General features: G+C 51.0%; 52 protein-coding genes, 2 tRNA genes, 1 pseudogene and 1 riboswitch (2 of these 56 cut by a window edge). Of the genes and pseudogenes, 25 read left to right on the forward strand and 30 right to left on the reverse strand.

The window, feature by feature from the left end; all coding sequences use genetic code 11:
• The 3 genes in view from OGY18_RS06970 to OGY18_RS06980 are tightly spaced (at most 21 nt apart) and all read left to right on the forward strand, a layout consistent with a single transcriptional unit that may run on beyond the window.
• A protein-coding gene (locus OGY18_RS06970) for a methionine ABC transporter ATP-binding protein (RefSeq protein WP_286552373.1) crosses the window boundary here: on the forward strand, window positions 1–41 show its end. 982 nt of this gene lie to the left of the window's left edge; only the last 41 of its 1023 coding nucleotides appear in the window; the start codon falls outside the window, past its left edge; the stop codon is at window positions 39–41.
• Window positions 34–702 carry a methionine ABC transporter permease gene (locus tag OGY18_RS06975; protein WP_048214308.1) on the forward strand — a complete coding sequence of 223 codons (669 nt, stop codon included), beginning with the start codon at window positions 34–36 and terminating at the stop codon, window positions 700–702. Before OGY18_RS06970 ends, OGY18_RS06975 begins: the two co-directional genes overlap by 8 nt.
• A 21-nt stretch (window positions 703–723) precedes the next feature.
• A complete protein-coding gene (locus tag OGY18_RS06980) occupies window positions 724–1536 on the forward strand; it encodes a MetQ/NlpA family ABC transporter substrate-binding protein (protein ID WP_003029358.1) in 813 nt (270 codons plus the stop codon).
• Between the two features lie 93 nt (window positions 1537–1629).
• On the opposite strand, the gene ttrA is transcribed toward OGY18_RS06980, so the two are convergent.
• From ttrA to ttrB, 3 genes are read right to left on the reverse strand one after another with little or no spacing between them, the layout of a single operon-like run.
• Complete coding sequence (gene ttrA, locus OGY18_RS06985) at window positions 1630–4695, reverse strand: tetrathionate reductase subunit TtrA (protein WP_286552376.1); 3066 nt, start codon at window positions 4693–4695, stop codon at window positions 1630–1632.
• Window positions 4688–5710 (reverse strand): tetrathionate reductase subunit TtrC, encoded by a 1023-nt coding sequence (gene ttrC / locus OGY18_RS06990; protein WP_286552377.1) that lies wholly within the window; start codon window positions 5708–5710, stop codon window positions 4688–4690. Before ttrC ends, ttrA begins: the two co-directional genes overlap by 8 nt.
• Entirely contained in the window at window positions 5711–6445 is a 735-nt protein-coding gene (gene ttrB / locus OGY18_RS06995) for a tetrathionate reductase subunit TtrB (protein WP_020996438.1), read from the reverse strand.
• A 179-nt stretch (window positions 6446–6624) separates the two neighbouring features.
• On the opposite strand from ttrB, the gene ttrS reads away from it, so the two are divergent.
• From ttrS to ydhT, 9 genes are all read left to right on the forward strand, one after another.
• Window positions 6625–8406 carry a tetrathionate respiration histidine kinase TtrS gene (gene ttrS / locus OGY18_RS07000; protein ID WP_286552378.1) on the forward strand — a complete coding sequence of 594 codons (1782 nt, stop codon included), beginning with the start codon at window positions 6625–6627 and terminating at the stop codon, window positions 8404–8406.
• On the forward strand, window positions 8381–8965 hold the full coding sequence (ttrR, locus tag OGY18_RS07005; protein ID WP_003836549.1) for a tetrathionate respiration response regulator TtrR: 585 nt from the start codon (window positions 8381–8383) through the stop codon (window positions 8963–8965). The genes ttrS and ttrR overlap by 26 nt, the downstream gene beginning before the upstream one ends.
• 92 nt (window positions 8966–9057) lie before the next feature.
• Entirely contained in the window at window positions 9058–9267 is a 210-nt protein-coding gene (gene fumD, locus OGY18_RS07010; protein ID WP_003029345.1) for a fumarate hydratase FumD, read from the forward strand.
• A 494-nt stretch (window positions 9268–9761) separates the two neighbouring features.
• Window positions 9762–10388, forward strand: coding sequence for a ferredoxin-like protein (locus OGY18_RS07015; protein WP_003029338.1), 627 nt, complete (start codon window positions 9762–9764; stop codon window positions 10386–10388).
• Between the two features lie 120 nt (window positions 10389–10508).
• Window positions 10509–12611 (forward strand): aldehyde ferredoxin oxidoreductase, encoded by a 2103-nt coding sequence (locus tag OGY18_RS07020; RefSeq protein WP_286547441.1) that lies wholly within the window; start codon window positions 10509–10511, stop codon window positions 12609–12611.
• Between the two features lie 10 nt (window positions 12612–12621).
• A complete protein-coding gene (locus tag OGY18_RS07025) occupies window positions 12622–13287 on the forward strand; it encodes a YdhW family putative oxidoreductase system protein (protein ID WP_286547155.1) in 666 nt (221 codons plus the stop codon).
• Window positions 13288–13351: 64 nt separating this feature from the next.
• Complete coding sequence (locus tag OGY18_RS07030) at window positions 13352–14020, forward strand: 4Fe-4S dicluster domain-containing protein (RefSeq protein ID WP_286552380.1); 669 nt, start codon at window positions 13352–13354, stop codon at window positions 14018–14020.
• Window positions 14017–14802, forward strand: coding sequence for a thiosulfate reductase cytochrome B subunit (gene phsC / locus OGY18_RS07035; protein ID WP_003832682.1), 786 nt, complete (start codon window positions 14017–14019; stop codon window positions 14800–14802). Before OGY18_RS07030 ends, phsC begins: the two co-directional genes overlap by 4 nt.
• Window positions 14803–14853: 51 nt before the next feature.
• Entirely contained in the window at window positions 14854–15618 is a 765-nt protein-coding gene (gene ydhT / locus OGY18_RS07040; RefSeq protein WP_502873478.1) for a protein YdhT, read from the forward strand.
• A 9-nt stretch (window positions 15619–15627) separates the two neighbouring features.
• Here ydhT and OGY18_RS07045 read toward each other — a convergent pair whose 3' ends face one another.
• Genes OGY18_RS07045 through OGY18_RS07060 form a run of 4 tightly spaced genes read right to left on the reverse strand, consistent with a single transcriptional unit; the run spans window position 15628 to window position 18733 of the window.
• Window positions 15628–16305 (reverse strand): amino acid ABC transporter permease, encoded by a 678-nt coding sequence (locus OGY18_RS07045; protein WP_003832686.1) that lies wholly within the window; start codon window positions 16303–16305, stop codon window positions 15628–15630.
• Entirely contained in the window at window positions 16295–17080 is a 786-nt protein-coding gene (locus OGY18_RS07050) for an amino acid ABC transporter permease (RefSeq protein ID WP_174770324.1), read from the reverse strand. Before OGY18_RS07050 ends, OGY18_RS07045 begins: the two co-directional genes overlap by 11 nt.
• A complete protein-coding gene (locus tag OGY18_RS07055; protein WP_003832690.1) occupies window positions 17080–17898 on the reverse strand; it encodes an amino acid ABC transporter ATP-binding protein in 819 nt (272 codons plus the stop codon). Before OGY18_RS07055 ends, OGY18_RS07050 begins: the two co-directional genes overlap by 1 nt.
• A gap of 1 nt (window position 17899) precedes the next feature.
• Window positions 17900–18733 (reverse strand): ABC transporter substrate-binding protein, encoded by an 834-nt coding sequence (locus OGY18_RS07060; protein WP_148362040.1) that lies wholly within the window; start codon window positions 18731–18733, stop codon window positions 17900–17902.
• A gap of 306 nt (window positions 18734–19039) precedes the next feature.
• On the opposite strand from OGY18_RS07060, the gene OGY18_RS07065 reads away from it, so the two are divergent.
• Complete coding sequence (locus OGY18_RS07065; RefSeq protein ID WP_126318274.1) at window positions 19040–19933, forward strand: LysR family transcriptional regulator; 894 nt, start codon at window positions 19040–19042, stop codon at window positions 19931–19933.
• A gap of 51 nt (window positions 19934–19984) precedes the next feature.
• On the opposite strand, the gene OGY18_RS07070 is transcribed toward OGY18_RS07065, so the two are convergent.
• A complete protein-coding gene (locus tag OGY18_RS07070; protein ID WP_003832695.1) occupies window positions 19985–20125 on the reverse strand; it encodes a hypothetical protein in 141 nt (46 codons plus the stop codon).
• Between the two features lie 332 nt (window positions 20126–20457).
• On the opposite strand from OGY18_RS07070, the gene OGY18_RS07075 reads away from it, so the two are divergent.
• On the forward strand, window positions 20458–21939 hold the full coding sequence (locus OGY18_RS07075) for an APC family permease (RefSeq protein WP_003832697.1): 1482 nt from the start codon (window positions 20458–20460) through the stop codon (window positions 21937–21939).
• A 21-nt stretch (window positions 21940–21960) separates the two neighbouring features.
• On the opposite strand, the gene OGY18_RS07080 is transcribed toward OGY18_RS07075, so the two are convergent.
• Together OGY18_RS07080 and OGY18_RS07085 are read right to left on the reverse strand one after the other, a co-directional pair.
• On the reverse strand, window positions 21961–22659 hold the full coding sequence (locus tag OGY18_RS07080) for a cache domain-containing protein (RefSeq protein ID WP_003832700.1): 699 nt from the start codon (window positions 22657–22659) through the stop codon (window positions 21961–21963).
• 24 nt (window positions 22660–22683) lie between these two features.
• Complete coding sequence (locus tag OGY18_RS07085; protein ID WP_003832701.1) at window positions 22684–23409, reverse strand: FadR/GntR family transcriptional regulator; 726 nt, start codon at window positions 23407–23409, stop codon at window positions 22684–22686.
• Between the two features lie 315 nt (window positions 23410–23724).
• On the opposite strand from OGY18_RS07085, the gene OGY18_RS07090 reads away from it, so the two are divergent.
• From OGY18_RS07090 to OGY18_RS07105, 4 genes are all read left to right on the forward strand, one after another.
• A complete protein-coding gene (locus OGY18_RS07090) occupies window positions 23725–25152 on the forward strand; it encodes a gamma-aminobutyraldehyde dehydrogenase (protein ID WP_149384661.1) in 1428 nt (475 codons plus the stop codon).
• A gap of 11 nt (window positions 25153–25163) precedes the next feature.
• Window positions 25164–25637: an ester cyclase gene (locus tag OGY18_RS07095; RefSeq protein WP_063941524.1), complete on the forward strand. Its 474-nt coding sequence runs from the start codon at window positions 25164–25166 to the stop codon at window positions 25635–25637.
• Window positions 25638–25725: 88 nt separating this feature from the next.
• A complete protein-coding gene (locus tag OGY18_RS07100; RefSeq protein ID WP_063941525.1) occupies window positions 25726–27618 on the forward strand; it encodes an NAD(P)-binding protein in 1893 nt (630 codons plus the stop codon).
• A 3-nt stretch (window positions 27619–27621) separates the two neighbouring features.
• Window positions 27622–28830, forward strand: coding sequence for a c-type cytochrome (locus OGY18_RS07105; protein ID WP_198579146.1), 1209 nt, complete (start codon window positions 27622–27624; stop codon window positions 28828–28830).
• Between the two features lie 43 nt (window positions 28831–28873).
• Here the strand turns inward: OGY18_RS07105 and pdxR are convergent, their stop codons facing one another.
• Complete coding sequence (gene pdxR / locus OGY18_RS07110; protein ID WP_198579147.1) at window positions 28874–30349, reverse strand: MocR-like pyridoxine biosynthesis transcription factor PdxR; 1476 nt, start codon at window positions 30347–30349, stop codon at window positions 28874–28876.
• Between the two features lie 106 nt (window positions 30350–30455).
• On the opposite strand from pdxR, the gene puuE reads away from it, so the two are divergent.
• The 6 genes from puuE (at window position 30456) to OGY18_RS07140 (ending at window position 38037) form a co-directional block, all read left to right on the forward strand.
• The gene (gene puuE, locus OGY18_RS07115; RefSeq protein ID WP_191233121.1) at window positions 30456–31718 is read left to right on the forward strand and encodes a 4-aminobutyrate transaminase; all 1263 of its coding nucleotides are present in this window, start codon (window positions 30456–30458) and stop codon (window positions 31716–31718) included.
• A gap of 213 nt (window positions 31719–31931) precedes the next feature.
• A complete protein-coding gene (locus tag OGY18_RS07120; protein WP_286552388.1) occupies window positions 31932–34064 on the forward strand; it encodes a TonB-dependent receptor in 2133 nt (710 codons plus the stop codon).
• A 9-nt stretch (window positions 34065–34073) separates the two neighbouring features.
• Entirely contained in the window at window positions 34074–35084 is a 1011-nt protein-coding gene (locus OGY18_RS07125; protein WP_003832713.1) for an ABC transporter substrate-binding protein, read from the forward strand.
• Between the two features lie 157 nt (window positions 35085–35241).
• A complete protein-coding gene (locus tag OGY18_RS07130) occupies window positions 35242–36297 on the forward strand; it encodes an ABC transporter substrate-binding protein (protein WP_148362033.1) in 1056 nt (351 codons plus the stop codon).
• Window positions 36284–37288, forward strand: coding sequence for a FecCD family ABC transporter permease (locus OGY18_RS07135; RefSeq protein WP_003832715.1), 1005 nt, complete (start codon window positions 36284–36286; stop codon window positions 37286–37288). The genes OGY18_RS07130 and OGY18_RS07135 overlap by 14 nt, the downstream gene beginning before the upstream one ends.
• Window positions 37285–38037 (forward strand): ABC transporter ATP-binding protein, encoded by a 753-nt coding sequence (locus OGY18_RS07140; protein ID WP_286552389.1) that lies wholly within the window; start codon window positions 37285–37287, stop codon window positions 38035–38037. Before OGY18_RS07135 ends, OGY18_RS07140 begins: the two co-directional genes overlap by 4 nt.
• Here OGY18_RS07140 and OGY18_RS07145 read toward each other — a convergent pair.
• From OGY18_RS07145 to OGY18_RS07230, 18 genes and pseudogenes are all read right to left on the reverse strand, one after another.
• Window positions 38024–38746: a substrate-binding domain-containing protein gene (locus OGY18_RS07145; RefSeq protein ID WP_286552391.1), complete on the reverse strand. Its 723-nt coding sequence runs from the start codon at window positions 38744–38746 to the stop codon at window positions 38024–38026. The two genes, OGY18_RS07140 and OGY18_RS07145, sit on opposite strands and share 14 nt — an antisense overlap.
• Window positions 38747–38932: 186 nt before the next feature.
• Window positions 38933–39009: transfer RNA gene (locus OGY18_RS07150), tRNA-Val, on the reverse strand.
• 4 nt (window positions 39010–39013) lie between these two features.
• Window positions 39014–39090: transfer RNA gene (locus OGY18_RS07155), tRNA-Val, on the reverse strand.
• Between the two features lie 199 nt (window positions 39091–39289).
• Complete coding sequence (locus OGY18_RS07160; protein ID WP_286552393.1) at window positions 39290–39772, reverse strand: glutathione peroxidase; 483 nt, start codon at window positions 39770–39772, stop codon at window positions 39290–39292.
• Between the two features lie 273 nt (window positions 39773–40045).
• Window positions 40046–40594: a GNAT family N-acetyltransferase gene (locus tag OGY18_RS07170; RefSeq protein WP_149280889.1), complete on the reverse strand. Its 549-nt coding sequence runs from the start codon at window positions 40592–40594 to the stop codon at window positions 40046–40048.
• 33 nt (window positions 40595–40627) lie between these two features.
• Window positions 40628–40960: an EmrE family multidrug efflux SMR transporter gene (locus OGY18_RS07175; RefSeq protein WP_126318254.1), complete on the reverse strand. Its 333-nt coding sequence runs from the start codon at window positions 40958–40960 to the stop codon at window positions 40628–40630.
• 268 nt (window positions 40961–41228) lie between these two features.
• Complete coding sequence (locus tag OGY18_RS07180) at window positions 41229–41597, reverse strand: hypothetical protein (RefSeq protein ID WP_198579149.1); 369 nt, start codon at window positions 41595–41597, stop codon at window positions 41229–41231.
• Window positions 41594–42925 (reverse strand): voltage-gated chloride channel family protein, encoded by a 1332-nt coding sequence (locus OGY18_RS07185; RefSeq protein WP_198579150.1) that lies wholly within the window; start codon window positions 42923–42925, stop codon window positions 41594–41596. Before OGY18_RS07185 ends, OGY18_RS07180 begins: the two co-directional genes overlap by 4 nt.
• Before the next feature lie 87 nt (window positions 42926–43012).
• Window positions 43013–43074: riboswitch (Fluoride riboswitch) on the reverse strand.
• A gap of 106 nt (window positions 43075–43180) precedes the next feature.
• Complete coding sequence (locus OGY18_RS07190; RefSeq protein WP_198579151.1) at window positions 43181–43783, reverse strand: tyrosine-type recombinase/integrase; 603 nt, start codon at window positions 43781–43783, stop codon at window positions 43181–43183.
• Between the two features lie 193 nt (window positions 43784–43976).
• Window positions 43977–45014 (reverse strand): hypothetical protein, encoded by a 1038-nt coding sequence (locus OGY18_RS07195; RefSeq protein ID WP_198579152.1) that lies wholly within the window; start codon window positions 45012–45014, stop codon window positions 43977–43979.
• 615 nt (window positions 45015–45629) lie between these two features.
• Window positions 45630–46577 (reverse strand): Csu type fimbrial protein, encoded by a 948-nt coding sequence (locus OGY18_RS07200; protein WP_286552398.1) that lies wholly within the window; start codon window positions 46575–46577, stop codon window positions 45630–45632.
• Window positions 46568–48721, reverse strand: coding sequence for a fimbria/pilus outer membrane usher protein (locus OGY18_RS07205; RefSeq protein WP_232794648.1), 2154 nt, complete (start codon window positions 48719–48721; stop codon window positions 46568–46570). Before OGY18_RS07205 ends, OGY18_RS07200 begins: the two co-directional genes overlap by 10 nt.
• A 151-nt stretch (window positions 48722–48872) precedes the next feature.
• A complete protein-coding gene (locus OGY18_RS07210; protein WP_126318238.1) occupies window positions 48873–49589 on the reverse strand; it encodes a fimbrial biogenesis chaperone in 717 nt (238 codons plus the stop codon).
• A 22-nt stretch (window positions 49590–49611) separates the two neighbouring features.
• Window positions 49612–50097 carry a Csu type fimbrial protein gene (locus OGY18_RS07215; RefSeq protein ID WP_003832728.1) on the reverse strand — a complete coding sequence of 162 codons (486 nt, stop codon included), beginning with the start codon at window positions 50095–50097 and terminating at the stop codon, window positions 49612–49614.
• Between the two features lie 255 nt (window positions 50098–50352).
• Window positions 50353–51357 carry a tryptophan--tRNA ligase gene (gene trpS / locus OGY18_RS07220; protein ID WP_286552400.1) on the reverse strand — a complete coding sequence of 335 codons (1005 nt, stop codon included), beginning with the start codon at window positions 51355–51357 and terminating at the stop codon, window positions 50353–50355.
• A gap of 219 nt (window positions 51358–51576) precedes the next feature.
• Window positions 51577–52632 carry a sensor domain-containing diguanylate cyclase gene (locus OGY18_RS27485; RefSeq protein ID WP_502873479.1) on the reverse strand — a complete coding sequence of 352 codons (1056 nt, stop codon included), beginning with the start codon at window positions 52630–52632 and terminating at the stop codon, window positions 51577–51579.
• Window positions 52612–53289: pseudogene (locus OGY18_RS27490) on the reverse strand (HAMP domain-containing protein); the annotation flags it as partial. The gene OGY18_RS27485 and the pseudogene OGY18_RS27490, both read right to left, overlap by 21 nt.
• Window positions 53290–53480: 191 nt before the next feature.
• Window positions 53481–54590, reverse strand: a complete 1110-nt coding sequence (locus OGY18_RS07230) for an AI-2E family transporter (RefSeq protein ID WP_126318234.1) — start codon at window positions 54588–54590, stop codon at window positions 53481–53483.
• 288 nt (window positions 54591–54878) lie between these two features.
• Here OGY18_RS07230 and OGY18_RS07235 point away from each other — a divergent pair, with 288 nt between their 5' ends.
• Window positions 54879–55838, forward strand: a complete 960-nt coding sequence (locus OGY18_RS07235; protein WP_148362024.1) for a YbgA family protein — start codon at window positions 54879–54881, stop codon at window positions 55836–55838.
• A 12-nt stretch (window positions 55839–55850) separates the two neighbouring features.
• Here the strand turns inward: OGY18_RS07235 and OGY18_RS07240 are convergent, their stop codons facing one another.
• Window positions 55851–57671: the 3' portion of a putative bifunctional diguanylate cyclase/phosphodiesterase gene (locus tag OGY18_RS07240; RefSeq protein ID WP_126956289.1), read on the reverse strand. The gene runs 108 nt beyond the window's last position; only the last 1821 of its 1929 coding nucleotides appear in the window; its start codon lies off the right edge, out of view — the gene reads right to left on this strand; the stop codon is at window positions 55851–55853.

The raw sequence follows: 57671 nt of genomic DNA on the forward strand, positions 1-57671 counted from the left end.
GCCAGAGCGACATTGAAGGCGAGGTGATTCAACATGGCTGAAGAACTGTTTCCCCATCTGAAGTGGGATCAACTGTTAGCGGCAACCCAGGAAACGCTGTATATGACAGCTCTTTCGGGGGCGGCGACCTTTATCCTGGGCATCGCGCTTGGCCTGGCGTTGTTCCTGACAGCGCGCGGCGGATTATTCCCTAATCGCGCGGTATATAGCGCTATTTCACTGGTGGTGAATATCTTTCGTTCGATCCCATTCATCATTTTGATCGTGCTGCTTATCCCGTTTACCAAAGCGATGGTAGGCACCATTCTCGGCGCCAATGCCGCGTTGCCTGCGCTGATCGTGGGGGCCGCGCCGTTTTATGCGCGTCTGGTCGAAATCGCTCTGCGTGAAGTGGATAAAGGCGTTATTGAAGCGACGCGTTCGATGGGCGCACGGCTGAGCACGCTTATTTTTCGAGTTTTACTGCCGGAATCCTCTCCTGCTCTGGTGTCCGGGATCACCGTGACGCTAATTGCGCTGGTGAGCTACAGCGCGATGGCAGGGGTAATTGGTGCCGGTGGTTTAGGGAATTTGGCCTATCTGGAAGGATTCCAGCGCAACCACAGCGACGTCACGCTGGTGGCGACGGTGACGATTTTGCTCATTGTCTTCATCATCCAGCTTTGCGGCGATGTGATCACCTCTCTGTTAGATAAACGCTAATAAAATACGGAAACCATAATTATGAAAAAATCACTGACGTTACTCGCCGCAGCAACCTTAAGCGCCCTGAGCTTTGCCTCCTGGGCTGATACTCTGACCGTTGGCGCGTCTAACGTGCCGCATGCGGAGATCCTTGAACAGGCCAAACCGATTCTGGCGAAGCAGGGGATCGATCTGGAGATTAAACCGTTCCAGGATTACATTCTGCCGAACACTGCGCTGGCTGGCCGTGAGATTGACGCCAACTACTTCCAGCATATTCCGTACCTGAACAGCGTGATTAAAGATCATGCAGGCGATAAAACGTATGACTTCGTCAGCGCCGGAGCGATTCACATTGAGCCGATTGGTATCTATTCGAAAAAAGTGAAATCGCTTAAAGATCTACCGGAAGGCGGCAAAGTCATCATGCGTGATGCGGTATCTGAGGAAGGCCGAATTCTGTCGATTTTCGAAAAAGAGGGAGTGATCAAGCTGAAGCCGGGCGTGGATAAAGTAACCGCGCGCATTAGCGATATCGTCGAAAACCCGAAAAAGCTGAAGTTCCTGCCAAACGTGGAAGCCGCGCTGTTACCGCAGATGTATAACAACGACGAAGGCGATGCGGTGGTGATTAACGCCAACTACGCCATCGACGCCGGGCTGGATCCAGTGAAAGATCCTATTGCCGTTGAAAGTGGTGAAAACAATCCATATGCCAACATCATTACCGTACATCGTGGCGACGAGAAGAAAAAGGATATCGTGGCGCTGGTTGATGTCCTGCACTCAAAAGAGATTCAGGACTGGATCCGTACTAAATATAAAGGTGCAGTGATCCCGGTAAACAACTAATCCGCTTTTGCCGGGTGGCGGCAGTGCCTTACCCGGCCTACGACGTCCTGTAGGCCGGGTAAAACGCGTTCGCGATGCCATGCGGCGCCAGAGCTACACTCGCTCAATTCTCGCTGGCAACCCCTGGCGCACCGACGCACCCGACACCCAGTCAAGCCAGGTATTGGCTACCTGTCGGGTTGGGTCCGCAAAACCCAACTCGTTGAGATTAATCCCCGACTTAATCTGCTCATCAAACGCCATCGGCTCACCGTCGAGGGTATGCCGTGCCGCGCCCATTTCTTTATGTCCGTAACCATGTTCAATGGCGATGACACCTGGCATGACGCCATGCAGAAGGCTTATCTGCGCTTGCGCCTGACCGCCTGGGGTAGTGATACGCACGATATCGCCGTGTGCTAAGCCATACCGCTGACCATCCTGTGGATTGAGCGCCACCAGATTAACCGGCTTCAGATGATGAAGGCGTGGGATCACCGCCGTGGCGCTGGACATGGTATTGGATTTGAAGGAAATCAGTTTCAACGGCCACTCTTGTTCCGGGAACAACTCCTCAATTGCACGTCCATCTGACAGACGTGATGGATACCAGGCCGGGCAGCCGCTGTAGCGCTCGCCGGTAATCGCATGGCGGTGCGCGGCGACGTTCGCATTCCAGATTTGGAGCGGTTTTTCCCACGCATTGCCGACGCGGTTATCAACTCGCCCACTGTTGTCTGGCGCAAAGCGTCCGCCGCGGGAGTAGATAAACGCCACTCGGCTGATTTCATCGGCTTTCAGCGTTTGGGTCATCACAGGCATGATCCGCTGGACTCCGGTCAGCGCAATGTCTTCCGGCTGTGCCTCTGCAACCGGGGCTTTGCCCATAAACGCAATATTGGCGGCGAGGCGCAGGTAGTAATCTTCCGCACGATTCAACGGATAGTGATTACCTTGCGGGTCGGTAATCGCATTGTCGCCGAAACCGGGTAGCCCGATGCGTTTTGCCACTGCGATATAGAAAGACTCCATTGAGGCCGGTTGACCGTCAGCCGTGAGGCTGGTCGCCGATCTGACAACTGGCCAACGCGCGGTGGTGGCTTTGCTGGCCACCCCCGCCCACGGAGCGCTGAATCCCCAGCTTTCGAAGTTGTGGGTATCCGGCACGATGTAATCTGCCAGCGCCGTGGTTTCGTTCATAAAGGCGTCAATGGCAATAAACAGCGGCAAGCGAGCAGGATCCTTGAGCTTTTCTTCCGCCACGCCGCGTAATCCCGCAATGCCGTAAAACGGGTTGGTCATGTTGGAGATCCAGGCTTTCAGCGGATAAGGGTAACCTTCAAGTGCCGAGACGAGGAGTTCGGTAAGCTGACCGGCGACAAACGGATACCAGGGGGCTTTAGCCGGGAAGGGGGATTGTCCGGCTGCGACCTTATTGCGGTACTCTTCGGAAGACTCATAAGCGGTTTTACTGCGCGCGATGCTTAACCCTTTCGGTTTTACCTTCCCGGCGAAGCTGTCCATGTTGTAGCGCGGACCGTCGGTGGCACCATTGAATTTGCCGCCACCAACAAACACGCCGCCTTCAAGGCTGAGGTTACCAATAAGCGCATTGAGCATCATCACCGACCAGGCGTTATAAAATCCATTACCTGCCATCATACCGCCGTGCGTGATCACCGCCGCTTTACGCCCGTGGCGGGTGAATGCGTCGGCCAGAGCGCCAATGTCTGCTTCTGACACCCCACACTGCTGGCTGTACTGCGTTAGCGACAGTTTCTCTGCGGACTCACGCAGACACTGGAAGCTGCTTTTTACCGTTACCGTCTGCCCGTCAGCCAGCGTCACCTTGCGGGTAACAAACAGCTGCGCACGCGGGCAACTGCTGGCGGCGACAATCTCACCTGCCTCGTTGACGACCACTGGCTCCTGGGCGGCGTTTGCACTCAGATGGGCGAGGGTCAGGTGCTGTCCGGCAAGCGTTGGAATTTCATCGGTAATCACCAGATGCGTAGCGTTAGTCCAGCTTTTTTCTCCTGCCTGCTGCATGGCCTGTGCGCCGGGAATGGCGAGATAATCAGCGTTATAGCGTTGTTTATCGATAATCCAGCTTATCATCCCCATAGCCAGCGCGGAGTCGCTTCCCGGTCGTACGGGTTGCCAGTGGCCGCGATCGTCAGCCAGCACCGTGGTTAATGGCAGGGCTGGCGCCACCACAACATAGCGGAAGTCGTCACGTAAACGGGCGCTAGCCAGCTGGCGGGCCTGGCGCTTAAACGGGTTGCCGGATTGCGCCGGAGAGGTACCCATAAACAGCGCGAATTCGACGTTATCCCAGTCGGGTTTCACGTGGGTATTTTTATCCAGATCGCCCATTAACGCGCCGGAACCGGCCCGATAGGCCAGGCCGCAGTAAGCGCCATGAGCACCGAAGTTTTTACTGCCGAAACTGTTCAGCGCGAAGCGACGTAAAAAGGTATCACGTCCTTCATCGCTGGTATTGGTGACCAGCAGTTGATTAGATTTTGGGCCAAAGCCGGGATGTTTCGCATCAAGCGGTGTAGTGGGATCGTGGATGGCTCTTAGACCATCAACGTGGCCTTCACCAAACAAATCGCCACCTTCCACCACCTCTTTGATCAGCTGTTCGAAGCTGATGCGCTGCCATTTTCCTTCACCGCGTTTACCGACGCGCTTCATGGGCTCCAGTATACGTAGCGGGCTGTACAGACCTTCGAGTAAGGTTGCGCCACGGGCGCAGGCGGTAGAACGTGCGTCAAGACCTGACTCCCCGGCCAGCTGTTCCAATGCCGTGGTAAAGGGGACAGAGGCGTCTATATGGTGCTCGTGCGACAACGGATGATAAGGGTTGCCCGCAATGCGCAGCACTTTGCCTTGCTCAGTGTCAACGCGAACCCGTACACCACACTGCGTCCAGCAACCAAAGCACTGCGTCATCGAGACCACCTGCTGCGGGTTTTGCTGCCAGTGAGGCCGGGCGTTGGCTTCGGGGATGAGCGCGTTGGTAAAAATGCGGTCACGGGTAATTTTGCCCGAGGTTCCGTCCAACAAACCGTCTATTGCGCGCTTTGCCACATCCCGATAACTCAGGCCAAAAGTCACAATGCCACCTACGGCAAGGCCCACTTTAAGCCACTGACGACGGGTTAAATTAGCCATGTTGCATTCTCCTTGCGATCGCGTTCAGGGCTTCACGAACAATAATAATCAGTGCTATCCACAGGCCGAAGGTACCCATAATAGCCAGCCAGCCATCGGTGCCGCCGGGCAGGGTATAGGGATTAAACTGCGCGTTAAATTTCGGTACGGTCTGCACCTGGATGAGTAACGTCCAGCGCATTAGCCAGCACAGCGCCATAGCGCTAAAAGCGAGTAATATGCGCAGCGGTAGCGACAAGGGGTAACGTACAACCAACCCGCAAAGAGCAAGCGAAACAAGCCATAGCGCAACCCAACCGATAGCGTAGTGTTGTGCTGAAGAGGCAACATCCAGCCACTGACGGATAGCCGAACCGGAAAGCGTATTACCACTCGCCCAGATCACCACCACGATAGCCAGCGCGATCAACGTGACCATTTGCCCCCACGCTAGCTTACGCGGTAGTGCGTCCTTGCTATTTGTCGTGGCAATAAGCAGGGCAAGAAATGTTTGCAGCGCGCTGAGGAACATCGCAACCGGAAAGGCGTAACTGAACCAAATGGGACGCGCCTGTACCACCGACACTTCACGGCCGGTGTAAACCAGCAATCCGATGGCGGACAGCGCGCTACCAAGTGCTAACCATTTTGTGACGCTGTAACTTTTTAGCGTTAGTCGTTTCACATGCTGCGCCAGAAACCACAGACCTAAAAAACCGGTAAACAGCGGTAAAAACAGCGCGCCCCACGGCATCCAGGACCATGGTGTCGGATACGCATAGAAGTGCCAGACGCGGGCGGTTTGGTGTAGATCAGCGGTCAGCGCCAGCGGCGCGGTAATCGCACAGGTCAGGGCGATTAACAGCGTCAGATTCTCCTGGTTTGCCGTTTCTTTTTTGCGCCAGTGGAGAACGCATGCGAACAGCGCGGCGCAGGCGGCAATGCCGATGAAAAAGAAATATTGTACGGCCCAGGGTAACCAGCTTACGTCCTGGGGATGGGCCAGAACCTCGTCGATAATCAGTGAATGGTTCATTTAAACCTCCTGCCAGAGAGCGGGTTGAGCTCGTCCCATCAATGGGGTGACAAACGCCTCATCCAGTCCCAGATAGAACACGTGAGGAGACGTACCGCTTTCCGGCTTCAGGACTTTGATGGCGTCATGGTGTTCATGCAGCATTTGTGAAATGCGGCTGTGCGGATCTTTAATATCGCCAATGATGCGCGCGCCGCCGACGCAGGATTCCACACAGGCCGGGAGCAGCCCCGCTTCTAGGCGGTGAACGCAAAAGGTACATTTATCGGCGGTTTGCGTTTCATGGTTGATGAATCGCGCATCATAAGGGCAGGCCTGCACGCAATAGGCGCAGCCCACGCAGCGTGTGTTGTCGACCACCACAATGCCGTCTTCTCGTTGGAAAGTGGCTTGTACCGGGCAAACGGGCACGCAAGGGGGATTATCACAATGGTTGCACAGTCGCGGCAGCAGGACGTTGGTAACGCTTTGCTGGCCTTCAATCTGTACTTGATACTGGTTGACGAGGGTACGAAATTCGCCCTGTGGCGTCTGGTTTTCAATGGCGCAACTGACGGTACAGGCCTGGCAGCCGATACAGCGTCGCAGGTCAACCAGCATGGCGTAGCGATGCTGTTGTGAGCCTTCGTGGCGTTCAGGCGAAAAGGGAAATTGCGCCTGAGCCAGCGGAACCAGTGATGCGCCAGCGGTCAGGACGCCCAGTTGCTGGAGAAACTGCCGTTTACTGCTGTCCATATTTTCTCCCGTCACGATGCAACAACGAAACATTGGTCACGCCGTTGATTTGCGTGTGATGAATAAAGAATCTCAATGATTTACAGTGTAAAAATCGTGACGGGGTATACTCTATTGTGGTTAACCACATACCCGGCTTGTTGTTGATCTAAAACAACATAATTGACAGGGACAATTGAGTGGGACGCAACGTAGTAAGATGTCTGACGGTACTGGCGTCGCTGTGGGTGCTAAGCGGCGCGGTCAGAGCGCAGACATGGAACATTGGCGTTTTGGCGATGCGCGGGGAGGTTTCTACTCGTAATCACTGGCAGCCGCTGGAAACCTTGTTGAATCAGCAAATCACCGGTGAGCAGTTTCATATTCAACCGCTGGACCTGCGACAGATGCAGGAGGCAGTGAATCGTGGAACGGTACACTTTGTTGTCACCAATCCGGCGCAGTTTGTCCAGCTTAACAGCCGCTCAGCGCTACGCTGGCTGGCGTCGTTACGCTCCACCCGTGGCGGGAAAGCCACCAGTAATGTGATTGGCAGCGCCATTCTCGTCAGGCGCGACAGCGGGATAACCTCCGCACACGATCTGATCGGCAAAACGGTTGGCGCCATTGATGCTCAGGCGTTTGGTGGCTATTTGCTGGGATATAAAGCGCTCAGTGATGCCGGTCTGCGCCCGGAGCGCGATTTGCGTCTGACGTTCACCGGATTTCCCGCCGATGCCTTACTCTATTTATTACGTGAAAAAGCCGTGCAGGCGGTGATCGTGCCGGTGTGCCTGCTGGAAAAAATGGATGAAGAAGGCCTCATCCGTAAAACCGATTTTATGACCGTGTTGAACCATCCGACTTCAATTCCCTGTTTAACCAGTACGCCGCTCTATCCGGACTGGTCATTTGCCGCACTACCTGCAGTGAGTGACGAGCTGGCCGATCGCGTCACGCGGGTACTGTTCAATGCACCGCAAAACGCGGCGTTTCGCTGGGGCGCGCCCGCCTCGACCCGTGAAGTAGAAGCGTTGCTGCGCGACGTCCGCCAGCATCCGCAGCAGCGTCAGCTGTGGCTGGATGTCAAAAGCTGGTTTATTCAACACCGACTGGCAATGGGGGGCGTGGTCATCATATTGCTGTTGCTTACGCTCAATTACATCTGGGTAATGCTGTTGGTTCGCCGACGTGGCAGGCAGCTGGAGCGGAACAACGTGTTGTTGCACAAACAGGAACAGGCGCTGGAGACTGCCCGCCAAATGAGTGTGCTGGGGGAGATGACCTCCGGTTTTGCCCATGAGCTCAATCAGCCGTTGTCGGCTATCCGCCATTATGCCCAAGGCTGTCTGATTCGCCTGCGTGGTCAGGATGAGCAGCATCCGTTGTTGCCCGCGCTTGAGCACATAGACACCCAGGCACAACGGGGAGCCGATACGCTGCGCAATCTCCGGCAGTGGGTCAGCCAGGCACAGGGCAATCCGGTACTCACCGATGACTGGCAAGCCATCAACGTTCACGATGCTATCCATCACGTCTGGCAATTACTGCGCATGCCCCAGCAATTCCCGGCGATAACGCTGCACACGCAGGTTAGTAAGGCGTTAACGTTGATGCTGCCAAGCGTTCTTCTTGAGCAGGTGCTGGCTAATCTGGTACTTAATGCCGCCCAGGCAGGCGCTACGACAGTATGGTTTAGCGCCCTGCACAAGGATGGTGGCGTGCGTATTCAGGTGCAGGATAATGCCGGAGGCATTGACGAGGCTCAGTTGTATCAGGCGTTTCAGCCGTTTATGACCACCCGCAAAGAAGGTATGGGACTAGGACTGGCCATTTGTCAGCGATTGGTGCGCTACGCAAACGGGGATATTGAGATCAACAATCAGCAGGCTCCGGACGGCAAAGCGGGGGCGAGAGTGACATTGTATTTTAAACCAAATCAGGAAGGAGGCCGTAGTGGCGATAATTCATCTGCTGGATGACGACATTGCCGTCACCCAGGCCTGTGCGTTTTTATTGGAAAGTCTGGGATATGAGGTGTCTTGCTGGGAGCAAGGCGAGAAATTCCTCGCCGAGGCAAATCTGCACCAGGTGGGCGTACTACTGCTGGATATGCGTATGCCGGTACTGGATGGGCACGCTGTGCATGAAATCATGCGTCAGAAAGCAAGCACGCTGGCGGTGGTCTTTCTCACCGGGCATGGCGATGTACCGATGGCGGTTGAACAAATGAAACGTGGCGCGGTCGATTTTTTGCAAAAACCGGTGTCAGCCGTGCCGCTGCAGGCAGCATTAGAACATGCCTTGCAGGTCTCGGCAGCGGCGTTCTCGCGACAAGAGATCATCTGCTGCTATCAACAACTAACGCCAAAAGAACGGGAACTGGCGCATCTGGTTGCAAAAGGATTAATGAATCGGGAAATTGCTGATGCCATGAATATTGCCGTGCGTACGGTTGAAGTGCACCGGGCGCGGGTGATGGAAAAAATGCAGGCAGGAAGTCTTGCTGAGCTTGTTAATCGACTTCAGCGAGTTCAGTAGAATGATGACATTTCTTTGATTTTCATTGAATTTTGTCTAAATCCTCAGAGTGATATATGCTGTTGGTTTGAGTTAATGACGAGCGGGCAAAAATGGGAAATCAGACGAAAGACGACGAGTTGTACCGTGAAATGTGCAGAGTAGTCGGTAAAGTAGTGCTGGAAATGCGCGATCTGGGACAAGAACCTAAGCATATCGTCATTGCGGGAGTACTGAGAACCACCCTTGCTAACCAGCGCGTGAAGCGCAGTGAGTTAGAAAAACAGGCTATTGAGACCGTAATTAAAGCATTGGCCGGTTAATTCATAAAAAGAGGACCGCAGAAATTTTTTGCCGTCCTCTTATTCTCGATACGTTAATCTATCAATCTATATAATTTATCTTCGTTAATAAATTCTTGTAGAGAATTATAAATCGATATATATTTATTTATATACCGATGATCGTGCAGTATTATATTTGTGAGAGGTTTCACAAATATTTGTAATTTAAATGGGCTGCTATTACACTCCATTTCTTAATGATAATAAATCTCACTCCGCATTAATTATATCCCTTCCGTTTTTTAATTGATGACGATCAAGGCTATGCATGCTGAATAACCACATTATTTCTGCGCCTAACCCTAAAGGATTAGATTTATTCAGTTTAACCACCGTCATTTACGCGATCAGGTTAGGGCAAAAATTTACGTGTTGTTGGCAACATTAACCGCCCGATATGGCTTGAGCTGCGCTGGTTTAAATTAGCCTGGATGTGTTGCTACCACAGCATTTGCGAAGAGGATGCGAAATAAATGAACCAGGTTGATCGTCCATTTTTAGATTGTGGTTTAACGCGACTAGAATTCCTGCGGATATCAGGGAAAGGACTGGCGGGATTAACGATTGCCCCCGCGCTGTTATCCCTATTTGGTTGTAAGCAGGAAGATGTCGATAGTGGGACCGTGGGGCTTATCAATACGCCGAAAGGGGTTCTGGTGACCCAGCGAGCCCGCTGTACGGGCTGTCACCGCTGTGAAATATCCTGTACCAATTATAACGATGGTGCCGTAGGGACCTTCTTTTCCCGGATAAAAATCCATCGCAATTTCTTCTTTGGCGATGATGGCGTCGGGTCCGGTGGTGGGCTGTATGGCGATTTAAACTATACCGCTGATACCTGCCGGCAATGCAAAGATCCGCAGTGCATGAAGGTCTGCCCAATTGGTGCAATTACCTGGAAACAGGAAGACGGTTGTATTGCGGTGGACCACAAACGCTGTATTGGCTGTAGCGCGTGTACCACAGCCTGCCCGTGGATGATGGCGACCGTAAATACCGAAACGAAAAAGTCCTCAAAATGTGTGTTATGCGGGGAATGCGCCAATGCTTGTCCGACTGGGGCATTAAAAATTATCGAGTGGAAAGATATTACTGTTTGATAGATAACAGGCATACCTGATTCGCGCCATTAATTGCCAAAAATACTGCAGTTTTGGATAAAAAAGCTGCCTGAAGAATGGCGGGTATATCTATTAAACCTTCTTGCAAAGGAAAACATGATGGCTAATGGTTGGACAGGTAATATTTTACGGGTCAATCTCACCACGGGTAATATCACCCTTGAAGATTCCAGTAAATTTAAAAAATTTGTCGGTGGGATGGGCTTTGGTTATAAAATTATGTACGACGAAGTCCCGCCAGGCACCATGCCTTTTGATGAAGGGAATAAGCTAGTTTTTGCCACCGGACCATTAACGGGGTCTGGCGCTCCCTGTAGCTCCCGCGTCAATATCACCTCCTTATCGACGTTTACCAAAGGTAACTTAGTCGTAGATGCCCATATGGGCGGTTTCTTTGCTGCACAAATGAAATTCGCCGGTTACGACGCCATTATTATTGAAGGCAAGTCCGCATCACCGGTCTGGATCAACATCAAAGACGATAAAGTCAGCATCGAAAAAGCCGATTTCTTGTGGGGCAAGGGGACTCGCGCCACAACCGAAGAGATTTGCCGGATTACCAGCCCGGAAACCTGCGTCGCCGCTATTGGGCAGGCGGGTGAGAATCTGGTGCCACTGTCCTGCATGATCAACAGCCGCAACCATAGTGGCGGCGCCGGTACTGGTGCGGTGATGGGCTCGAAAAACCTGAAGGCCATTGCGGTAGAAGGGACCAAAGGGGTCAACATTGCCGATCGTAAAGAGATGAAGCGTCTCAATGACTACATGATGACCGAGCTTATCGGCGCCAACAACAACCACGTTGTGCCAAGCACCCCGCAGGCCTGGGCAGAATACTCTTCGCCAAACTCGCGCTGGACAGCCCGTAAGGGACTTTTCTGGGGGGCGGCAGAAGGGGGGCCAATCGAAACCGGTGAAATCCCGCCGGGCAACCAAAATACGGTGGGTTTCCGTACCTATAAATCGGTGTTCGATCTGGGTCCAGCCGCAGAAAAATACACGGTCAAAATGAGCGGCTGCCATTCATGCCCTATTCGTTGTATGTCGCAGCTCAATGTCCCGCGGGTGAAGGATTTTGGCGTGCCGAGTACCGGCGGCAACACCTGCGTGGCGAACTTTGTTCACACCACCATTTTCCCCAATGGCCCGAAAGATTTTGACGATAAAGACGATGGGCGAGTCGTAGGGAACCTGATCGGACTGAACCTGTTTGACGATTACGGTATCTGGTGTAACTACGGCCAGCTGCACCGTGACTTTACCTACTGCTATTCGAAAGGTGTCTTTAAACGCGTGCTGCCAGCCGAAGAGTACGCGGAGATCCGTTGGGATCAACTGGAGGCGGGCGATCCTAACTTTATCAAAGATTTTTACTATCGACTGGCGCATCGCGTGGGGGAACTCAGTCATCTTGCAGACGGTTCGTATGCCATTGCTGAACGCTGGGGTTTGGGCGAAGAGTACTGGGGTTATGCCAAAAATAAACTGTGGTCGCCGTTTGGTTTTCCGGTCCACCATGCAAACGAAGCCTCGGCGCAGGTGGGGGCGATCACCAACTGTATGTTTAACCGTGACTGTATGGCGCACACCCATATCAACTTCATCGGTTCCGGTTTGCCGCTGAAATTACAGCGCGAAGTGGCGGGCGAGTTATTTGGGTCGCAGGACGCCTACGACGAGACCAAGAATTACACCCCGATCAATGCCGCCAAGATCAAATATGCCAAATGGACGCTGCTGAAAGTCTGCCTGCATAACGCGGTTACGCTGTGTAATTGGGTTTGGCCAATGACGGTTTCACCACTCAAGAGCCGCAACTATCGCGGAGATTTGGATCTGGAAGCGAAATTCTTCCAGGCAGTCACTGGTGATGAAACCACGCAGGCGAGTCTGGACCTGGCCGCTGAACGCATCTTTACCCTGCATCGTGCCTATACGGTCAAACTGATGCAAACCAAAGATATGCGTAATGAACACGATCTTATCTGCTCCTGGGTGTTTGATAAAGATCCGAAAATTCCGGTCTTCACCGAAGGCACCGACAAGATGGACAGGGAGGATATGCGTCAGTCACTGACGATGTTCTATCAGGAAATGGGCTGGGATCCCGAGTTGGGTTGCCCAACGCGCGAAACCCTGAACCGACTCGGACTTGAAGATGTGGCAGCCGATTTGGCTGCGCAGGATCTGTTGCCAGCGTAAGGAACGCGAGATGACTAACGTGAGCAACGTTCAGGCACCCGTTGAGGCGATTCCTGACGAGGTTGATAGCCAAAAGAGACACTGGCTACAGGCGTTTCACCCGCCGGTCGAGCAGGTGACTGCGCCGCAGGTTCAGGAAGCCGCCAGCCCGGAGTCGATTGTGGCAGATTTTATCCGCCAGCATTCGGCATCGGGGCACCTGGTAGCGCGCAGCGTGTTTCTGCAGCCACCTTATTCGGTCCCTGAAGCCGACCTCTCCGCGCTGCTGGATGTGCTGTGCCAGGACGCGAATAACGCGGATATCAACCGTGTGCAGGGGGCGGAAGATGTCTATTTCTACTCAACGCAAACCATGACGGCAAACTACGCCGACATGTGCGTGCAGGTGGTGGAAAACGACATCTGCCGTGCGATTGCCGAGGCGGTACGCTTCGACTGTCGAACGTATCCTCGCCCCTATAAGGTCGCCATGTTGACGCAACCGCCGTACAGCTTTGAGTCTCAACAGATTACAGCGGCGCTCACGGCCATGGAAACGCATCCCGATTACGCGGATATACGTACTGTGGAATCGTCAAATGCGGAGCCTTATCTGTTTAGCGAACGTTTTATGAGTTATGGCAAAGCGTACGGCCTGTGTGAATGGCTTGAGGTTGAGCAGTATCAGAACCCCTGAATTATTCAGGTTGATGTCATGGAACGTGTGGACGACCACTGTCACAGTATTAGAGGATAACCCGATGTCCTTCACCCGACGAAAATTTGTCATTGGCATGGGGACGGTGATTTTTTTCACCGGTCCAGGTCAAAATCTGTTAGCGAGTACCTGGAGCCCTAAAGCCGTTCGTTACGTCATGATTCACGATGAATCACTGTGTAACGGATGTAATATCTGCGCCCGGGCTTGCAGGAAAACCAACCATGTTCCTGCCCAGGGCAGCCGTTTGTCGATAGCGCATATTCCAGTCTCGGACAACGACAACGAAACGCTGTATCACTACTTCCGTCAGTCCTGCCAGCATTGTGATGATGCGCCTTGTATTGAGGTGTGTCCGACCGGTGCCTCTTGGCGAGATGAGAACGGTATTGTGCGAGTAGATACGTCTTCCTGTATTGGCTGCAGTTACTGTATTGGTGCGTGTCCTTATCAGGTTCGCTATCTAAACCCGCAAACCAAAGTGGCTGATAAATGCGACTTCTGTGCAGAATCTCGGCTGGCGAAAGGTTTCCCTCCGATCTGTGTTAACGCTTGCCCGGAACATGCGCTGATTTTCGGTCGTGAAGATAGCCCGGAAATTCAGACCTGGTTGCGAGAAAACAAGTATTACGAATATCAACTTGCAGGCGCCGGGAAACCCCATCTGTATCGTCGGTTCGGTCAACATTTGATTAAAAAGGAAAATGTATGAACGCGTCGCAGAATGCCGAACAGTTTCACGCCCAGCTTGCACAGTATGTTCCCCTGTTTTCACCGGACTACTGGCCTGTGTGGTTAGTCGTTGCCGGGTTAATGCTGGTGGGAATGTGGCTGGTGCTGGCGCTTCACGCCATGCTGCGCTTTCGGGCGGCACATAAAGCGTCGGCAGGGCACGGTGAGAAGGTCTATTTATATTCGAAGGCTGTTCGTTTGTGGCACTGGTCGAATGCGCTGCTGTTTCTGCTACTTTTGGTCAGTGGCCTGGTCAATCACTTCTCTGCCGTCAGCGCACCGGTAATGAAAAGCCTGCTTACCGTTCATGAGGTTTGTGGCTTTTTGCTACTTGCCTGCTGGATTGGTTTTGTGCTGATCAACCTGATTGGCGGCAACGGACATCACTATATTATTCAACGTCAGGGCTGGATCGCACGCGCGCAAAGACAAACTCGTTTTTACCTGTTTGGCATTATGCAGGGCGAGTCACACCCATTTCCGGCCTCACCTCGCTCTAAGTTTAATCCGTTACAGCAGGCGGCCTATGTTGGCGTGATGTATGGTTTGTTGCCACTGCTACTGATCACTGGATTGTTATCGCTTTACCCGACGGCCGTCGGCGATCTGTTCCCCGGGGTGCGTTATTGGCTACTTCAGGCGCACTTTGCGCTGGCAATAGTCAGTCTGTTTTTCATTTTTGGGCATCTTTATCTCTGCACTACGGGTCGCACGCCGGGCGAAACCTTTAAGTGTATGGTGGATGGCTACCACCGGCATTAAGCGATGATGATTACGCGAAGTGACTTACGGGCCTGGCGTGTTGGGCCCGTCATGTACCGCTGGTTTCTACGCGCGTTTCCTGCAGGAGGAAGCTATGCCGATGTTCATCGCGCGCTCCAGCGGGAAGGGTATACCGATTGGGCAAATAGCCTGGTGGAATACGGCTGGTCAAAATGGCGGGAAGAGGCGAGTTTTGCTCAGCAGGATATTGACGCAATGGGGAATATTTCCTGTGAGCAAGCCGCGGGGGAAACCAGCCGTCCGTTGGCGAGTGCGGAAGATTATGCCCGGTTTAGCAGTGCGGGTGACAACGTTAAAATTGCCAGCGCCGGGTATGCTGCGCAGATCGCCTGTGCCGGTTACAGCGCACGGATTGGCAGTGTAGGTTATAACACGCATATCGGCAGTTCAGGCGATCGCGGGCGAATAGCGATTGCGGGAAACTCGGCGCGTATCAGCAGCGTGGGCGACGGAACGCGTATTGCCAGTACCGGCATGCGCGTACGTATCAGTTCGCTCGGCGAGCGAAACCGGATTGCCAGTAGCGGTGATTTAACCCAGCTGGCCTGTTTTGGCGCAGAGGCGAAAATCGCTAACTGCGCGGACAATATCCACATTATTGCCAGCGGAGAGAACGCCGTTGTTGCCAGTACCGGTGCTGTCGACTCGATAATTCTTGGTCCCGGCGGATGTGCGGCGCTGGCTTATCACGATGGCAAAAGAATGCGTTTTGCGCTTGCCGTTGAAGGGGAAAATAACATTCGGGCGGGCGTGAAATATCGGCTCAACGAAGACCATCAGTTCGTGGAATGTTGAGCCGAGAGGTCATTTTAGTGCGAATCGGCGCTGGGTGATTTTTTCAAGGCTAAAGCACAGCAGGTAATAGACCAGCCCGGTAAAGATAAAAATGGCAGCGGGGTAGATCTGCACCCGGCTGTTAACCTGACCGGCAACCGTCGTGAGTTCCGGCACGTTAACAATAAACGCCAGTGACGTGTCCTTCAGTAGCCCAATAAAAATCCCTGTCAGCGACGGCAGTACGTTACGCAGCACCTGCGGCAGCAAGATAAGCCACAGGGCCTGATCCGGGCGAAAACCCTGAACAACTGCCGCTTCATATTGCCCGCCAGGCAGTGCGCTAATTCCAGCATACACCGAGTGCATCACCGAGGCGGCGGTGAACCATGCCAGCGCCAGTGTCACGGTAACGGCACCGGGCAGATCGCTTCCGGTCAGCATGGGTAGCAAATACCACATCCAGAAAATCACAAAGATGAGCGGAATGCCGCGAATAAATTCCGCCCAGATAAACAATCCGTTGCGAACCGCGCCCGGAAATCGCCAGGCACAACAGGCAAGAACGATCCCGCCAGGCAGCGCCAGCAAAGCCGCACCGATAGCCATCAGCAAAGTGAGCAGGACGCCGCCGGGTTGCCCCTCAGCTACACGTCCCCACAGGAGATAGTCAAGATTGTCGGTAATGACCGAAACATTAGCGATCATGCAGTATGCTCCTGACGCTGAAGATGCGCATTCTTATCTTTGACGATTTACCCGACGCAGACTGAGGGCCAAGACGGGTAAGCAGCATACCCAGAACGATGCCGGTAAACAGATAGAGTGCGGTGCCAACGGCAAAGGCTTCCAGCGCGTGCGCGTTGTAGCTCTCAATTTGCCGTACCTGGTAGGTGAGCTCAGCAAATCCAATACCGCTGGCAAGCGAGGAAAGCTTCATCAGGTTGAGATATTGCCCAACAATCGGTTGCCAGGCGTTTGCCAGTCCCTGAGGCAGCAGAATGTGACGAAATATCGCCCAGGATGAAAACCCCTGCGCCACGGCAGCCTCGCGTTGTCCGGCAGAAACAGCCTGTAAACCAGAGGCGATCTCTTCAACCAAAAATGCTGAGGTAAATACGCCAAGCCCCCATGCTGAACAGATAAACTCCGGTGTTAACCACCAGACATCACCCGGCAAAATTGACCATGGATGATCGGCATTGATAAAGCTAATGACGTCACGGGGTAGCCAGTTCCAGGCGGCAAAATACCAGAACATCAGTTGCACCAGTAAAGGTGTATTACGAAACACCGAGACCCACACCCCGACCATCGCTTTAGCGAGACGATTGCCCGTCAGGCGCAGGCCGAGCAGTGAGATGGCAATGAGCGTGGCGAGCACGATACCTGCCAGCGTCACCCAGAGCGTGGTGAGAAAACCGGAAATTATCCATTGCAGGGGTTGCCCGCTCAGCACTCCCTGCCAGTCCATTGCATGCATTATGATGATGACTCCTGGTGTAACGGGTCGAGCACTTTTTTCAGGAAACGCTGGGTTCTTGGGTGCTGTGGTCGGACGAAAAAATCCTCCGGCGGGGCCACTTCAAGAATATCGCCACCATCGATGAAAACCACCCGATCGGCAATCTCGCGGGCAAAATGCATTTCGTGGGTCACGACGATCATGGTGATACCGCTGTGGGCCAAATTTTTCATCACCTGCAGTACCTCGCCGATCATTTCCGGATCCAGCGCGGAAGTGGGCTCATCAAACAGAATAATTTGCGGTGATGAAGCCAGTGCGCGGGCGATGGCCACGCGCTGCTGCTGCCCTCCGGACAACTGCGCGGCATAGGCGTTGGCTTTTTCCGCCAGTCCTACCTTTTCCAGTAACTCGAGTGCCCGACGTTCCGCTTCCGTCTTGTTCCAGCCGTGAACATATTCCAGCGCCAGCGCGATGTTCTGCAGCGCAGTCAGGTGCGAATAAAGATTGAATTGCTGAAATACGAAACCGATACGGCTACGTAGCTGGCGTAACGCCGCCCCACGCAACTGGCTAATCGGTTTACCATCAATGAAGATTTCGCCACCGCTGAGCGACTCAAGCTGGTTGATAAGACGTATAAGAGTGGACTTTCCTGAGCCGGAAGGCCCCAGAATGGTCACCACTTCACCGGGTTCAACCGCCAAACTAACGCCGTTAAGGACAGAATGAGCGTCATACTGTTTAATCACATTGCGCAGTTCGACGCTCGCCTGGCGCAAATGGGTAAAATCCGCAGCCGAAGCTGCGGAGCGATGAAAAAGGGCTGAGAGCATATTACTTGACTTCTATTTTAAAGGCGCGGGGTTGCGGATTTTTGGTTTCAGGACCAAACCAGACATCATAAATTTTGGCCGCCTGCCCGGTATATTCCAGCTTCAAAAGTTCATCGTTGACGGCTTTTAACAACGCTGGCTCACCTTTTTTCACCCCCACGCCGATCTCTTCTTTGCTCAGCAGGTCCGGCAGAATTTTGAAATCGGCTTTATCCGGCGCAGCACCTAATAAACCGGCCAGAATCGTACTGTCCTGGGTAATGGCCTGAACATTGCCGTTGCGTAGCGCGGTTAACGCCAGCGGGATGTCGTCGTAGGCCACCACGCGCGACTGCGGGAAGCGCTGATGCAGTGCCTGTTCACCAGTAGTGCCTTTTACCGCGCCGATGCGTGCCTTGCTGTATTCATCAAGCTTGTCCGGAGATTTTGCCGGCACAAGGAACTGCTGGCCGGTAACAAAATAGGGGACGGAGAAATCTATTACCTGCGCCCGTTCAGGTGTAATCGTGATATCCGCGACGATTAAATCGGCTTTACCGGATTGTAATAACGGAATGCGGTTTGCCGGATTGGTCGCGACCAGTTCCAGTTTTACACCAAGGGATTTGGCCAGCGCTTCGGCAAAATCAACGTCGTAGCCGACAATCTTATGGGTTTTGGCATCGACGGAGCCAAACGGAGGATTCGCGTCAAATGTCGCGACTTTTACAACGCCTGCGGCTTTGATATCGGCCAGTTGGTCAGCCTGAGCCTGCGAGACGGTAAGTCCTGAGGCCAGCAGCACGCCGAATGCCAGCAGTGTTTTTTTAGCGCGGTACGTTTTCTTTGCCATCATTGTATGAAATCCCTGTAGTTTTTGGTTTGTGCTTTTTACGCTCCCATAACTTACGGTTGGGACAAAATAAGAAAAAATTCTTATCTATATACAAAATGTTATTAGTGAAGGATGTGTTAATAGCGGGTGAAAATAATGCATAAGTGAAAGGTAAAAATAGTGCATAAGCCTGGCAATAATTTGCATTTTGTTTTTGTGTGAGGGCTCGCTTGAATAAGACCGAGCTGGGCTAATGTCCAGAAAGGCTACAGGAATCCCCTCCAGACCTGTACCATATGTCACAACAGGTTTGGATTGGGGATAAGCATGCTGCGTGATAATTTTAACGATCTCTATTATCTCATTATCGTTGCCCGCGAGCGTAGTTTTACCCGGGCAGCGGCAAAACTTGGGGTTTCGCAATCCGCGCTAAGCCATGCGATCCGCGGGCTTGAAGAGCGGCTGGATGTACGGCTTCTGACCCGCACCACGCGTAGCGTTGCGCCGACCGAAGCCGGAGAACGGCTTATCAACAGTATCAGCCCGCGTTTTGATGACATTGAAACTGAGCTGCTGGCATTAACCGATGTCCGTCAGCGCGTGGCCGGTAACATCCGCCTGACACTGGGCGAACACGCATTGCAATCTACCGTCTGGCCCGCGCTGGAGCCGTTTTTGCAGGCTTACCCTGATGTGAATGTGGAAATGACCATCGACAATAGCCTGACGGATATTGTGACTGGCCGCTATGACGCAGGTATTCGACTTGGCGAGCAGGTGGCAAAAGACATGGTCGCCGTCAGAATTGGCCCGGACTGGCGCATGGTAGTAGTGGGTTCACCGGCTTATTTTGCTCGCCATGGTAAACCGCATACCCCACACGACCTGCAAAATCACAGCTGTATTAACATGCGTATGCCAACGTTGGGCGGATTATACGCCTGGGAGTTTGCTAAAGACGGACAGGATTTGCGCGTGCGGGTTGAAGGGCAGCTTATTTTTAACAACCTCCCCCCGCGAATTAGCGCAGCGATGGCCGGAATGGGGTTGGCATTTGTGCCGGAAGACACCGTCGAACAGGCTGTAGCAGAGGGGGCGTTGGAAAAAGTGTTGGAGGACTGGTGTGAACCTTTCCCTGGCTATTATATGTACTATCCCAGCCGAAAACAGCATACCGCCGCTTTTGCGCAACTGATTGAGGCGTTGCGGTATACGGGCTGAAGCGGGTGGCTTAAACAGGCAATAAAAACCGGCATTGCGCCGGTTTGGAAATCAGATTTTGCAGGCGTCGCCGCAGTCATTATCAGCAATAATTTCCTGCGCTTTCTTGTCTGCATCTTCCAGACGTTCAGCGTTACGCTCTTGCGCTTCTTCCAGTCCATCAAAGACCAGATTATCGAGATCAATTTCCATCATTCACCTGCTCAGGTTCAGCGTTTAACATCACGTTATTATATTGCAAAAATGTTGCTTAACAGCAGCGATTCTTGCTACTTAGCATCGAACGCAATCCGCTGTGCGTATTTATCCGCCAAAATAGCCTATGGTTCGCAATTGCTAAAGAATCGTTGGTTGTAAATACCGCAAAACTCTCGCTCTCTCTACCGTTTTATCTCCACTTTTTCATTAACGTGATGAGCGATCATTTTTAACAAATCTGCGACAAAATCACTATACATATAACTTAATATCTTTTATACATTAGTCGTTCAACCCTGCGACTATTCCACAAAAGAGAAAGCTATATGGAACAGACACCTGATAAGAAAAACGATAATTTTCAAAAAGATGGCAAAGAACAGTTCAATAGATCGATAGGTCTTATTTCAAACTTTGCGTTGGGTTTTACCTACCTGTCGCCGCTTACTGCCGTCTATTCGCTGTTTGCGCTGGCCGTAACGCTGGCGGGGCCGCCCGCAGTATGGTGGATTTTAATCGTCGCATGTGGGCAACTTTTGGTGGCATTGGTGTTTGGTGAGGTTGCTTCCCAGTATCCGATAACCGGCGGGCTTTACCCCTGGGCCAGAAGGTTGTGGGGCAAGAAGTATGCGTGGATCGCCGCCTGGATCTACCTGTGGGCGCTGGTGGTCACCATTACGTCGATCGCGGAATATACATCAACGTTTGTTGAATCACTCTTCCACTATGGTCAGACGCCGGCCACGATGTTGGTGACTTCTGTCCTGCTGCTGCTGTTGATGATGGCCGTTAATATGTCCGGGACTAAAAATCTGGCCCGGGTGGCAAAAATTGGTTTCTGGTGTGAAATTGTCAGCGTGATCGCGCTGGGGATTTATCTGCTGATTTTCCACCGTTCGCAGCCGTTCTCTGTGATTTTTGACTCGATGGGCGTGCTGGCGCATGACGGCAGCTACTCCACCGCATTTATGTCCGCTGCGCTGATGGGGCTGTTTATGTTCTTTGGCTTTGAGGCCTGCGGTAACGTTGCGGAAGAGGTGCAGAATCCGAGTAAAAAGATCCCGGTGGCGATGATTTTAAGCATCGTATTCGGCGCGATTTCCGCCATTATTTCTGTTATGGGTTATTTGCTGGCTTCACCGAATCTGGTCAGCATCGTGAATGGCAAAACGTCCGATCCTATCCCTGCAATCCTTAATGAAGCTCTGGGCGAAACTGGCGCAACTGTCTTTATCGTCGTCGCAATTATCGCCATGTTGTCGTGCATTTTGTCTCTGCAGGCTGCGTTAAGCCGTCTTATCTTTTCTTTCTCCCGCGACAGAATGCTGCCGGGAAGTGAATGGATGGCCAAAATCTCTAAAAATGGTGTTCCGGATAATGCCATGGTCGTCAGTTGCCTGCTGCCAGTGATTATCTGCGTTTGGGTTTATTTCCAGCCAGATAACCTGTCGCGTATCACCGCGTTTGCTGTAATCGGGATATACATCTCGTTCCAGATGGTTGTGCTGGCCGCGCTGCGTCAGCGTCTGAAAGGCTGGAAACCGGCGGGGGAGTGGACCATTGGCGGTTGGGGCGTAATCGTGAATGTGCTGGCGTTAGCTTACGGATTGTGCGGGATCTGGTTACTGGCGCAACCGGCAGACAGCAGCGACTTCATCGACCGTTGGACGGTCCTGTTCGGCCTGGCGATTGTTGTTGGCTCGGGGCTTATTTATATGTTCCTGACCCGTCCGTTTGGTCGTTCAGCGGCGCCGGAAAACGACGCCATTGCCTACGCCAATAAGCTCAATATGGGGCAGGATAACTAAAAACTCAGGGCCTTCGGGCCCTTAGTTTTGATAGTGATAAAGGATAAAGTAGTCGCTCTGATACACCACTGTACTGTTTGCAGGTGACAGCAATTCACCCACGCGAAAACGTGGCCAACTGGAGAAAATGATCCTGTTTTCCAGATTAGTCAGAATCACATAGTCAGGATGGGCGCAGGAAAGCAGTTCGGCTTCTATCTGACTGACCAGCAGATCGACCGCGGCAACACCGAGAAACTGATCGTTGTAGTAGACCGGGACGGCTGACGTCAGGGTATAGGAGATATTGCAAATATAGTCGACGTAGGGACCGTGGATATAGGCTTTGCCAGCCGGAGGAGAATGCTTAAACCACTCAAAGGTTCTGAAGTCCAGTCGTTGTTGCGTGGCCTGATCCAAATCCAGATGCGCCTGGCTCAAACCATTATCTTTCTTATACCACCACTCCAGCAACCAATACTCTTTTGTGGTTGCGGTGCTCTCAATATGGCTGGCGAATCCCGCCCCTGAGCAGTAATGGTTGTTATTGAGCGTGCGCTTGATGTGCTGTTGAACGGTGGATCTGACTGAGGGGTCGAGAACGACCTCGGCTGAGGCCTTTTGTACCCCTGAAATCGCCTCATGGATGCTCCTCGCCAGCGCAACGGTAGAATCTACGGTAGAAACAGTAATGTCATCAATTTTACGAATTAATGCGCTTAGGGATGTCGAAGAGCTCATTGTCTGTCCTGCCTTCACTGATTGTCAGTTCGAGTTATATTTCAGCTTTTTTTCAATAAGGTAGTAGGTAAACGTGTCGATGATCCGCGTGGCAAACTGTACTGACTCTGCCTCGTTGTGAGCAGCCAGCGCATCGGCCAGCGCCGAATAAAGCGCGGTAATTTCTGCATGAATACTGTCTGTGCGATAAAGTATCGCCACCAGCGATGCCCATTCAGCCTGAACCTGCAGCTCCTGATTGGCCAGTCGCGCTGAATGCGAACTTGCGGCAATCGCCAGCAGACAACGCATATCGGCCTGGGTCATCAACTCAGGTGAGTTTGCCTTTCTGAGCACCTCGACAAACTCGCGAAATTTGGCGATATCCGCACCGGTCATCCGTCGGGAAGCCAGCCGCGCGCTATGGCTAATAATGGCGCAATGCATTTCACCCAGATCAGACAGATAATCCGTACTGATCGCCTTGAACGGATGCAGGGCGCTATTTTTGCCATCAATATTTTCGCAAACGAAACTCCCGCCATTACGACCACGAACCGTATGGATAAGATTATTAGCCCGAAGCGTGTTTAGCGCTTCTCTGATAGTGATATGTGAGACACCCATCATCTTTGCCAAATCAGTTTCGTTGGGGAGCTGTTCTTTTGGCTCCAGCAACCCCGTGATAATGGCATTTGAAAGGCGTTGGACTATCTGGTCTGAACGACTGACCTGCCCGATAGGCGCAAATATGACCGCGTGAGTAATCATAATCTTTTCTGTACTCAATTCCCTGAAACAACGACCATTTTTAACACATGCCCGTCGGGCAAGGAAGGTAAGAATGGCCGAGTTATTTTACATGCCTGGGCGCAACGTCACTGCACAAGCGGATGTGTGTCCCGATAACCTTATGATGAGCTGGGCGTAACGCGTCAGCTGGCAATAAAAAGCCTCATCCTGAAAATGTAAAAATTAAGTTAAAAATGCGAGGCTTATCATAGTGTCAATGTTGCGCATTTGAAAAAATTTTACAATATATATATTACATAAGATTCTTTATGTATTAATTGGCAGGAGACAAACATGAAAACCCTGAAGCATTTTATTAATGGGCACTATGTAGCAGGCAGTAGCGAAGATAGCTTCGAACTGGTGAGTCCGGTTGACGGTGAAACGTACGCAATATCTCCCAACGCTAACGAGGCGGAGGTAGAGCAGGCTTACTCAGCAGCGGAGGCGGCGTTTAGCATCTGGAGAAAATCGACGCCGGCACAGCGGCAAAAAGCATTGTTGCGGCTGGCCGATGAGATTGAACGCAACGTTGAGCGACTGGTAACCGCGCAGAGCCAGGAAACCGGTCAGCTTCGCCATTTTATTGAGAAAGAGGAGATCGCGGCATCTTGCGATGCCATCCGCTTTTTTGCTGGTGCGGCGCGCTGTCTTGAAGGAAAGGCGGCTGGAGAATATTCCGCAGGATTTACTTCAACCATTCGTCGTGAACCGTTGGGTATTGTTGGGCAAGTGACGCCGTGGAACTACCCGTTCATGATGGCGGTGTGGAAGATTGCACCAGCGCTGGCGGCAGGCAACACTGTGGTGTTAAAACCAAGCGACACCACGCCAGTCAGTACGCTGCTGTTGGCTGAACTGGCCGCACCGTTGTTCCCGAGAGGGGCATTTAACGTTGTGTTGGGCAAAGCCAGCACTGGTTCGCTGGTGGTTTCAAACCCGAAGGCTTCATTGGTTTCTATTACCGGTTCGGTCCGTGCGGGTTTGCAGGTTGCGGCTTCGGCGGCGGCAAACCTGACCCGAGCACACCTGGAATTGGGCGGGAAAGCGCCCGCAATCGTGTTCGCCGATGCGGATATGGACAAGGCGATTTCGACGATCACCACAGCAGGCTTTTTCAATGCCGGGCAGGATTGCACAGCGGCTACGCGGATCCTGGTAGAACAATCTATCTACGCTGAGTTTCTGGAAAAACTGATCCAGAAAACAAAAAGAATCAAATTTGGGCCGCCAGAAGATCAAAATGCACTGTACGGTGCATTGAATAGCCGGAATCAGCTGGAGCAGGTGAAAGGCTTTATTGAGCGTTTACCGGCACATGCGAAAATTGAAACCGGTGGGCGCGTCGGGCCTGGTCCAGGCTTCTATTTTGAGCCGACGATCGTCTCCGGAGTGCATCAAAATGATGAAGCTATTCAGCATGAAGTATTTGGACCAGTGATGACTATTCAGTCGTTTACTACTGACGAAGAGGTACTACACAAAGCGAATGATGTGGAGTATGGTCTTGCCGCCAGCGTCTGGACCAGTAATCATGGTCGCGCCCAACGCTTCAGCATTGACCTCGATTTTGGCACGGTGTGGATTAACAATCACATTCCTCTGTGCGCCGAAATGCCGCACGGCGGGTTCAAAAAATCGGGTTATGGCAAAGATCTCTCATCCTATTCGCTCGAGGAATACACTCGGGTGAAACATATCATGTGCGACATTTCTGAATAGAGAGGATTACGATGAAAACATTAAAACTCGCGGTGCTTTCATTAGTGATGTTCTCGGGCTATAGCCTGGCAGAAAGTACATCGCTGAATACCGTAAAAGAGTATATGGCGGCATGGAATGCGCATGATGCTTCGCGAGCCGCTCAATTTCTTGCTGATGATGCGGTCTATTATGATGCCGCCGCGGGAGAACCGGTAAACGGCAGGGAAAAAGCAGAAAAAGAGGTTATCGGAGCTTTTATTAAGGCGGTTCCAGATCTTAGCTGGAAAATGGTCGGCAAGCCCGTCTACGACGAAGACACCGTGGCCTTTCGTTGGGAATTTTCAGGCAAAAATAGTGGTGAATGGGCAGGGAGTCCGCCGACAAATAATCCGATCAAATTTGAAGGCGTCAGCTATATTCATGTTAAAGCAGGAAAAATCACCTGGCAGGGTGATTATTATGATTCTAAAAAACTGGATGAAGAGTTAAAGCCAGTGAAGTAGTCGGTTGTACCCCTTTATAAATAAGAAGGGGTATCTCTCTTATTTGTGTCGTATTAAAGGCAGTGTGTAGCAATAAGGAAAAAAGTTAATGGCAATTACCAGACGTGATTTTCTCAACGGCGTCGCGGTGACTATTGCGGCGGGACTTACCCCGCTGGAGTGGGTCAGGGCGGCAGGAAAGGGAAACGCATTTATAGATGGAAATTATTATCCTCCTGCGCTGACGGGGCTGCGGGGCAATCATCCTGGATCGTTTGAAATGGCGCATGCGCTAGGTCGCGAGCATAAACATTTTGATTTAAACGCTCTGCCCGTTGAGGAAGAGTACGATCTGGTGATTGTGGGTGGCGGTATTAGCGGGTTAGCTGCCGGTTGTTTTTGGCGTCAAGTTGCCGGGCAAAATAGCCGGATCCTGATCCTCGATAACCATGACGACTTTGGTGGACACGCCAAACGCAATGAATTTACCAGCTCGGGTAAGAAATTACTCGGTTATGGTGGCAGCGAAGCATTCCAGTCCCCTGCGCATAATTTCAGCCCTGAAGTACAAAAGTTGATGGAAACCGTGGGCGTCAGCGTCACGCGGTTGAAAGAGAGTTTTGACGTAAACTTCTACCCCGACTGGCAGCTCAGTCGCGGCGTTTTCTTCGATAAGAAGAATTTTGGCGAAACAAAAATCGTCAGCGGCGATCCGGGCCGCGCGGTATCTGATGATATTCCGCCGGACAGGCTCAATGGGCGTAAAATTGAAGACTTTATCAATGATTTTCCGCTAAGTGAGAATGACAGAAAAGCGCTGATCGACCTGCACGTCCGGCCCGGTGATTACCTGCCGGGAATGACGGTCGATGAGAAAATGGAATGGCTGGATACCCACAGCTACAGTGAATTTTTGGCAACAAAAGTCGGTTTGAGCAAAATGGCGCTGCTCTATTTCCAGCAGCGTTCCAACGACTTCTTTGCTATTGGTATTGAAGGTATTTCTTGTAGTGATGCCAGGGCGTGCGCCTTACCCGGTATGGAAGGGATGGGGTTACCGCCGCTGGACGGAGAGTCGCTGGCCGACCTCGAAGAGCCGTATGTTTACCACTTCCCGGACGGTAACGCCGGGTTAGCCCGCCTGTTAGTCAGATATATGCTGCCGGATGCGCTACCGGGCAACACGATGGAAGACTCTGTCCTCGCCAGACTACATTACGAAAAGCTGGATCTGCCGGAAAACACTACGCGCCTGCGCCTGAACAGCACGGTGATTAATGCGGCCAACGTGCAGGATGGCGTGGCGGTGACCTATCTGCGTGACGGTAAAATGCACCGTGTGCGCGGTAAGAACACCATCATGGCAGGCTATAACATGATGATCCCGTATCTGGTGCCTGAGATGCCGGAACAGCAGCAGGCGGATCTTAAACTGAACGTGAAGGCACCGCTGGTGTACACCAACGTGGTGGTCAAAAACTGGCAGGCGTTCAAACAGCTTGGCGTGCATGAGTTTTATTCTCCGGCGGCACCTTATAGCAGGGTCAAGCTCGACTATCCGGTCAGTATTGGTGGGTATCAACATCCGGCCTCCCCGGACGACCCGATGGTCATTCATATGGTCTATGTGCCGACCTATCCGGGCAGTAACCTGTCGGCCAGAGAGCAGTTCCGTCTGGGACGAGCCTATTTGCTGGGGACCACCTTTGCGGCGCATGAGGAGATGATTCGCTCCCAGTTGCAGGAGATGTTTGGCTCAACAGGCTTTGATAATCAACGCGATATTTCCGCCATTACGGTTAACCGCTGGGCGCATGGTTATGCGTACTACGCCAACTCGCTGTTCGATGATATGGATAAAATGCCAGAAATTATCGAGCGAGCGCGTCAGCCAGTCGGTCGCATTGCCATCGCTAACTCCGATTCTGACTGGAGTGCTTATGCACACACGGCAATCGATCAGGCATGGCGTGCGGTTAATGAACTCAAGGATATGGGGTGATCTATGCGTAACGTAACCATTCTCGCCGCCTGTTTATTTACCGCTTCGGTAAGCGCTGCTGAATCTAACGGTGAATACATCGCGCGAATTTCAGACTGCGTCGCCTGTCATACCGCTGAAGGTGGTGCGGCGATGGCGGGGGGCAAAAAGTTTCCTACTCCGGTGGGGGATATTTATTCGACCAACATTACCCCAGACAAGACGCAGGGTATTGGTAACTATTCTTACGAGGATTTTGACAAGGCCGTGCGGCAGGGGATTGCCAAAGATGGTCATCCGCTCTATCCGGCGATGCCTTATCCCTCGTATGCAAAACTTTCTGATGAGGATGTTCAGGCGCTGTATCGCTATTTTATGCATGATGTTAAGCCGTCTGCGCAACCCAATAAAGAGAATGCCATTCCGTGGCTACTCTCCGCCCGCTGGCCGCTGCATATCTGGAACTGGCTGTTTACCGATGCGCCAGCGGCGACAGCAGAGAGCGCGAAAACGGATGATAATGCAGCCCTGGTAAAACGGGGCGCTTATCTGGTGGAAGGCCCCGGACACTGCGGTTCATGCCATACCCCGAGAGGCATGGCGATGAACGAAAAAGCGTATACTAATGCTGATGCCGAATACCTGAGCGGCGCGATGATTGACGGCTGGTATGCACCGTCGCTGCGCGGCACCGGTATGTCTGAGCAGGAGTTAAAATCGCTGTTGCTGACCGGTAAAAGCAAGCATGCCGCGGTTTCAGGTTCGATGGCTGAAGTCGTCACGCAGAGTACACAGTATCTGACCGACGAAGATGCCACGGCGATCGCCCAATATCTGTTGAGCCTGAAAAGTGGGAAGCCTGAAACGGTACGTGCTGCGGCGACTACAGCATCCTGGTCGAATTCACCTGAGGCGGGCAAAGTGACCTATAACCGCTACTGTTCAACTTGTCACGGTCTGGAAGGGAAAGGTACGGATGATAACGCGCCTTCTTTAGTGAACAATCCACTGGTGATGGTTGATGACCCGACACCGCTGTTCAGAGTGATTGCCCACGGCGCAGAAACACCGACAACGCGTGGCAGCGTCTCCTTTAAGATGCCTGCCTACGGTGGCTTGTTAAGCGACAACGAAATGCGCGACGTGATCAACTACGTGCGTAAGAGCTGGGGTGAAGGGAATAGCGAAGTAAGCCAGGAAGACCTGGCTGGCGTTAAAAAAGCGTCACATTAAATCGTATGCCGGGTAAGGTGCTTGCACCGCCATCCGGCAGTGCTTACACGGTGTTTACTCTGATAATATCCGCGAGTCGGGTAAACGCCGCCGTCATTTCATGCTCTTCAATGCTGGCAAACCCCAGCAACAGGCCGCTGCGTTTCTCTTCATTCACGTAGTAGCGTGACAGTGGGCGCACCAGCAACCCTTGCGCATTCGCCTGTTGGGCAATGACCGCATCATCACTCCCGGCGGGTAACTGTAAGATCATATGCAGCCCGGCGTTGCTGCTGAAAGAACCAAGAAAATGTTCACCAAGTTGGCGGCTGATAAGCTCTACCAGCATCTGGCGACGACGACTGTATAGCTGACGCATTTTCCGAATGTGTGCCGCGTAATAACCCTCGCGAATAAACTCCGCCAGTGCGGCCTGAATCAACAGATGTCCACCACGATAAAGGTCGTTATGAACCTTTTTCAGCGGAGCGGCTAGCGATTTAGGTAGCACGACATACCCGAGTCGCAGTGCGGGATAGAGGGTCTTACTGAATGTCCCGATGTAAATGACCGGTGTCTCTTCTTCCAGCCCCTGCAAAGAGGGAATCGGCTGGCCGGAAAAGCGGAACTCACTGTCGTAATCATCTTCCACTATCCAACTTCTCGTTTCACGTGCGCGAAAGAGAAGTTGCCGGCGGCGACTCAGACTCATTACCGAACCGAGTGGGTATTGATGTGACGGTGTCACAAAAATAAGTTTTGGCGGTGTTTCACCTGCATCCGGCGGGACCATGCCTTGTTCATCAACCGGAATAGCAGAAAAATTTACCGCATTGATGCGAAGAATATTTTTGATTCCCCAGTAACCCGGCTCCTCAATCCAGGTGTGATCGCCGGGGTTGCATAAAGTCCGGGTCACCAGATCCAAGGCCTGGTGAATACCTTCAGTAATCAGAATTTGCTCCGGTGAGCACCGTACGCCGCGAGCGGTGCGCAGATAGTCTGCCAGAGCTTCTTTCAACTCATTCATGCCGCCTGCTGCATCGTAAGTGAGAAACTCCGGGCGCAGTCGTCTTGCCAGCCTGTCCTGAATTTTCTTGAGCACCCGGTGCGGGAAATGCTCTACATCAGGTACGCCTGGAATAAATGCCCCCCACTGACGGGGACTGGCGCTGGCATTACCTAACAGCTCAAGGCAGCGGGAGGATAAACGGGTGTGATCTTCCTGAGCGGCAGTAACAGGCTCTTTGTCAGGACGCAGGTCGAGATTGTCCAGCACGCTGTCGGTCACAAATGTGCCGCTGCTGGTGCGCGCGGAAATATACCCTTCAGCTTGCAACTGTTCGTACACCCGCAGGACGGTATTGCGCGATAGCGTCAGCTCTCCTGCCAGGTCACGCGACGGAGGCATTCGGGTAGCCGGTTTCAGGCTACCTTCGAGGATGCAACTACAAATGGCGGCATACAGGCGGCGATGTAGTTTTTCGTCAGTCTGCTGATTAAATGCATGCTTGATCACATCTCCGGCAAGTGAACGCATTTGGATCCTTAAAATAAAACGATTTGGCTCTCGATTAAAGTACCAGACGGCGTCTAAATTTAAAGGGTAATTCAACCGAAATGTATTAATGGACAAGGTGTAGAGAATGAACAATAAAAACCTGCAACAACGTCGTCTGGATGCCACCCCGCGTGGCGTGGGTGTGATGTGTGATTTTTATGCCCAGTCGGCAGAAAACAGTACGATTACCGACATCGAAGGCAATCAGTACATCGATTTTGCCGCCGGGATCGCCGTGCTGAACACCGGACACCGCCATCCTCGCCTGGTGCAGGCAGTCGAAGCGCAACTTCAGGCTTTTACCCATACGGCTTATCAGATTGTCCCGTACGAAAGCTATGTGTCTTTGGCTGAGAAAATCAACGCCGTTGCGCCAATCGACGGCAAGCGTAAAACCACATTCTTCACTACCGGGGCTGAAGCGGTAGAAAACGCGGTGAAAATTGCGCGCGCGCATACCGGCCGTCCTGGCGTTATCGCATTTGGCGGTGGTTTTCATGGGCGAACTTACATGACGATGGCGTTAACCGGCAAGGTGGCACCCTATAAAAAAGGGTTCGGCCCGTTCCCAGGCTCTGTTTACCATGCGCCGTATCCTTCTGAATTGCAGGGCATTTCCACGGCGGATTCCCTAAAAGCGATTGAGCGCCTGTTTAAAGCCGATATCGATCCAACCCAGGTTGCGGCGATTATCTTCGAACCCGTCCAGGGCGAAGGGGGCTTCGTGGTGGCACCGCCAGAGTTTGTGGCTGCCATCCGCCGTATTTGCGACGAGCATGGCATCGTGATGATTGCTGATGAAGTACAAAGCGGGTTTGCCCGTACGGGTCAGCTGTTTGCGATGGATCATTACGCCGATAAAGCGGACCTGATGACCATGGCGAAAAGCCTTGCGGGCGGCATGCCGCTGTCAGGCGTCGTGGGCAAAGCCGAAATTATGGATGCGCCTGCGCCAGGTGGTCTGGGGGGAACCTACGCTGGAAACCCGCTGTCGATCGCGGCGGCCCATGCGGTGCTGGATATCATTCGTGATGAGCAGCTATGCCAGCGTGCGGCTGCTCTCGGCGAACAGCTGCGCACCGCTCTGACAGATGCACAAGCAGGGTGTCCTGAACTGGCCGAAGTGCGAGGTTTAGGCTCTATGATTGCCGCTGAATTCTGTGATGCAGCGACAGGAGAACCCAACGCCGCAGCCGCGCAACGCGTGCAGAAGAAAGCCCTTGAGCAAGGATTGCTGCTGCTGACCTGCGGTCAGTATGGCAACGTTATTCGTTTCCTTTACCCGCTGACAATTCCGCAGGATCAGTTCGCCAAAGCGCTCGATATTATCAAAGCAGCAACCAAGTAATTCGTTAATTGTCATTTACCCAAAGCCGACGGTCGTCATCACCGTCGGCTTTTTTGTTGTCGTGAATTTATCAACAATACGTCGTTATATATTTACATATATATCGATTGGGTCTATCCTATTCATCATACAAATATAATAACTGTACTCTTCAAGAGAAGGCGCTTGCGTTAGCGGCCTCCAGTCTTTCTATCTAACGAATTGAATTAACGAATGTTAAATAACAAATTTACCCCAGTGGCCTCTGGGTTGTTAACCTTTGCCTGTTTTTCCACCGCCGTCACGGCTCATGCTGAAGATACCGTCATCGTTTCGGCGCCAGCCACGTCACAATCCTCGTTATCGGAACATGAACCTCCGGCGAGCGAAAAAAAAGCAACGTTAGGTAGCCTCGGCGAGCGAGAGTTGATAGACGTTCCCTGGTCGGTGCAGACGTTGTCGAAAAAAGTGCTGGATCAGCAACAAATCAAAGATGTGAAAGACGCCTATCGCTACCTACCGTCCGTTCAGGGTGACGGCGTCCGCCCACAAACACGCGGCATGCAGGGGAGCGTGGTACAAAACCATATGATTGATGGCCTGAACGCCGTCTCCACGACGGAATATTCGACCGAACAGTTCCAGAACATTGAGGTGTTGAGCGGCATCGCTGGATCGCTGTATGGCCCTGCTAATCCAGCAGGGATGTTTAATTTGGTGTCTAAACGACCTGTCGATACACAGTTGCATCGCGTCACAGTAGGGCAAGGTACAGGGTCGGGAACGTTGGCATCGATGGATTTCAGCGGCCCAATCGATGCGGGAGACCGGGTGAAATATCGCCTCAACTTGCTGAACGATGAGGGCCATAGCTACACCACCGATAGCCATGTCCGTCGACAGTACGCTGGCTTGGGGCTGGACTTTCAACTGACAGATCAAACGGTGCTGGAGAGTAATTTCAGCTATTACCATTATTACGAAAAAGGCATGCCGGGTAGCTTTGCCCTGGCGAAAGGCGTTCACTTTCCCGCGGCATTTGATCCTTCGGACAGTAAATATGGTCAATCTTATGCGGGTCATGATGACGAAACGACTACCGTCGATATGCATATTAAGCATGATTTTGACGGCAACTGGATGCTGGACCTGGGGGCGTTGCACCAGGTTGCAGACCGCGAGTCGACGGCCGTGACCAACACCCTGACGGATAACCGGGGCGATTACACCACTACAACCTCTAATTCGGCGGCCAGTCGCTTTACCATCAACAGTTATTTAGCGAACCTGACCGGTAGCGTTGATACCGGCTGGCTGACGCAGGATATTGCTACCGGAATGCGTGGATTTGTATGGAAAAACTATAATCCCAGAAACGGAGGCACTTTCACCCTCGGGCATTCTTCTCTCGATCAACATCCCGACTATCCGCGACCACCGTATCCAGACTTTAACGATCGCTATCATTCGGCGACTACCACTCAGCATGCATTTTTGCTAAGCGATACGCTGCATTTTTCCCCGCAGTGGAGCTTGCTGCTTTCCGGCAGCGAGAACCTGTTTACCGTCAGTAACTACAACAAAGCTGGGCATGAAAGCAGCCGTCAGAAAGACAATGGCATGAGCGGTTCCACCAGCCTGATGTATAAACCGGTGGAGAACGTCACGGTGTATACCACCTGGGCGGACAGTTTGCAGCAGGGCGATACCGCACCCGCCGGGGCGCGAAATGCCGGGCAGGTGTTAGATCCCTACCGCAGTCGTCAGATCGAAGTGGGCGCAAAATATGCGCCAGTAAAAGACCTGTTGCTTACCGCTGCGCTGTTTGAAGCCAAACGCCCCTTTGCCTATACCAACGACAACGGCGATTTTGCTCAGGATGGAACTCAGAAAAACCGTGGGCTGGAGCTGATGGCTGATGGGCATATTACTCAAAACTTACGCGTGTTAGGCGGCGGAGCCTGGCTTGATCCAACACTTCATAATACCGCGGCCAGCAATGCGGATGGTAAGCAAGTAGTTGGTTTGCCGCGCTTCGCCTCGAATATCCTCGCAATCTACACCATCGAACGGGTTCCGGGACTGGATGTCGACACGAACGTGCATTACGTCGGACGTCGGGCTACCGATAATGCCAACGACAGCTGGGTCGGGAGTTACACCACGGTGGACATCGGTACGCGTTATGCCACCAGACTGTGGAACACGCCAACCACTTTCCGGTTTGATATCACCAATCTCACCGACCGTCACTATTGGACCAATATTGTTCCGGGCGCATTGACTGGTTACACGGGTGCAGGGGCTGCCAGCGCTCAACTTGGCGCACCGCGCCAGGCTCAGTTTTCTGTTCAGGTTGATTTTTAGAGGTTGCTTATGAAAACGTGCCACACATGGCTGCTTTGTGTGTGGCTGGCGTTTCCTGCCCTGGCAACACGCCAGGTTGTGGATGATGCTGGTCACACAGTTACCGTTCCCACGCATGTTGAACGTATTGCGGATGGCTGGTTTGCACATCATTCGGTGCTGATGACGCTGGGCGCAGGTCGTAACATTGTTGCGACGGTCAACCATGAGGAAAACCAGCCATGGATGTTTAAAATCAATCCTTCTCTGAGGCAAGCCTTACAGATACGGGGAACATCATTTAATAGTGAGGATTTGCTGGCCCGGCACGTCGACGTGGTGTTTGTGGCAAAAGGAAAAGGGGATGCTCAAAGCTACAGTCAGGCGGGTATTCCGGTCCTTGAAATGGCATTTACTGACTATGCTTCGATGGAAAAATCGGTCACTACGACCGCAGAGGTTCTGGGTACCGAGCAGGCTCGCGTCCGGGCAACGGCTTACAATCAGTATCTCAACCGTGTGCTCGCGGATGTGCAGGCTAAAACTGCGGAGCTGACGGAAAATCAGCGCCCTCGGGTACTTCATATTCAATCGCTAAATCCGCTTAAAGTCGACGGCAGGAACACGTTGATCGATACCTGGATTACGTTGGCGGGTGGACGGAATGCGGCAGGTGAAGTTGACGGCAACATGAAAGAGGTGTCGCCCGAGAGGGTGCTTTACTGGCAACCGCAGGTCATTATTCTCGGTGCGGGGTGCGGTGATATCGCCAGTTCGCCATATGCGGCATTGTTCAAAGAACTTAACGCAGTGAAACAGGGTAACGTCTGGCGCAATCCGGCGGGCGTGTTCCCCTGGGACCGTTACGGCACTGAAAGCGCGTTGCAGCTGCAGTGGGCCGCATCAAAACTGCATCCTGCGCTGTTTAGCGGCCTGGATATGGTCAGCGTAACGCGAGATTTTTATCGCCAGTTCTTCGATTATTCGCTCACTCAGGAGCAGGCGATGCGAGTTTTAAACGCGTTACCCCCACAGGAGTAGCGCTCACGTATAAAGACAGGCGTGATAAGGATTGCACGCCATTTTTTCCCCTCTGAAATGTGGGGTTTGGTGCGCTCATGATGAAAATGGTTTGCCAGGCTTCTCGTTATATAATTTAATGCATATCGTTTTTACTCCTCTATTCAGATGGTATCCCATGTTAACTTTCCGCTCTTTTGTGCTGGTTTGCGCCAGCATGTTGTTTGCGTTTTCTGCTCAGGCCGACCGAACGATCACCGATCAGCTTGGTCGACAGGTCACGATTCCTGACCACGTGGACAAAGTGGTCGTGCTGCAACACCAGACGTTGAATATTCTGGTTCAGCTCAATGCCCAGCAGGACATTGTTGGTGTGATGTCGAGCTGGAAAAAGCAGCTCGGGCCTGAATTTGCGCGCTTTATGCCGACGATTACTACATTGCCGACGCCAGGCGATCTCACCAGCGTGAACATCGAAAGCCTGTTGGCGATTCATCCGCAGGTGGTTTTTGTCGCCAACTATGCGCCCGCGGAGATGATCCAGCAGATTCAGAACGCCGGTATTCCGGTCGTGGCTATCTCGTTACGTAAGGATGCCACCGGGCAACAGAATAAAATGAACCCGACCATGGCCGATGAAGAGCAGGTCTACAACGAAGGGTTGAAGCAGGGTATTCGCCTGATCGCTGACGTGGTTGGACGCAAACCGCAGGCCGAAACGTTAATCGACTACGTTTTTGCCGCGCGGGCAAAATTCAATGCGCCGGTTGCAACAATCCCAGATGCGCAAAAAGTCCGTATTTATATGGCTAACCCCGACCTGATGACCTACGGCTCCGGGAAGTACACGGGACTGATGATGCAGCACGCGGGGGGATTAAACGTGGCGGCTGCCAGTGTGAAAGGTGCCCATCAGGTTGCGCTGGAGCAGGTATTAGCGTGGAACCCGCAGGTGATTTTTGTCCAGGATCGCTATCCGCAGGTGGTAACTCAGATCCAAAACGATCCAAACTGGCAGGGGATTGATGCGGTGAAAAATCATCGCGTCTGGTTGATGCCTGAATATGCCAAAGCCTGGGGCTATCCGATGCCGGAAGCGTTGGCGATCGGTGAACTTTGGATGGCCAAAAAACTGTATCCGGATGCCTATAAAAACGTGGACGTTGATGCGCAGGCCCAGGACTACTATCAACGTTTTTATCGTGTGAACTGGCAGCCTGATGCAGCTAAGTAACCGTATTTTGCCCCAGCAACCGCTCTTAATCGTTGTGGTCCTGTTGCTGGGCGTCAGTTCGCTATGCCTCGGACAGTATCCGCTGTCGTTAAGCGAAGTGTTTTATCACCTGACGCACTATAGCGACGCTGAGGGAATAGGCAGCCAGGTTATCTGGACAGTCAGGCTACCGCGTATTCTGATGGCACTGCTGGCGGGGGGCGCGCTTGGGTTATGCGGCGCGACGCTGCAAGGGGTATTTCATAACCCTCTGGTCGACCCGCATATTATCGGCGTGACGTCGGGGGCGGCCTTTGGTGGAACACTGGCCATCCTGCTCGGTCTTTCGCCCTGGCTGATGATGGGATCAACGTTTTTCTTTGGTCTGACAGCGTTGATCCTGGTGTATGCCATTGCTGCGTTACAGGGGCTGGAGAATACGCTGGTATTGATCCTGTCGGGTATCATTTTGAGCGGATTTTTTGCCGCGCTGGTGAGCCTGATCCAGTATCAGGCTGATACCGAAGAGACGTTACCTAATATTGTGTTCTGGTTGCTTGGCAGCTTTGCGACGGCCAACTGGCATAAAGTGCTGCTGTTGGCGGTTCCGGTCGGTATCGCCGCGACGGTTTTGTACCAGCTACGCTGGCGGATAAACCTGTTGTCGCTTAATGACAAAGATGCCAGAGCACTGGGTGTGGCGGTGGTTCCTCTGCGACGCAGCGTTTTGGTATGTTGCGCATTTTTGGTCGCTGCTCAGGTGGCGGTCAGCGGCAGTATTGCCTGGGTTGGATTAGTGATTCCTCATCTGGCGCGTTTGCTGGTGGGGGTTGATCATCGTCGTTTACTACCGTGCGCCTTCTGGTTGGGGGGCGGTTTTATGATTGTAGTGGATGACATTGCCCGCACCCTGATGCATGCGGAGATACCGCTGGGCATCATTACCGCATTATTCGGCGCGCCGCTGTTTGCTTTCTTGCTCATTCGTACCAGCCGCCGGGAGAAATCATGATACCTGCCGCACTGCGCGTAAATCAGCTTATTTATGGGCATCGCGCGCCGCTATTTGAGCCGCTAACATTCTGCTGCCAGAAAGGCGAGATCTGGGCCGTGCTGGGGCGCAACGGCCTGGGTAAAAGTACGTTGCTCGATACGTTAACCGGCACGCTGCCTGCTATAGGCGGGAGTATTGAAAATAACGGTGGGATAGGGATTGTGGCACAGCATAGCCATCTGCCGTTTCCGTACACGGTCAGCGACGTGGTGTTGATGGGGCGAGCACAGCACGTGAAGCTGTTTGCGCAACCCAGTCCGCAGGATCAAAAAAGAGCAATGCAGGCGTTAGAGCAGTTGAATATCGCGCATCTCGCCTCCAGCTCATTTGGCTCACTTTCTGGCGGGCAGCAACAGTTGGTGATGATTGCCCGGGCTCTGGTGACGGAGTGTCAAACGCTGTTACTGGATGAACCGTGTTCCGCGCTGGATCTCGCCAATCAGCAGGTGGTGCTGCAGCTAATCAGCGATCTGGCCCATCAACAGGGATGCAGCATTGTCTTTTCGACCCACGATCCGCTGCATGCGTTACAGGTTGCTTCCCATACTTTGCTGCTACTCCCTGAAGGAAAATGGCGGGCTGGGCCCACGAACAGCATTGTGACGGAGGAGAATTTATTTCTGGCTTATGGCTTAACGCTGCGAAAACTCAGCGTGGAGAACTATCAGACGCCGTTTATCGCACCGTTGTTTTCTATTCGTCGTTAAGCGGTAAGAATCCTGCGGCGCTAAGAAATTCCTGTCCGCCGCGGGAGAGTATGAATTCAACCAGCGCCATGACTTCATTGGATGCATCAAGCACCGCCAGTTGGTATTCGCAGCGAATATTGTGCTCATCGGGAATAGCCACGTAATGTACGTCGGGCATCGCGCGCAGCGCGTGTGCGTAATGCGCGTAACCGATAAACAGATCGGCCAGTCCCTGGCGCAGGATCCAGGTACTCGCCAGTTCTCCTTGCGGGATTTTTACCGTATCACGACCACCCACCAGTGGGATTGCGCGCGTCCGAAGCTGTTGCCCGAGTCCTGGTTCCAGTACATCCATATTGTCGAAAAATGCCCAGGTATAGTCTCCGGAAGGGTCGCAGCCGGGCGTTGATGTACCTGGTCGCAGCGTTGGGTCGCGGAGTAAATCCAGCCAGACACCGGTTCGGTTGCTGACAAGGCTCAGTTTGTTCCAGCAAAAAGTGTGCGTAGAGACGGCTTTATTACGTGCTAACAGGTTTTGCGGATGGTCCCTGTTGGCCGAGGCAAAGAGCGCACACGGTTCTCCCGCTTCAATACGCTCACGCAATAAACCGGCCGGACCATATTCAACCTTGACGTCTATTCCACTCATGCGCGTGAACTGGCTTATCAGTGGCGTAAATGCAGGGCGCAAACTGCCTGCGGCTAACAGGAAGATGGAAGAGGGCATAGTATCCTGGCTCTGACGAAAGACATTATACGAAGAAGATGAATGATACGCGTTGAGCATGGAACTTAGAATGATTTAGCGCAGTGCTATTGAATCATCAAGGGAAATGATAAAACTGACGGATACAAACTGAAGATAAAAAGATAGTTTTGAAGCGAAATAGCACCAAATCAAAGGGATATGATTTGGTGCGTCCGAGTGGACTCGAACCACCGACCCCCACCATGTCAAGGTGGTGCTCTAACCAACTGAGCTACGGACGCAAGATGGTGCGTTCAATTGGACTCGAACCAACGACCCCCACCATGTCAAGGTGGTGCTCTAACCAACTGAGCTATGAACGCAACGTTGTAGGTGACAACGGGGACGAATATTAGCGGCACAGACCGAATGAGGCAAGAGGGAAATAGCATTTTTCTTCCCGATCTCACGCGATTGCAGAGTAATTAAGCAAGTTGATTATATTTTGTTGATTTTGCAGCGTGTTTTTTATTCAGACAGCGAACTGGGGCATACCAGGGTCGGTTTGAATTACAGAGGCGCTCAGACTTTAAGCACTGTAAGGATGGTGGTTTCTATTTTCTCTGGGGTAGTGAAGGGTGCAAATCGCTTAAGCGGCTTGCCGTCACGCCCGATCAGGAACTTAGTAAAATTCCACTTGATCCGCCCGCCCAGCACGCCGGGTAATTCGTCTTTCAGGTAACGAAACACCGGGTGCGTAGCGGCACCGTTGACTTCCACTTTCTCAAACATCGGGAAGCTCACACCGTAGTTGATGTGACAGGTTTGCGCGATTTCGTCGGCTCCACCGGGCTCCTGGTTACCGAACTGGTTGCAGGGAAAACCAAGCACCACCAGACCCTGCGCGGCGTACTTCTTGTAGAGCGCTTCGAGGCCTGCATATTGTGGAGTGAAACCACAATGGCTGGCGGTATTAACCACCAGAACCAGTTTGCCTGCGTAGTCGGCCATACAGATGGGCTGGCCATGCAAACTGATGGCAGTCAGTTGATGAAAGGGGGCCATGCCAGAATCCTCAAATAAGATAGCATTACTCATGTTGCCCGCGAGTGACAGGCTTCGCTGCGTATCTATTTATTATGATCGCAACTTCAGGATTAATAAACTTGCCATTGGTGCAGGGCAAAATGAATGAAGCACATTTGCGCTGGTGTATTCTCGATGATGGCTGTCGCGGCAGTGGATTGGATTGGGCAGAAAACTGATTCAAGAGGTGATGAACTTTCGCGAAGAACAGAAATTCTCTGCGGTTCGGTTATGGACATTCCATAATTTATTTTAACCAACCTGACGAGCGTTCCATTCGTCGCGCGTGATTTCCCAAAGTTCAGAATCCAGCAAACCGCTGACATACTCTTTCTTTTCCGTTTTGATAAGCCGCATTCCGCTACTGTCTGAAATACGTCTGGAACGGATATTGAGAGAGGCTTTCGGCGCACGCAATACTGTCTTATTTAACGTATTAAACCAGTAATCCGTAGCGACATTACTGGCTTCACGCATAAAACCCTGCCCCTGATATTCCGGAGCTAACCAAAATCCACGGTTATTATCCTCAACGTCATAAAGGCAAATTAAACCTATGAGAGCGTCAGGGGCCTCACGGAGTCTGATAGTCCAGATCCACGCAATCCCTTTTTCCATATCAGGCAGGGCAACGTTGTTGACGTAATTCTCCGCACCGTTATCAGGATAGGGCCAGGGTACTGAGGAGACCATATAGCGAACTATCTCCCAGCGGGGATAAAGCACCTGAATCTGCGAGGCATCTTCGGCTTCTAATGGTTTTAACAGCAAGCGTTCTGTATGGAGTATTGGTATTTTCATATGCACTTTTCCTGCTCGAACAAGATAAGAGGATCAATGTGGGGAGGATTTTGAAAAAATATTAATAACCAGAACCCCAGCACAAATAAGAAGCATACCTGCGATCGCCGGAAAATCTAGCTTTTGCCCGCTTATTAACCAGCCCAAAAGGCTGATTAATACGATTCCAGCACCTGACCAAATTGCGTATGCGATACCCGTTGGAATGGTCGACAGAGTTTGGGAGAGAAGATAAAAGGCTGCACAGTAGCACACAATAGTTGCTACAGATGGCCATAGGCGTGTGAATCCGTCAGAGAACTTCATCAGGGTTGTACCTACGACTTCAGCTACGATGGCCCCAGCAAGGAAAATGTATGAATTCAAAATCTGACCCCATGTGACAATTTAAAGCGAATATCGTATCACAAAGGGTTGGGTGAGTTTGAACACAGCCCAAACTACTGCTGAAATGCCCGTTTCATGGCATCTAGTGAAGCGTCGCAAGGTCCGCTTTGAGCGAATAACGGACATTCATGATATTTGTCCGTGTCTGCAAGTCATGGGCTAATCCCAGCCCATGACTTGCACGCAGTTGCCTTTGAACCCATGGTGATTCAGAGCTATCCGTGCTATTACAACGGATGTATTTCATTCATGGTAATACTTCTTCAGAAATGATGGTGTGTTCCTCAGACATTGAGATGATGCAGCGCAATCCTTCGAGATGCTCTTCATAATCAGCGATGAATTTTTTTAATTCAGCTACATGCCCAATCAGTTCAAGGCATTCCGGGTGAGTACCTGCTTTAATTTCATGGTGGGAATAGCTTATTTTCATCCCGACAAGATACCCTGCACTTACGTTGTGGATGATAGCCTGAGGTACTCCCTCTGCCCTAGCCTGACGCAGCAGATAATGGCTCAATGGAGGAGCGGTAAGTTTTTTCATAAATCCCGATGCTTTTACCCTGGTGCCTGACGGGATATAGATTCGTAGCGTCGATAGCGTTTCCATCTTCACTTATTCACCTCTGCCGAACAGGTTTCGCTGCTTTTCGGTTTCCGGGACTTTACATTGTCTGCTAACCAGTCAGGGACATCAGCAAGTTTAATATTCTTCGGCACGAAGCCATGTTTCAGGCAGGCTACGCGCTGGGAACGATAAATGCCGGTATAACCCGATATCAGCCAGGCAACAGCACAGGCCAGTGCAGCATAAACGCCCATCTCAGAGCCAAATAACTCAATAGCCATCAGTGTTGAAGCCACAGGGGTATTCGCAGCTCCGGCAAAGACGGCCACAAAGCCAATCCCGGCCAGAAAACTGACCGGTAAATGCAGCACTGGAGCCAGCGCGTTACCCAGTGTGGCCCCAATATAAAAGAGCGGTGTGACCTCCCCACCTTTAAAACCTGCGCCCAGAGAAGTGACCGTAAATACCAGTTTTCCCAGGAAATCCCATGGAGCCAGATACTGATGAAAGGCGTCAACGATAACGGGAATACCCAGACCGATATAGCGATCAGCACCCAGGCAAAAGACCGACACAGCCACTACCAGTCCGCCAATGAACGGTCTCAGTGGCGCATAATGGATAGCCTTCTTCATGAAACTGCCGATGGCATGTGTTGCGCTGGCAAAAGCCCTGGCAGTCAGACCAAAGAGCCCACCGGCGATTATGACAGCAATCAGTGCCCAGGCAGACATATGAGGAATAAACGAGACGGAGTAATGAGTATGATGTACTCCCCATAATAACCCAGTTTGATCGGCCACAATGGCAGCGAAAATACACGGTATTAATGCGTTGTAATTCATCCGCCCTACGGCCAGAACCTCAAGCCCAAAAATGGCGCCCGCGAGAGGGGTGCCGAATACTGATGAGAAACCGGCACTGATACCGGCCATCAGGACAATGCGTCGGGTATCCGGCGTCAGGCCAAACATGCGAGTAAACTGATCGGCTATGGAGGCACCCATCTGTACTGCTGTCCCTTCGCGCCCAACAGAAGCACCAAAGAGATGCGAAACAACAGTGCCGATAAATACCAGCGGGGCCATGCGCAGACGGATAATTTTTTGGGGATTATGAATTTCATCGAGCACCAGGTTATTCCCGCCTTCTACTGAACTTCCGTAGCGCAGATAAACCCATCCCACGGCAAATCCTGCAACGGGAAGCAACCAGATAAGCCAATGATGTCTGAGCCGGGTCGCCGTAGCCCAGTCAAGGGAAAACAGAAAGAACGCAGAAGCTGTGCCGGTCAGCACGGCGATCAGGAAAGCAAGGCCAAGCCATTGCGCAAGAGAACTGATTGAATTATTGAGCAGGAAGTGATTTGAGCGCATTGAAGCATCCTCAGATGGTTAATCATCCCGGACACACAACGCTGCATGGCTGATAAAACGATAAGCCTGCATCTTCCCGGTCCGGGAATAAATGCAGGCATCATTAGCCACATGGCGGTTCAAGGGGGAATGCCATCCCCTATGGGTTTATGTTAGCACAGGAATCGATTCAGCAGAAGAGTTCACACCCATTATCGCCCCCCATGTATTAATGTCCGTTTTTGGCACAGGACTGCTGTTGCAGCCCTGGCAACCTTAGACTTCAATCGATTCAGAGATCTCTAACGCATCATCGACTTCAATGCCCAGATAACGGACTGTGCTTTCCAGTTTCTTATGACCCAACAGAAGTTGGATCACCCGGAGATTCTTGGTTTTCTTGTAGATCAGGTAAGGTTTTGTTCTTCTCATGGAATGTGTGCTGTAAAGCGAATCTTCGAGACCAAGCTTTTCTACCCACCTATGAAAGATTCGGTTGTATTGCCGAGTTGAAATGTGCCGGTTAGTTCCGACCCGAGACCAAAACAAGAAGTCTTTATTGTGCAAATTGCTAAGCTTTATCAATGCAGCAACAGCTTCTCTTGTCCCTTTAGTTATCTCAAATTGCACAGGGCTACCGGTTTTCTGTTGCAACACCATTGCTCTGCTTGAAACGGAGCTACCATATGCAACATCAGAAACTTTTAGCTTAACCAGATCACAACCTCGAAGTTTACTGTCTAGGGCCATATTGAACAGGGCTAAATCGCGCGTTTTACCTTCCAGTTCAAGTCGGATTCGGATACCCCAGATATGAGATATCTGAAGTGGTCTTTTTTGGCCAATGATACGGTCTTTGTTCCACGGTGACGTGTTCATACTTAAATCTCCTGCAATGTGGGAGATTTGAGTATGGTTGTCCCTCATGAGCGAGGAGCGGAAGTTCACTTTAAAGGTAACCTAATCCGCATGCAAAGACCCCTTAAGGAAATTGTGTGGATTTTAGGCACATCTATGATTCGAAATAAATGCCTGAAAAATTTTAATTTTGATTTAATTGTATATTAAAGATTCATAAATGTCGTATATATAGTGACGGAAATGGATGTAGATAATTTCTGCTCGCAGTAGTATTTAGCGCTTCAATCAATGCAACATATAGCTTAGTCGTTTTACCTAGTACAAAGCCATGAGAGTAAACTGGCCCATATCCAGGCGCTAAACTCATGGTTTTATGATGGCCACCTAATATCTGTATTTTTGTAAAAAAACAGTTTTTATCGCAAAATAAGCTTAACTCATCGTGACCGAAAGTGATCACTTTGAATTCAGCATCAAATGGATAGTGCTGTTCTTGAATCTCAAATAATGATTTTTTAAGCATAGAAATTGTACGGTATAGATGTATCATTTCTATGGAAACAGAAGCACTCATTTTATTTGCCATGTACCCTCCCCCGGGGGACATAATTGTAATGTCATCACTAAGGGCCGTAATCACATTGGCACCGTTACTTCGTAAGGCATTTCGTTCTTCTGGGGATAGTGTTTGCCCTGTCACACCTCTAACTCGACACTGTTCAAGGAGATGTGGCCACTCATCATATAAGGACTTGAGCAGTTGTTCATCAGAATAGATGAATTGTTTTTCTTCACTGTTATGACCGAATACTCCTAATAAATAAATGTCGTTCTGATCAACCTTTGCAAAAACAGTATTGCCAGTTCTTTCAATGTAGTGCTTATGCTTTCCAGTCTTTTGAGTTGTTTCACCAAGGTGGAAATGATGTAAGCCAAAATCATTCAAAAAATCATCATTGAAGTTAGCTCTTTCCAAATGATGACTTTGATAGCCGTTAATGTTGATCCCACATTGCATTTTATTAATGAGTAAAGCAAAACCATGTCTATTTTTTTCAGGAACAATCAAGGCGCTGTGAAAATGTACATTCCTTTTACGGGGTTCAATAAGCCTTTTATTCATGTTCAAAAGTAGAGGTAAGTAGCCGTTAGTAGTTTCCTTAGGAACTCTGAAACCTGCATTAGCAAGTTGCTGTTTGCAGATATCTTCTATTGAACCATACAGACTGATGCAAATATTATTGATCATTAAATGCCTCTTTCCACCTATAGACAACATGTACTGCCTTTACATTCTTAACTCAAAATTATCAGGAAATCTCTCGATAAAATTATTCATGGCTTTCACTCAGTGAGCCTAATTATTGTGCATGTTAATCTGGTCATTTCCAAGTCATAGATGTCTGCTCCTGGCACTAAGCTGTCGTAAGAGAGGGCACTGTTTATCACGTAAGATTTGATTAGTTGAAGGTCATAAGTACGGATGATCAAATCGGTGATGAGAATGAGATGTGCAAAAGGCAGGCATACAACAACTCAAAGACTGAACAATGTGCGATGGCTCGAAATGAGCTATGGAAATATGTTAATGAGAGGAATGAATGATCTGTGTGGTTATGGAGTAGTTTTACCATATTCGAAGGCGTGATTTTGGAGGTAGATTGGAGCATAAACAGGGACACATTAATAGCTGCTATACCCTGACCCTTAAGTTTATTATCTTACTGATCTATATGTATTTAACTTTGTGGCTGATTGATTTTTTCCTGTGTAATTGTAGCGTGTTTTTCGTGCAAATAGCGTAACAGTGCGTCATTGCAAAAAACACCCAGCGCATTGGCTCACTGACCGAAAAATCTGTGAGTTAAAAAGTTAACGTAATCACTACAGTGTCAGTATAACCCCCTGGTGATGGCCATTTCTGTGCTGGGACGGAACCGTAAACCACCAGACTCTGCGCTTGCCCATCAGCGGAATACTGTTTTTCCGGATTGCCCTGCGTCCATTCCATGGAGTGTGCTGCATCCTGATACAGCGCATAGTTTACGCACTCACCGTTATGACACATTGAACGCTGGTTCCCCTTGGGGTGCAGACCATGACCGATGCTGATGGAATAATCCGTCCCGGTTGGGCACTGGACAGTAATATTCGCCGTGGATGTCGCCTGTAGCAAATCGCTCTGAGCGGGGCTCTTGCTGCCGAATGCCATATCATCCACGTTGACAACTTCACAGCCGTTTTTCACCGTAGCAGAGGCGCTAATCTGGTCAGTAATTGTTGTACCATTCAGGGCGCCACAGGCCGGGAGCGCTTGTAATGAACTGGCTGAGGTGTATGCAATTTGGATTGCTGTGGCGTAATCATAGTATATCCCGGCGCTGACATTAGTCTGACCAGGGTTTATCTTGCCGATAAGCGGTATGTCATGTTCAGCGGTTCCGCCTGTAGACAAAGCAAAATCGATTTGAGCATACACGTTGTTGTTTTGACTCAGCGGTGAATGTTGATTGTAAATCGAGTAGACCGAAAAATAGAGCGGGGTACTTGAAGGTTCGTTCTGGCTCATCGCCAGCGGATTGTTCGCCATAACCTTTAGACAGGCGCGGACATACTCGACCTGACCGTCGTAATTATTACAGGTAAACGAAAGTCGGGTTGCGGTTGTCTCAGTTTGTCCGGGGGTGACGGTACCAAAATCCAGTCCAGAAGGGCTACCATTCCAGCAGTTAGCGGCCTCGGCTACTGGGCTGAATTTAAACATCATCACCACAAAAAGGGCGATAAACCAAAGGGAACGAGTTACTGACATAGTGCGTTAATTTTCTCCACCGAATGAGAAGCGTAAAATTGTGATGGCAGTTTTAGCGAACAAGAGTTAGATGCCCACTGAACGTTCAGCGTTCCGCCTGTCGGGGGATCTTCCAGATAAATTTTACCTTCATAACCAACAATGGTTTGTGGGGTACCCTGACTGGGCGTCTGTCCATGAGTATCCTGCACGCTAACTTTTGCGGAGAAGGGCACATTTTTACCATCACGCGTAGTGACGGTTAGCAGAACGGCATGTGTGCGATAAATGTTAAAATTGGCGACGGCACCGCGCCCGGTTTGCGGGATCAGGATTTCATTAGTGTAGGGGGCGCGATAATCTTCATCGAGACTCAGAGGGTCGATGTCGATATGGTTTGCCTGGTACGGATTAAGGTTGTTCAGAAACAGCATGCCATTACTATCCGTATGGCCAACCGGGCGATGTTCGAGATAAACCGGCACATTCGGTACCTTAGCCGTATCTACGAGGGCGAAAGCGCTACCTAATTCGCGGGTGGCGTAAAAGTGCCCCATAAACAAACCTATGGCACCGGTCATTGAACCGTAGTAGTTATTTTGTTGTTCATCACGATTATAGCCTAACGCCAGATCGCTCCAGGTGTTGCGGCGCTGGAGGCTAGCATGGATGCTTCTATTTTTACCTTGTTGTGCAGAGAGATTCCAACCCCAGCCCGGTTTATTAGATTCCAGTGAGCGCGTTAGGTTAGCTTGTACGGAATTTCCGTCTTTATCATGGTTATCCTGGATTGAGAGGTAATCCTGATGACGGAACAGTGGAATACTGAACGTGACGTACACGGTAGTGTTGTGATCGTCGCCAAGTGCTTGTGTGACGCTGGATGAAATGTTGATCTGGTTATCAAAACTTTTTGACCAGGATAATCCCAGATAGCGTTCTGCATACTGAGGGAATGTCTGGCTGACCCAACTCGCACCGAAAGTGCCCGTCATATCAAACGACACGCTGGCAAATGCAGAATCTTCACGGGTGGCAATATCATTATCTGCTATAGATGAAATATCGCGAAACCCCCTGGTGGCCCGTGAGTGTGAGAGCGAGAAATTAAAAATCTGATTGTTCCACTGCCAGCCGGAACCCCATTGGTTGCCACTATTGGCCTGATAACGGCTGGTGGCTGCGTTGGCATGTAGCGTCCCCAGTGACGGAGAGAGCAAATAGTCCCAACCGATCCCCTGATTATGCAGACTGCCACTCTGTTCGGTATGCATGCCGATGGTGGTACTGTCGTTCAGTCCGTGACGCCAGTCGCCCACACCTATCAGTTGCGGATCATAGGCAAAAGAACGATAGGTATAGTCTTCACGCACCCAGCCCAGGCTCATACCCCAGGTTGTAAGACCATCAGAAAGGAGTTGGTTGGTGCCGTACAGATTCAAATCCACCACGCGTTGTTTACCATTCACATCGGTGATGACCACCTGCGCACCTTCGCTGCCGGTAAAAATCGGCGCTGTGTTAAGCGTAAATTGTCCGGGCTGAACTTTCTGCGAGGAGGTTCTGATTCCTCTGACGTACAGATCAACCGTGGATGGGAGCGTAACACTATCGGTCAGGATATCCTGCGATGACGTATTGAAGGTGGGTTGGGTACTGTAGTTATGCGCAAGGCTAACGCCGCCAAAACGAACGCTATTCGTCCATGATTGCGAGGATGTAAAACCATCGCCGATCCTGAGTGTGAGCAGTTTATCCACGTTTTCGTAGTTCCAACTGCTCATCAGGCGATGAGTACCAGTTTGTGCCTCGTTGCTGCTCGACTCCTGCGTGTTAAAAGAGGTCGAGAAAAAGCCTGGGCCAACGCCAAAGGTGCGAAATTCGCTATAGGCTGAAGTCTCTTGTATGCCGTCTTCATTGCTGGCAAATAAATCGTAGTTAAGTGCCAAACCCCGCACTTCAGGTGATAACTCGGACATACGGATAAGGCGCGAGCTATTGCTATTGGAAAGATGGCTTTCTCTGTCGAGCCAGTTTTTACTGGCAGTAATAATCAAGCTTTGATTCAGGTTGTCGAAGGTAACACTGAGGCCATCTTGTGAACTGATATCAAAATACCCCTTTTGTTTCGGCAGGGATGACACTTTCAGGTTAAGCTTATCCATATCTTGAGCAGCAATATAAATCTTATTGTTGCTATTTTTGGCTTTGATAAACCCCTTAACTGGTTGATCATTTATCGTTGCAGTCAGATACAGTGTCTCATTTTCTGCTGACTGGACAGAGGGACATACCAATAAAAAAACAACAATGGATTTAAGGTGTAATGTTAATGATCTGCGTTTTAGCATTGTCATTCAAATTAAGTGATAAAGATGACGCAGTAGTTATTCCATTCGGTAACGGCCATTCCTTTTCACTATGCGGTAATACATACCCGAGTAATCCTTTGCTCATGGCAACACTTCTCTTGCCAGAAAAAATAAAAACATCGCTTAATTTAACATGCTGTGTGCCATTGTTTTTTATTTTTAACATTAATGGATGAACTGAACGATCGATTGATACATCTAGTTGACTACTGATGGGTTGGGTATCTTTACAATTAACAAATACCGGGATGGAATAACGCAGCAAGAAACGAACCCCATCTTTATCAGCCATATTATTTTCACCAGGGAGTTCATCAACGATAATACGGTAGGCCTGCTCGTTATCACCACTACCTGGCGTTGTTAAGATAACCCGGATCAATTGCTGGCGGGAGACCGGGATTGTGGTCATAGGAGGGCTAACCATTACGTCCTGGGTCTCGGTCAAGTTGTCTTTATTATTTTGCTGTTTCCACGCATAGACACGGATCTGTGCCCCGATAGTGGCGCTACCTGTGTTACGTACATAGATAGCCTGGGCGGATTCTTTACCACAGAATCCCAGAGTGACCGGGTACACCTGCAAGGTGGCAGCGTATGAGTTTATTGTGCAGGCCAGGCTCAAGACGCTAACACCAACCCATAAAATAAATCGCTTCATATGCTGCACCTTTAATATTAAATCAATATGTAACTGTTAATGTAACGGTATCGGTATAGTCCCCAGCAGAGGCCTGTTTCAGGGCATTTGCCGTTACTTTCCCGAAGATGGGCAATGCTTGCTGTTCACCGGTACCGATAGCTGAAATACCATTATCAGCCAGAGAAGTGCCGCCAGGATGGTCGGTAGAAAGGGTATAGGCTACTTTTTTTGCATCGGCGGTGTCGTTAGAACTCATTTCGAAATCGTGAGTTTTATCCGTTCCGAGCATATACCCTGTGCCGTTTGTACAGGTTACATAAGCTTTGGCAGAGGCTGTAACAGCCCCATCATTACTACCGTGTGAGCCAAAATCCATATCATCAACGCTGACCTTGCATGATTTTTCGACGGTCAGTTTTACCGTCATTTGGTCGCTAACGCTGCCTGAATCATCTGCAAAGACAGCGGATGAAAATAAAATGCTAATCGCAGTCAGAGATAATGCAGTGGCTTTACGGTTAATCATTTTAAAACTCGCTAAGGTTATATAATCGATTTTATAAGGGTGGGGAAAGGCGAGGAAGGATAGAGATTACTGGTTAATTTTGATTATGTAATTGTGCTATGTGTAAATCATGTAAATGGCTGGAAAGGGTATTTACATTCAGTAGGGAATCGTTGAATCACAACCTCGGGTGTCACGTGATATGAGTTGAATTAGCGCCATAAAGAGTCACCCCTCCCGGTGGTTATTTCCCACCGGGAGAGACATCAATCCAGATTAGAACACCGGCAAACCCAGCCCTTGCTTCACTTCTCTTAATGTCTGCTGCGTAATCTCGTGCGCCTGCTCGCTTCCTTTTTTGAGCATCGCCATCAGCATGCCTTTATCCTGAATGTAGGTTGCACGCCGCTCGCGCATTGGCGCGATGAGTTCTTGCAAGCACACTTCCAGCTCGTTTTTGCATGTCCGGTCACCCAGTCCACCCCGTTGGTAATGCGCTTTCATTTCCGCCACTTTTGCTTTATCCGGATGAAAAGCATCGAGGTAAGTGAATACCATATTGCCGTCTATTTGCCCTGGGTCGGACACTTTCAGATGATTAGGGTCGGTGTACATTGCGCTGACCGCGCGGTGAATGGTTTCTTCGCTGGCTGACAGGAGCAATGTGTTACCAAGCGATTTTGACATTTTAGCGTTTCCGTCGATCCCTGGAAGGCGGCTGGTTTCACTCAGCAGCGCTTTGCAGTGCGATAGGACGGGGGCCGGTAACAGGCTATTCATCTTATGCACGATTTCGTTAGTCTGCTCAATCATTGGCAACTGATCGTCGCCGACGGGAACGACTTCGGCTTTGAAGGCCGTAATATCTGCCGCCTGACTGATGGGATAAACCAGAAAGCCAACCGGTAACGAACGGGCGAACCCTTTCTGCGCAATTTCGTTTTTAACAGTAGGATTACGCTCTACGCGAGCCACGGTGACGATGTTCATATAAAGTGCGGTTAACTCAGCGAGAGCAGGCAGTGCTGATTGCAGACAGATGGTGGTGAGTGACGGATCTATTCCTGCGGCAAGATAGTCGGCAAGTACCTCGGGAATATTGTCGCGGATCTTTTGCGGTGTGCTGCCGTTATCGGTCAGCCCTTGCAGGTCAGCCACCAATATAAACTGCTGATAATCGTGTTGCAGCGTGGCGCGCTGGCGCAATGAACCCACATAATGGCCAAGATGCAGCGGGCCGGTGGGACGATCGCCAGTGAGGATGATGGTTTTATTGTTCATGTCAGACTCCTTAGTCATAAAACCGAAAGGGGTCTCTAAATGCAAATAACCGCCTTTCGGCGGTTATCTAAAAATGGGAAAAACACATTCTGACCGCCTTTAAGAAGGCAGCCACCACAGGTTGTGATTAAAACCGTTGATATCGTGTTTTGTGTTCATCCTGTTAACATATCACCCGCTGGCGCAGAGGTAAAGCAATGCCCGAAGTGATGGGACATATCAGCTTGCTTCCAGCATGCCAAAGCTCACAATGCGCGAACGACCTAACTCTTTCGCGCGGTACAGTGCGACATCTGCGGCGCGTAACAGGTTGTCGCTCTGGGCGTGCTGCGGATAGCTGGCAACGCCAATAGAGACATCCACGTGTCCAATATCGGAAACGCCAAAGCGCAGCGACAGTTCGCGTACGCCGTTGTAGATTTCTGTTGCAAAGCGGTTAGCGGCCTGTTCATCCGTATTGGCCAGCAGTACCAGAAACTCTTCACCGCCGTAGCGGAAGGCCATGCCGCTGTCGTGGACAACGCGCTGAATAGTCGCGGCGATACTTTTAATCACGCTGTCGCCTGCCTCATGGCCAAAGCGGTCGTTAATACTTTTAAAATGATCGATATCGATCATCAGGCAACTGATCGGTTCTTTGTTACGCACTGCCTGGCTCATCTGAGTACGTAGTGTATCTTCAAGATGATGACGGTTGCGCAGTCCGGTTAGCGGGTCGTAGAGCGCTTTCTCCAGCAGGGCGTCACGCAGACGCTGGTTGGCTAATGCGAGGCCGAGTGCTTCTGCCATTAGCTCCAGATACGCACGAGAGGGGGCGGAATCATCGCTAAGGTTCTGGAATGAGAGCAGGCCGATGGCTTCGCCCTGGGCAATCAGCGGGACGCACAGGGTATGCTGCTGGCATGACTCCGGCAGATGGTAGCAGGCGATATCGGGTTCGCCTTGTACCGGAGGATGGCTCTGGCCGCGGCGCACAGCCCAGCATTCATCCGGGTGGAACGCATCCGCTTTGCCCTGCGGTGAAAGCCACTGTGCAACGCAGCGCATTTGCCAGGGTTCCCGGTCCAGTATATAAAGCCGCCCGGCAATCCCTGGGGCAATATTCGGTGCAAACAGCTCCGCCACATTGATGACATCGGCAAAATTCTCGCAGCCCTGCAGACGCTGCGTCATACGTGCCAGCAGATCGCGGATTGCCCAGTCGGCATCTCGCTCTTTCTCCAGTCTCTGACGAGCCAGACCGTTCTCGCGAAATATCCGGATCGCCTGCGCCATGTCGCCTATTTCATCTATCTGGTTAAAGCTGGGCGTCTCAACGGCATAATCCTGCGATGCGAGACGGTTTACGACATCGCTCAAACGCACGACGGGACGCAGGACGCGACGCTTTAAAATAAAACCGAGAACGAATAAAAACAGTAGCGCCGTCATACCGACCATCACTTCTGAGGCCGTCCGCAGCATGCGGGATGACTGTGTTGCATCTTCAATCGTGTTGCGTACGCGGCTATCGAGTAGCTGGCGGAAATGATCTATCCGGTCCTGGGCGCGTTCCAGTTCCTGCTCATAGGTCTTCCCATAGAGCAGGGCAATAGCCTGCGACTCTTCTGCGCGCGCGACGCTGGCAAGCGCCGCAGCTTGCTCGTCCTGCAGGGCATCAACAATCTGCAGCCCCTCGTGCAATAGCGCCAGTTCTTCATCCGTTGCCCCAAGGTCTTTGAGCTTCGACAGCCGATGCTCAACGGCTTTCAGCGACGCTTCTTTCTGACGGTAGGCGTTAAGCACCTCAGGATCTTTTGCAATAACATAGTCGCGCGCCAGGTCGGACAGCGACCAGGCATCGAGTTCGACTTCTTCGGTAAGTTGATCGAACTGATAACGCTGTTCTACCACCTGGCGTTCTGTGTTATCGGCGCTGGATGCCATCAGCATGACAACGCCTGAAGCGATGGTCAGACATACCGTCGCGCTATAGGCCCAGTTGGTAATTGTGGCTATTCGCACTGATTAGTTCCTTCTGCGACGATTAATGAATAAGCATGATTGAAATTATAGGAAACGTATGATTTTGCGTGAAAATAAAAAAGGCGGTCCTGAAACCGCCTTCTGTTATCGTCCTGCAATCATAAATCTGGAGGATTTTTTCCTTCTTCCATAAAGGCTTCGTCGATTCCTTCCACGTTGCCTTCATGATCACGCCCGGAAAAGAGGTTCCAGCAGGTTATGAAAAGCGCAGCAATCAGGGGGCCAATCACAAAGCCGTTAATGCCGTAGATCTCCATGCCGCCGAGAGTGGTAATCAAAATCAGGTAGTCCGGCATTTTGGTGTCTTTACCTACCAGCAGCGGGCGCAGGATATTGTCCACCAGCCCAACGATAATCACGAAGAAGCCAACGATAAACAGCCCTTGCCATAGCTGGTGGGTGGCGAACAGGAATATTGCTGCAGGTACCCAGACGATCGCTGAGCCAACGGCAGGCACGAGGGAGAGAAACGCCATCAATGCACCCCACAGAACGCTGCCGTCGATATCCACAATTGCAAACGCGATGCCGCCAAGAATACCCTGAACCAAAGCGACGACCGCCGTGCCCTTGACGGTTGCCCGCGTCACGCCGACGAATTTGGCAAACAGGTGCTGTTTGGCAAAATCAGAAAGGGGTAATGAGTCCAGAATCTGGCGCACCAGATACGGTCCATCCTTCAGTAAGAAGAACAGCAGATACAGCATGATGCCAAAGCTGATAGCAAAGCCGAATGTCCCTTTCCCAATCAGGAATGCACTGCCAGCAAGGTACTGCCCGCCTTGCAGCACGACATCGGACAGTTTTTTCTGGATCTGCGCGACATCATCCAGATTGTGTTCTGCCAGAAATCCTCTGGCCCAATCAGGAAGGTACGAAAGAACAGAAGTGACAACTTCCGGGAACTGCGTGTCATTCTGTTGCAGTTTGGTGTACACCACATTCAGTTCAATGGCCAGCGATGACAGGATTACCATCAGCGGGATAAAGACAATCAGACAGATAATGGCGATGGTAATCAACGATGCCAGCCCGTTGCGTTCGCCAAGCGCGCTACGCAGTCGGTTTTTTACCGGGTTAAAGATAGTCGTTAATATCGCGGCCCACAAAATGGCGGAAAAGTAGGGGGACAGCACATCGAAGAACGCCCAGGTCACGAGGGCAAGTATGAAAATGAAGAAGCCTTTAGTCAGTCCGTTAAATCGCATTAGTGAACCCTGTAATGAGAAGCAGTCCCGACTATAGAACCGTTCAGGGGATTTACCAACTTTAGCTGCAGATATTTAGAATAAAGATGTTGCACTAAGGCTACATTCTTATTGTCCTTGCTTCACTGGCGGGAGAGCTATCCTTGATCTCCTCCCTGAAAACAGCACCAGTCTAAACTGAAGTCTCCGGTCTTTCTTCCATCTCACAGCAGATAACGTACGCTATGATTTAATAGTGAAACCGTCATTTTTTCCCGAAAAGGGTCATCAATTAACGAGGGGGTCGTTATGAACACTCAGCCTGTCATCGGGATTAGTGGATGTTTAACTGGTTCAGCCGTGCGATTCGACGGTGGGCATAAACGGATGGGGTTTGTGATGGACGAGCTGGCTCAGTGGGTGACTTTCAAACCTGTCTGCCCTGAGATGTCTATCGGTTTGCCTGTACCACGTCCCGCGTTGCGTCTGGTTCAAACCGCCCAAGGGAATGTCCGCATCTGTTTTAGCCATGCGCCTGGTGAGGATGTAACCGATAAAATGTCCGATTTCGCCAACTCATATCTTCAGGGACTTGGTGGCCTCTCGGGTTTTATCGTCTGTGCTAAATCACCGAGTTGCGGTATGGAAAGAGTGAGACTGTATGACGAGAAGGGAAATCGTGGGCGAAAAGAAGGGACTGGTCTGTTTACTGGCGCATTAATGGAAACCTACCCGTGGTTGCCAGTCGAAGAAGATGGCCGCTTGCACGATCCGGTGCTGAGGGAGAACTTTGTCGAACGCGTGTTCGCATTGCATGAGCTTAATAGGCTGCGGGCCAATGGTCTTACTCGCCATGGCTTACTCAACTTTCACAGTCGCTATAAGCTCCAGCTTCTGGCTCATCACCAGGCTGGTTACCGGGAAATCGGCCCATTCGTTGCCTCGCTTCACCAGTGGGATGATTTGGACGCTTTTTTCGTTGTCTATCGTGAAAAGCTCATGACAATCCTCAAAAAGCCCGCCTCACGGAAAAATCACACCAACGTACTGATGCATATCCAGGGCTACTTCCGCGAACGGTTGAACACCCGCCAGCGCGGAGAGTTACGTGACGTTATCCTCAACTATAGCGGTGGGCTGCTGCCAATATTGGCGCCTCTGACGCTACTCAAGCACTATCTGGCTGAATACCCAGACAGCTATCTGCTTACCCAGAACTATTTTGATCCTTATCCGAATGATTTAGCGCTACGGTTGATGATCAAATAGTCTGAGAGCGATTCAACCGTTTCTGATTTTCTCATCGATACAAGGCTGAGGTTTACCAAACAGATATCCCTGGGCGAAATCGCAGCCCAGCGCCTGAAGGCTTTTTAGTTGTTCCTGCGTTTCAACACCTTCAGCAACAGCCTTCATATTGAGGGATTTCGCCATGCCGGTGATCAGTTTGATGATATTAAGTGCATCTTCCTGTGTGGATATTGAATGGACAAACGACTTGTCTATTTTAATTTTATCGAAGGCAAGCCTGCTCAGGCGCGAAAGGGAAGAATATCCGGTGCCAAAATCATCGATGGAGATTTTTACACCCATGGCTCTGAGTTTGTTAAGTGTGTTCATCGGCGTCGTACTCTCAGTGAAGAGAGAGGATTCTGTTACTTCCAGTTCAAGACGATCGGCTGGGAGTCCAGTTTCTTTCAGAATAGACAGTACGATACCGACAAAGGCTTTGCTGCTTAGCTGGACAGGAGAGACATTCACTGAAATTTTAGCCGGAACCGCCCAACAAGCCGCTTCCCGGCAGGCAATTTCAAGCACAGCTTTCCCCATCTCATTAATCATTCCGGTTTTTTCAGCAACAGGAATAAAGTTATCCGGCGACAGGAGGCCCTTTAGAGGATGGAGCCAACGAATTAGGGCTTCATAGCTATAAATTTCCTGGCTGAAGGAGTCAACAATGGGCTGATAATAAACCACGAATTCTTTGTTCACTATTGCCAATGCCATATCATGCTCAAGCGTTCTGCTTTCTTGTAGCTTTTCTAACATTCGTTGTCGGAAGACTTTTATCTTACCAGAGCCTTCACCTTTGGCTTCATAAAGGGCCAGATCGGCAAATTTATAAAGATAGTCGGAACGACGTTCAGTGTCTGAGATAACAATGCCAACACAGGTGGTTATGTTGATAATCGTGTTATAAATAGTGTAGGGCTGGCTGATAAATTCACATATTTTCTGGGCGCGCGAAACGGCGTGGCTTTCTGTCAGGCCGCTTGAGAGAAACGCAAATTCATCTCCACCCAGGCGATACAGCGTATCCGAGGTAAGGCTCATCGAAACCAGTCGGTCAGATATCTGGCGTAGCAACATATCACCGGCATCATGACCATACGTATCATTTACTTCTTTGAATCGATCTAAATCAAACAACATCACAGTCACAGAATCGTGATTTTTTTCTGCTCTCTCAATTGTTTTATTTAAATCGCTCCAGAATAGCTGACGGTTATTCATCTCGGTAAGAGAGTCATGGTAGACGTCATATTCCAGTTTAGCATTCTGCATTTGCAGTTTTTCTTTAGATTTCTGCAGTTCTTCGGCAAGACTCTTGACCTGCAGGTGCGCCCGCAGAATATTTCTGTTTTGATAGAAAATGAGCACGCCCAGAATCGCACTCAGTATTATCAGCAGCACAGAGGTAGCAGAATAAATATAGTACAGCGTCTGAATTTTTTGGTTGGCGTTATTGATCGAGTTAACATCTTTGTTTAACGCACCAGATGAAAGACGACCCAGTGGCGCATCCAGAGTATGCATTTTTTTCAGATAAGCCTGGAGTGCTAAACGGTTCATTTTCTCTAGATTAACATCCAGAAAACTAAGGGTATTTTCAAGTTTTACCGCCAGTTCACGGTGCGCTATATTGCTTTCGATGTAGCGCCCCAGGTCTCCTTCTTTTATCAAATCACTCTGGCTAAGCATAATGTCGAGGCGCATGCGTACATCATCGAGATTCATCGTATCATCGATAGTGTAAAGACCAAGCAACGATTCAAATCGGTAATATTGTGATACCAGCTGAGCAGCAGACCAGGAATCGGT

This window comes from Citrobacter sp. Cpo142, assembly GCF_030332425.1.
Taxonomy (GTDB): domain Bacteria; phylum Pseudomonadota; class Gammaproteobacteria; order Enterobacterales; family Enterobacteriaceae; genus Citrobacter; species Citrobacter portucalensis.

Coding starts and splice junctions, on each gene's coding strand:
- OGY18_RS07210 (WP_126318238.1), bottom strand. CDS start 49,589: ATGAAGCGATTTATTTTATGGGTTGGTGTTAGCGTCTTGAGCCTGGCC.
- OGY18_RS07090 (WP_149384661.1), top strand. CDS start 23,725: ATGAAAACCCTGAAGCATTTTATTAATGGGCACTATGTAGCAGGCAGT.
- OGY18_RS07050 (WP_174770324.1), bottom strand. CDS start 17,080: ATGCATGCAATGGACTGGCAGGGAGTGCTGAGCGGGCAACCCCTGCAA.
- OGY18_RS07085 (WP_003832701.1), bottom strand. CDS start 23,409: ATGATTACTCACGCGGTCATATTTGCGCCTATCGGGCAGGTCAGTCGT.
- OGY18_RS07060 (WP_148362040.1), bottom strand. CDS start 18,733: ATGATGGCAAAGAAAACGTACCGCGCTAAAAAAACACTGCTGGCATTC.
- phsC (WP_003832682.1), top strand. CDS start 14,017: ATGAACGCGTCGCAGAATGCCGAACAGTTTCACGCCCAGCTTGCACAG.
- OGY18_RS07185 (WP_198579150.1), bottom strand. CDS start 42,925: ATGCGCTCAAATCACTTCCTGCTCAATAATTCAATCAGTTCTCTTGCG.
- OGY18_RS07230 (WP_126318234.1), bottom strand. CDS start 54,590: ATGCGATTTAACGGACTGACTAAAGGCTTCTTCATTTTCATACTTGCC.
- OGY18_RS07215 (WP_003832728.1), bottom strand. CDS start 50,097: ATGATTAACCGTAAAGCCACTGCATTATCTCTGACTGCGATTAGCATT.
- OGY18_RS07140 (WP_286552389.1), top strand. CDS start 37,285: ATGATACCTGCCGCACTGCGCGTAAATCAGCTTATTTATGGGCATCGC.
- pdxR (WP_198579147.1), bottom strand. CDS start 30,349: ATGCGTTCACTTGCCGGAGATGTGATCAAGCATGCATTTAATCAGCAG.
- OGY18_RS06980 (WP_003029358.1), top strand. CDS start 724: ATGAAAAAATCACTGACGTTACTCGCCGCAGCAACCTTAAGCGCCCTG.
- OGY18_RS07130 (WP_148362033.1), top strand. CDS start 35,242: ATGTTAACTTTCCGCTCTTTTGTGCTGGTTTGCGCCAGCATGTTGTTT.
- OGY18_RS07055 (WP_003832690.1), bottom strand. CDS start 17,898: ATGCTCTCAGCCCTTTTTCATCGCTCCGCAGCTTCGGCTGCGGATTTT.
- OGY18_RS07095 (WP_063941524.1), top strand. CDS start 25,164: ATGAAAACATTAAAACTCGCGGTGCTTTCATTAGTGATGTTCTCGGGC.
- OGY18_RS07170 (WP_149280889.1), bottom strand. CDS start 40,594: ATGAAAATACCAATACTCCATACAGAACGCTTGCTGTTAAAACCATTA.
- OGY18_RS07075 (WP_003832697.1), top strand. CDS start 20,458: ATGGAACAGACACCTGATAAGAAAAACGATAATTTTCAAAAAGATGGC.
- OGY18_RS07015 (WP_003029338.1), top strand. CDS start 9,762: ATGAACCAGGTTGATCGTCCATTTTTAGATTGTGGTTTAACGCGACTA.
- fumD (WP_003029345.1), top strand. CDS start 9,058: ATGGGAAATCAGACGAAAGACGACGAGTTGTACCGTGAAATGTGCAGA.
- ttrB (WP_020996438.1), bottom strand. CDS start 6,445: ATGGACAGCAGTAAACGGCAGTTTCTCCAGCAACTGGGCGTCCTGACC.
- ydhT (WP_502873478.1), top strand. CDS start 14,854: ATGTACCGCTGGTTTCTACGCGCGTTTCCTGCAGGAGGAAGCTATGCC.
- OGY18_RS07045 (WP_003832686.1), bottom strand. CDS start 16,305: ATGATCGCTAATGTTTCGGTCATTACCGACAATCTTGACTATCTCCTG.
- OGY18_RS07160 (WP_286552393.1), bottom strand. CDS start 39,772: ATGGCCCCCTTTCATCAACTGACTGCCATCAGTTTGCATGGCCAGCCC.
- OGY18_RS07205 (WP_232794648.1), bottom strand. CDS start 48,721: ATGGATAAGCTTAACCTGAAAGTGTCATCCCTGCCGAAACAAAAGGGG.
- ttrA (WP_286552376.1), bottom strand. CDS start 4,695: ATGGCTAATTTAACCCGTCGTCAGTGGCTTAAAGTGGGCCTTGCCGTA.
- trpS (WP_286552400.1), bottom strand. CDS start 51,357: ATGAACAATAAAACCATCATCCTCACTGGCGATCGTCCCACCGGCCCG.
- OGY18_RS07125 (WP_003832713.1), top strand. CDS start 34,074: ATGAAAACGTGCCACACATGGCTGCTTTGTGTGTGGCTGGCGTTTCCT.
- OGY18_RS07070 (WP_003832695.1), bottom strand. CDS start 20,125: ATGGAAATTGATCTCGATAATCTGGTCTTTGATGGACTGGAAGAAGCG.
- OGY18_RS07200 (WP_286552398.1), bottom strand. CDS start 46,577: ATGTCAGTAACTCGTTCCCTTTGGTTTATCGCCCTTTTTGTGGTGATG.
- OGY18_RS07065 (WP_126318274.1), top strand. CDS start 19,040: ATGCTGCGTGATAATTTTAACGATCTCTATTATCTCATTATCGTTGCC.
- puuE (WP_191233121.1), top strand. CDS start 30,456: ATGAACAATAAAAACCTGCAACAACGTCGTCTGGATGCCACCCCGCGT.
- OGY18_RS06975 (WP_048214308.1), top strand. CDS start 34: ATGGCTGAAGAACTGTTTCCCCATCTGAAGTGGGATCAACTGTTAGCG.
- OGY18_RS07030 (WP_286552380.1), top strand. CDS start 13,352: ATGTCCTTCACCCGACGAAAATTTGTCATTGGCATGGGGACGGTGATT.
- OGY18_RS07025 (WP_286547155.1), top strand. CDS start 12,622: ATGACTAACGTGAGCAACGTTCAGGCACCCGTTGAGGCGATTCCTGAC.
- OGY18_RS07080 (WP_003832700.1), bottom strand. CDS start 22,659: ATGAGCTCTTCGACATCCCTAAGCGCATTAATTCGTAAAATTGATGAC.
- OGY18_RS07235 (WP_148362024.1), top strand. CDS start 54,879: ATGAACACTCAGCCTGTCATCGGGATTAGTGGATGTTTAACTGGTTCA.
- OGY18_RS27485 (WP_502873479.1), bottom strand. CDS start 52,632: ATGGCGCAGGCGATCCGGATATTTCGCGAGAACGGTCTGGCTCGTCAG.
- OGY18_RS07100 (WP_063941525.1), top strand. CDS start 25,726: ATGGCAATTACCAGACGTGATTTTCTCAACGGCGTCGCGGTGACTATT.
- OGY18_RS07120 (WP_286552388.1), top strand. CDS start 31,932: ATGTTAAATAACAAATTTACCCCAGTGGCCTCTGGGTTGTTAACCTTT.
- OGY18_RS07145 (WP_286552391.1), bottom strand. CDS start 38,746: ATGCCCTCTTCCATCTTCCTGTTAGCCGCAGGCAGTTTGCGCCCTGCA.
- OGY18_RS07020 (WP_286547441.1), top strand. CDS start 10,509: ATGGCTAATGGTTGGACAGGTAATATTTTACGGGTCAATCTCACCACG.
- OGY18_RS07135 (WP_003832715.1), top strand. CDS start 36,284: ATGCAGCTAAGTAACCGTATTTTGCCCCAGCAACCGCTCTTAATCGTT.
- OGY18_RS07190 (WP_198579151.1), bottom strand. CDS start 43,783: ATGAACACGTCACCGTGGAACAAAGACCGTATCATTGGCCAAAAAAGA.
- ttrC (WP_286552377.1), bottom strand. CDS start 5,710: ATGAACCATTCACTGATTATCGACGAGGTTCTGGCCCATCCCCAGGAC.
- OGY18_RS07105 (WP_198579146.1), top strand. CDS start 27,622: ATGCGTAACGTAACCATTCTCGCCGCCTGTTTATTTACCGCTTCGGTA.
- OGY18_RS07195 (WP_198579152.1), bottom strand. CDS start 45,014: ATGATCAATAATATTTGCATCAGTCTGTATGGTTCAATAGAAGATATC.